This window comes from bacterium (assembly GCA_021372535.1).
In the GTDB taxonomy this organism is placed as follows: Bacteria; Latescibacterota; Latescibacteria; order Latescibacterales; family Latescibacteraceae; genus JAFGMP01.
This window is the reverse complement of the sequence record JAJFUH010000042.1, coordinates 1-57,671: the sequence shown is the minus strand read 5'-3', so window position 1 is coordinate 57,671 and position 57,671 is coordinate 1. Positions and strand designations below refer to the sequence as shown.

Below are 57,671 nucleotides of genomic sequence, written 5' to 3'. Positions count from 1 at the left end.
TTTGTTTAAGAGCACTGTCTGGTATATCAAAACATGACCGGATAAAATTTATTTTACTCAATAATCGTGCTTGACTTCAATCATGTAAATGGATATAAAAGAAGGTAGAACCGCAGAACTCGGAAATTATCGCTCTATAAGAAATAAATCCATCCATACACGTGAAGGGAAGTATCGTATGAACGGAGTATCACTCGCTATTCATCCCATCGACCTTGTGATTATAGTTGCATACCTTGTCGGTATTGTCGGCCTGGGCTGCTGGGCCGGTTTGCGAAAGCGGACTGTGACGGAGGGGAAGGGATATTTTCTGGCAAACAAATCCCTCTCGTGGCCGATAATCGGCCTTGCGCTGTTCTCGACCAATATATCGACCATACATCTCGTAAGCCTCGCGCAGGAAGGGTATGTGAACGGCCTCGCGTACGGTAATTTCGAATGGATGGCGGCGTTCACCCTGATCGCGCTCGCGCTCTTTTTCGCCCCGTTTTATATCCGTTCCAATGTGGCGACGTTACCCGATTTTCTCGAAAAACGTTACAGCCGCCCCTGCCGCGACTGGCTTGCGATACTGTCCATCATCTCCGCGGTCTTTATTCATATAGGATTTTCACTCTATACCGGCGCAGTTGTTCTGAGGGGGCTTTTCGGAATCGATATCCTGGTGAGCATCATCTCCATTTCAATTCTTACCGGCCTCTATACCATTATCGGGGGTCTTCTTGCGGTCGTTCTGACCGAATCGATCCAGACAATAGTATTGATAATCGGCGCCGTATGTATCACATCCATCGCATATTTCAAGCTCGGTGGCTGGTCCGAACTTTCCGTCCATGTCAACCCGGTAATGCTTACGATTCTCCGTTCGGCAGATGATCACTCCGGATTACCGTGGTATTCGGTGTTCCTCGGTTATCCGATTATCGGTCTCTGGTACTGGTGCGCAGATCAGACCATCGTCCAGCGCGTTCTCGGAGCCCGGGATGAGAATCATGCCCGGGTCGGGCCGCTCTTTGCGGGATTCATCAAAATTCTCCCCGTATTCATTTTCGTGCTCCCCGGACTACTCTGTCTCGGGCTTATTAATAAAGGTGTGCTTCCTAACGAGCTTACCGATTCGGCGGATACCTACGCCTTCATGATCAGTCATCTTCTGCCGATAGGACTCAAGGGTATTGTCGCGGCGGCGCTTCTCGCGGCGCTCATGAGCACGGTCTCGGGTGCGCTGAACTCGATTGCGACACTGTTCAGTTACGATATCTACGGGCGATGGCATCCCGAAACACCGGAGCGACGACTCGTCATTATCGGTCGTATTGCCACCTTTGTCGCCATGATCGGAGCTATCATCTGGTCTCCGTTCGTGAGCCACTTTCAGAGTATTTTCCAGGGAATTACCGCGATTATCTGTTACATTGCCCCGCCGATCACCGTAGTGTTCATTACCGGCGTTTTCTGGCAGCGTGCATCATCGAGCGGTGCTCAGGCAACGTTGTGGAGTGGTTCGGTGATGGGATTTTTCGTTTTTCTGATGGACTGGTTCAAGGATAAAACCGGATGGAATATTCCGCCCATGATGTCGACATTCTACCTGTTTGTGATATGTCTATGCATCATGGTGCTCATCTCGTTATGGAAACCGCACCGGCATACCGAGGAAAGCAGATCCCTTGTATGGAAAAATCCCCTCGAAGCTCTGCGGGGAAAAGCATGGCCCGGGCTCGGGAATTACAAGCTTCTTTCCGCGCTGCTTTTTGTAACTATGGTTACGCTCTATATCATTTTTTCATGAAACCGTATATCAGATATCGGTCAGAAATGTATCGACGGCCCCGGCTGCCTTTCTGCCCTGGCTGATGGCGCGTACCACGAGCGATGCGCCCGATACGCAGTCACCGGCTGCGAATACCCCCGGCGTCGATGTCATCATGTTCGTATCGACCTCGATATTGCCCCGCTTGTCGGTTTTCAGCCCCAACTCCCCGATGAGCGGGCCGTGCTCCGCATGAAGAAATCCTGTCGCGAGCAGGACGAGATCGGCCTCGATCTCGAAATCGGAACCGGGAATCTCACGATATTCCTGAACGCCATTATTTTTCGTCCACTCGACTTTTGCCATGCGAACCGAGGATACCCCGCCATTCCCGCCGGTGAATTCCTTCGTCAGAATCCCCCAGAACCGTTCGCACCCCTCTTCATGGGATGACGATGTCCGCATAGTGTTCGGCCAGTGAGGCCAGGGGTTGTCGGGAGTACGCGATTCCGCCGGTTTCGGGAGGATTTCGATCTGGCGGATGGCATGTGCCCCCTGACGGCGGCTTGTGCCCACACAGTCCGATCCCGTGTCTCCGCCGCCGATAACGAGCACGTTTTTACCGTTCGCCGAAATTTTCCCGGCTTCGGGTATTTGAATACCGGCATTTTCCTTGTTCTGTCCGGTAAGGAAATCGAGGGCGAAAGAAATGCCGTTCAGCTCACGGCCCGGCAGTTTGAGGTCCCGCGGTTCTCTCGATCCGGTTGTGATGACGACCGCATCGAACGATCTGAGGAGGTATCCGGCGGAGAGATCGACTCCGGCATTGACATTGACCTCGAAGGAAACGCCCTCCGCGCTCATCTGGTCGAGACGGCGGTCGAGCACCCGTTTTTCGAGCTTGAAATCGGGGATTCCGAATCGAAGCATGCCGCCAATACGGCAGCTTTTTTCAAAAACGGTCACCGAGTGACCCCTGCGTGCAAGCTGCTGGGCAGCTGCGAGTCCGGCGGGTCCCGAGCCGATCACCGCCACTTTTTTCCCGGTTACGGAAAGGGCTGGTTTCGGTGTTATCCATCCGTTTTCCCACCCGCGCTCGACTATCTGCAGCTCGACATGACGTATCGATACGGGGGGCATGTTGATCGAAAGCGTGCATGCCTCCTCGCACGGGGCGGGGCAGACTCTTCCGGTGATTTCCGGAAAATTGTTGCATGTATGGAGTATCTCCAGAGCGCTGCGCCATGAACCCCCGGTCACGAGGAGATTCCAGTCCGGGATTCTGTTGTTTACCGGGCACCCGAAACTGTGGCAATAGGGGATACCGCAGTCCCTGCACCGTGATGCCTGAATTTCAACATCCCTGGCCGGAAGCCGCTCCTCGACTTCATGGTAATCGAGGATACGCTGTTCGACAGGACGTTTCGGAGGGTCTTTCCGTTTGTGTTCCATATAGCTCGGCATGAAGACCTCTTCGGTTGCGGACAGGGTTTCATTGTCCGGGTCTTCCTCGTACTGGATGCGCTGGAGCGAGAGCCGGTAGTCGACGGGCATTACCTTGGCAAAGAGCGGGAGTGACGATTCCCAGTTATCGAGGATCGTTTTCGCACGGATACTCTGTGTATAGGCATGATATTTTTCCAGCAGATTCCGCAGGAGCGTTTCATCCGCCACGGTCTCGACGCTTTCTATATCGACCATGTCCATATTGCACCGTGTGTCGAACATCTCCGATTCGTTGTAGACGAATGCTATGCCTCCGCTCATGCCCGCAGCGAAGTTGTTTCCTGTTTCCCCGAGGATGACGACGATGCCGCCGGTCATGTATTCGCAGCCGTGATCCCCGACTCCTTCGGCCATGGCAATCGCGCCGCTGTTGCGGACGGCGAATCGTTCCCCGGCTGTCCCGTAAAAGTAAGCCTCACCGCTTGTGGCGCCGTACAGGACAGTGTTGCCGACAATGACGTTTTCCCAGGGAAGGAATGTGGTTTTTTCGGGCGGTACGACAATGATCTTACCTCCGGACAGTCCTTTACCCGTATAATCGTTGGCATTGCCTTCAAGGTGCATTGTAACGCCCGGAGCAAGAAACGCTCCGAAGCTCTGGCCTGCGGTTCCGGTAAGCCGTATGCTTATCGTATCATCCGGAAGCCCCCTGTCTCCATAACGCCTGATGATTTCGGAGCTGAGCCGTGTTCCGGCGGTGCGGTTCACATTCCGTATCGTCGATGAAAAAGAAACCTTATTGCCGTTTTCAAGCGCCGGTTGAGCTGCCGAGAGTATCGCTTCGTCCAGGGAGGATACTTCCGCCGGATTCGTGTGTTTTAAGCTGTTATATATCTTAGTTCTGTCATCGTTTCCGACAGGAGCCAGAATTCCGCTGAAATCAATTGTTTTAGCCTTGTAATGGCTTATGTCCGGCCGCACACCGAGCATCTCCGTGCGGCCGATCATCTCGTCCAGCGTTTTGAATCCGAGCTGAGCCATGTGCTCACGGAGCTCCTGCGCGAGAAAGCGCATCATGTTTTCGACATATTCCGGTTTACCTGCGAAATGCGCCCTGAGTTTCGGGTCCTGAGTTGCCACGCCCACGGAACAGGCATTGAGATGACATTTACGAAGGAGTACGCACCCGATCGAAACGAGCGTCAGCGTTCCGAATCCGAACTCATCAGCTCCAAGGAGCGCGGCAATTGCGAGGTCGCGGCCTGTCCGCATCTGGCCGTCGACATGAATGCGAACAGTGTGGCGGAGATTATTCAAAACGAGCGTCTGCTGTGTTTCCGCGAGCCCGAGTTCCCATGGAAGACCGGCGTGTTTGATAGATGTAAGAGGTGAAGCGCCCGTTCCGCCGTCACACCCCGAAATCACGACGGTATCAGCTTTGGCTTTCACCACACCCGCAGCAACCGTGCCTACCCCGGCTTCGGAAACAAGCTTGACCGATACCCGCGCCTGCGGATTGGCTGTCTTCAGGTCGAAAATCAGTTGCGCGATATCCTCGATGGAGTATATATCGTGGTGCGGCGGTGGTGAAATGAGGGTCACTCCCGGTGTGGAATGGCGGATTTCCGCGATTTCCCTGCTTACCTTGTGTCCGGGAAGCTGACCGCCCTCGCCGGGTTTCGCTCCCTGGGCGATCTTGATCTGAAGCTCCTGCGCGCTCGCCAGATAGTTCATGGTCACGCCGAACCGTGCAGATGCAACCTGCTTGATTGCCGAACACCTGTTGTTCCCATCGTCCGAGGGCTTGAACCGGCGGGGGTCTTCACCGCCTTCACCCGAGTTGCTTCGCGCTCCGAGCCTGTTCATCGCTATTGCGATGGTTTCATGGGCTTCCCTGCTTATCGAACCCATCGACATCGCCGATGAAGCAAAACGCCTGATAATGCTTTCAACAGGTTCAACCTCGGCGATTGGAACCGGATTTCCTTTTTTGAACTGCAGTAAACTGCGGAGTGTGACGGGTTCATCTGTCTGGTTGTTGATAATCGCCGAATATTTTTTAAACAGGGTGTAGTCGTTCAGTTTGACAGCCTGCTGAAAAACGGCTATCGCTTCCGGCGCCCAAAGATGTTTTTCACCGCCGACCCTTGTCTGGTAAGCTCCGCCCGAATTAAGCAGTGTTTCGCCGGTCACTTCATGTTCATATGCATTCCTGTATCGTGCGAGCGTCTCGTGTGCGATCTCGTTGAGGCCGATGCCGCCGATACGGGAAACAGTACCGCAGAAATACGTGTCGACGAGCTCACGGCTCAGGCCGACAGCCTCGAATATCTGCGCACCGAAATAGCTCCTGATTGTCGATATGCCGATACGGCTCATGGTTTTCATGAGTCCCTTTTTGAGCGCGGTGATGTATGCATCGGCCGCCATTTCCGCGTTGACCGGCTTTTCATAGATACCGCTCTCGGAAATCTGGCGGATTGTAGAGAACGCGAGATGCGGGCAGACAGCGCTGGCTCCGAACCCGATGAGAAGGGCGAAATGCATGATTTCGCGAGCCTCGCCGGTTTCCGCGATAATCGATACGAACGAGCGCTTGCCCTTCCGTATCAGGTGATGATGAAGTCCGGAAGCAGCAAGCAGCACCGGTATGGGCGCATGCTCCTCATCCATGTTCCTGTCGGTCAGGATCAGAAAGGAGACGCCGTTTTCGATGTGCCGTTCAGCCTGCTGAAAGCATGATTCCAGCGATGACCGGAGCATGTCCCCGTCTCCGCCGGAGGGGAAGAGTATGTCGATTTCTCCGACCGTGATGTCCGGATGTTGAACCGTCCGCAGGCGTTTCATATCCTCAGGCGTGAGGATGGGGTGATGAATCTTGAGCTGACGGCAGTGTTCGGGTGTTTCATCGAGGAGATTTTTCTCGCGTCCGGAAAATCTCATGAGCGACATGACGAGCTCCTCGCGCAGCGGATCGATCGGCGGATTGGTGACCTGTGCAAAAAGCTGCCGGAAATAAGAGAAAAGGAGCTGTGGACGGTTTGAAAGCACCGCGAGAGGGGTATCGTCACCCATCGATCCCACCGGCTCCTGGCCGTGGTTCCCCATGGGGGCGAGGATCATTTTCAACTCTTCCTCTGTATATCCGAAAGCGATCTGTTTCCGTCGCAGAATAGCGGGGTCTTCGGGAGGAATAACCGTGGATACGGACAATCCCTTCAATTCGATACGGTTGTTCTTGACCCAGTGACGGTAGGGACGCTGACGGCATATTCGCGCCTTGATTACGTTGTCCGGTATGATGCGGCTACGTTCCATATCGAGCAGGAACATCTTTCCGGGCTGCAGACGGCCGTGAGACCTGATACGGTCGTCGGGGAATTCGAGCACGCCGGCTTCGGATGCGAGCACCACCGTGCCGTCTTTTGTTATAGTATACCGCGCCGGACGGAGACCGTTACGGTCGAGTGTCGCGCCAAGATAACGCCCGTCGGTAAACACCAGCGCAGCGGGACCGTCCCACGGCTCCATGAATGCGGCATGATACTCGTAAAAAGCCCGCTTATCCTCACCCATGAGGTACTTCGAGCCCCATGCCTCCGGTATCATCATCATGACGGCATGGGGAAGAGAACGTCCTGCCATGACGAGCATTTCGAGCACATTGTCGAACGATGATGAATCGCTGCCGCCCGGAAGTATGACTGGTTTAATCTTCTCGATATCCTCTCCGAACACCCGCGACGCAAGATCGGCTTCCCTCGACGCCATATGGTTCTTGTTGCCGCTGAGCGTGTTGATTTCGCCGTTGTGTGCAAGGATACGGAATGGGTGGGCAAGACTCCATGAAGGGAACGTGTTGGTGCTGTAACGCTGGTGGATGATAGAAAAAGCGCTTGTAAAGTCTTCGTCCTCGAGATCGGGATAGAAACAGGGCAGGTCCTTGCCGTTCATGAACCCTTTGTAATTGAGCGTTCGGCTCGAAAGGCTCACGATATAAAACTGGCTCATTTCCGTCCCGGAATAAGCATTTATGCTGTTTTCGATCCTCCGGCGGATGACATAGAGTTTCCGTTCGAACGCATCAAGTTCCCATGGGCCGCGCGAGAGGAATATCTGACGGATCACCGGCTGTGACGAGCGTGCGATGTCGCCGATGGAACAGGGGCTGACAGGGACATTACGCCATCCGATAACATCGCATCGTTCTTCTCCGGCGATTCGCTCGATGGTTGATATACAGGATTCGGCACGTTTATCATGTGCGGGGAGAAAAATCATCCCAACGCCGTAATCGCCCTTTTCGGGGAGTTCGAACCCCTGATCTGAGCATCTGTGCCTGAGAAACAGGTCGGGAATTTCGGTAAGGAGCCCCGCGCCGTCACCCGTGGCCAGATCGCTGCCGACAGCTCCGCGATGTTCAAGATTAAGGAGAATCCGTATGGAATCGCGTATTATCGAATGATCAGGAGTACCATTCATCCGCGCGACAAAACCGACACCGCAGCTGTCATGTTCAAAATACGGATTATACAAGCCTTTTGATTGTTTAAGATCATAGTAATTATTCAACGAATCAGTTCTCCTTAAAAATATGGTTTTCCGGTTACCTGTCTGAATATATACCGACAGCCCGTACATGGATTCCGGTTGCAGATAAGTTGGTTTTAACGGTAATACAACGAATCAATCGCTGTGATGTGCCGTAAAATATCCGCGGAAGATTATGGGAAAATTTCATAAGCATGAATGGATTATATAAAATTAACATATTGACAATATTATGGTTATGTTTCCCTTGACTGTGGATAAATTTTATGTTAGTATACAAGAGTGATATATTTCAGCTCACGTGGTATTATGCAACATATAATTATACCCAGTTATTCTTTGATTTTCAATTCTTTTCATTGGCAGAGAACGAAAAACTGTTCTATTCATGATGCTGTTGTTACCTGTGCACATACAATCCACACGTGAGGAGGTCGTGGTATGACCGCTAAGAATTCGGATTATGCCGTGCGGCGTTACGGGATGGTTATCGGTGTCAAACCAGAAAAAATCGAGGAATACAAACGGCTCCATGCTGAGACATGGCCCGGAGTTCTCGCAAAAATACGCTCATGCAATATCGTAAACTACTCCATCTATCTCAGGGAGCTCGAACCGGGAAAATATTATCTGTTCTCATATTTCGAATATACCGGCGGCGATTTTGATGCTGATATGGCGAGCATGGCCGCCGATCCGACCACGCAGAAATGGTGGGGAGTGACCAAACCCTGTCAGTTGCCGCTGCCCGGCGAGGAATCATGGGCTCTCATGGAAGAGGTCTTCCATACTGACTGATGCTGTGTAATCCGGAATTCAGGCAATTACCGCGACCGAGACGGTCATGCCCATGGAAACCATCGGCTCTCCGTTCCCATGATATGATCTGCGGATCATGAATATACGCCGTATTCCCGGATGGTATCGAACATGGCCAGAACATTTTCGAGCGGGGTTTCCTCGAGGATGTAATCATGGCTGGCGCCTGCTACGAAACCGCCGCTGGGCTTCATGATATCGATGACCTCACGGGTTTTTCTGCGGACATACTCCGGATTTCCCTCTATGAGGACATGCTGTGAATCGATGCAGCCGTTGAAGAGGATTTTATCCCCGAACGCGGCCTTGAGCGTTCGTAAATCCATACCGTGACAGCAGGGTTGAACAGCATGAAGCCCGTCGAGCCCGGCATCGATCATCGAGGGAATCAACGGCGCAAATCCCCCGCAGCAGTGGAGCATCACCTTTAAACCGTACCCGTGGCCGAGGTCGATGAGCCGTTTTATATGCGGCAAAATGAAGCGTTTGAATTGTGCTTCACCTAAAAGGGGACCGGTCTGGCTGCCCAGGTCGTTGCCGATGAAGAATATATCGATAGCATCTCCCGCCGCATCGAAAATACGACGGCTCACATCGAAATAATAGTCCACAAGATGTGTCATGACCGCATCGACTTTTTCCGGCTCGTCGTACATCAAGTAATAGAGATTTTCCATCCCCATGAGGTCTATCGCATCGTGCCAGAAGGGAGACCAGTCCCCGCCGAGTATGGCATATTCGCCATGATACTGTTCTGTTTCCGTTCGTATTTCGGATACATCCATCCATGTGGGGTCGGGCCATGGATAATCGTGGATTTCCGCGATTGTCGCATTGTAAAGCGGATGGCTGAGCGGTTGCCCGTATCCTATCCCGTTGCGTTCGACACCGAAGGGGGAGCGGTATGCAGCCCCGGATGAAAGCGTAAAATCAGGGCCGGTATACCGCGCATACACCCGACGGAAATCATCTCCGAACCGGAGCCTCAGTCCCTCGTCGTCAAGGCCCAGCGCTTGCCGTGACTTTTCCCAGAACTCGGGAGATGAACCGCACCAGGCCGGGACACGGTCGGGCTCTTCATGAGCGAACGATGTTAAAATCCTGTCTCTTGATGTCATGGGCGCAGAATTCCTCATATATAAAGTATGTTTTTTATTATTTTCCCTTGCGGAAAGGGTACCGTAAAGAGAACCGCTGCCGTTTATCGAAAGACGATATTGCTCTATTAGGGAATATTCTCTGATTGACAAATCTTACATCCTCAACAGTATAAAATGCCTGCGGGTTTATCTGTTTGATGAATGAAACAACCGAGGCAAGATTCTGACGGGGTATTATGGTGAAAAGTATCGTGACATTCCCGTACAATCCCTGCGCATCATGAATTGTGACCCCATAATTGTTGTTTTTCAGATACTCGATGAGATCGAGAACGCTGTTTCTGGCAACCACACGGACAAGCACGGTTCCGAGGGCGATTTTCTCTTCGATTACCATGCCGACATAGTTACCGGTGGCGAATCCGGCCGCATAGGCGAAATAATTGAAGACGTTGGTGAGATTTCTCATGATCGTGGTTATGGCGAAAATCCATATGAGTACTTCGAAAAAACCGCACATCGCCGCAAAGGCTTTAAAACCTTTTGAAACGAAAATAACGCGCATGGTACCGATACTCACATCCATGATACGGGCGCAGAATATAAACAGGGGAAGAACGAGATATGAAAATGTGTGAGAATGAAAAAATGAAGCGATATCCATGAATTATCTCCTTAAAATGCACATGACAAGTAATAGTATACACGCTCAGCTAATCCAGTCAAGGAAAGTTTTCGAATCAGTGTTACTGCCGGGATGGTTTATAAATACTATGCCCGGTTTATAATGAAAGGCTGTGCCTACATGCTTCTTTTTTTTCCCCGGTGTATCCTTCAGGTAATAAAAATGATTTGAACCCGGGCGCATGTCGCTGTATATTCAAAGAATATGGTAAAAATAATGAACACGTTATAATCAGGGAGGTCAGGAACCATGGTTAAGAGAGCAGCGCTTATAGGTCTGTTTCTTCTGCTCAGCGCATCGCAGGTATTGGCGGATTTGACACAAGCCGATATCGACAGCGCAATTAACAAATCGAGCCTCAAACACCCGTATCTTTACTTCAACGACGGGGATAAACCTGTAATGCTCGAGCGAATTAAATCCGATCCAGAATGCAGGGATATCGTTGCACGGTTACTCGCCGAAGCAAACCGGCTCCTTTCAACACCGGTGGATTACAACATACCCATTCAGGGGAAGAATACGCGGGCCGGCTGGTCGGAATACGACAAGGACGGCAAATATGCGAGCTACTATTATGCGGCAAGAAGCAACGCATTCGATCTCGCTTTTGCATACCAGATAACCGGTGATGAAAAATATGCCCGGAAAGCATTCGAATTTGCCGATGCCTTCTGCGATCTCACCACATGGACACAGCGTCCCCACGAGTTCCCGGTTATTTACAGCAGGATCATGCCCTGGAATGTCCCGGACGACCAGGTCAATTTCAGTTTCGATCACATTAACGGTGATTCGGGCCGTATCATGGCAGCGGTATACGACTGGCTGTATCCTGCCCTTGACGAAGCCCAGCGTGACCGCATCAGAGGTGCCCTCATCGAAAAAGTCATCACCCGTGTGCGCGGCGATTACGAGTATCACTGGTGGGCCGTGGCGTACCGGTGCAACTGGTGCGGCGTGTGTAATTCCGGTGTCGGACTCGCCGGGCTGGCGCTCCTGACCGAAGACCCGCAGTTGACCGATGTTGTCGCGGAATCATACAACCGCATCGACAAAATGCTCAACGAGCTCGGTGTGGATGGCGGCTGGCAGGAGGGAGGCGGTTACTGGAATTACGGCGTCCATACATCCGCATTTTTCGCCGATGCCCTCAAACGTCTCACAAACGGGAAGTACGATCTTTTTCAGAACGAGCGCCTCAGGAACAATCCCGTTTCATTTGCTGTCTATATATCCGTTCCCGGTAAAGGATCGCTCAATTTCGAGGACTCCGGCGGGGGAAGAATGGGGGATTCCTATTTCATCAACAAGCTGGCGACCGAGACAAAGAACGGTATGGCTGCATGGTATCGCAATGAATTCTATAAGAATGGCGACGATATTTTCGATATCGTCTGGCCCCGCCCGACAGTGGTGAAGCCTGTTCCTCCCGATAAATCCTCGATTCATTTCCGTACCATCGACTGGTGGGTGATGCGGAGCGATTTCGACAACCCCGAGAATGTCATGGTTGCCGGGAAAGCCGGAAAGAACGATGATCCCCATCACGGTCATCTCGATATCGGGCACTTCATTGTCAGCTGGCGTGGGCAGTACTATATCCGCGATATCGGCAGCGGCTCTTACGATGAAAAGTACTTCGACGATGTCAGGTGGGATTATCCGCAGGCATCGAGTGTCGGGCACAACGTCGTCTTTGTCAACGGCGAAAAGCAGCTTCCGGGAAAAATGAGGAAAAAGCCGTATAATTACGATATCGGCGGGAAGGTTCTCGAATTCCGGACAACGGAAAAACGCGACTATGTCATTATGGATCCGACAAATGCTTATCCGAAAAAGGAGATGAAAAGCTGGCGCCGCCACATCATTCTCGAAAAACCGGTGATAACCGTCGTATTGGATGAGGTCGGATCGGACAGGGGCGCCGAAATCGAGGCCCGTTTCCATTCGGAGTGTTTGGCGCAGATGAAGGACGGTTATGCCATGCTCAAAGGCGATAAGGGCGCCATGGCGCTCATCCCGGTCGTCGACGGCGGATTTACCCTCAGACCGGGAAGGCATGCCTGCCAGGCGGTCAACGCAACGCGCAACTTCTTCTGGGTCGATTATTTCGGTACGGTTGTGAACGCAAAGAACGACAAGACCATCATCGGTACCATAATTCTCCCGGTTAAGGATGACAGCGAAGCCCGTGAAATCGTGAAATCCGTTGGCCGGTCGGTTGATGGCGCCGGAAACCTGAAACTCTCTTTCAAAAAGTCAGGAAAAACATACAGCTACCTGTATAAAAACGGCCCCGACGGGCTTGTTCTTGAAAAATAAACGAGTGGACAGATTATAAAAGGTATGATTCTGTTTCCTGCACTCTTATGTCATGTGAGGAGTTTTTTGAATTCTTCAGGAGTGAGACGGGCTTGTTTGAGAATACGCAGGAGGGTATTCTTATTCAATAATATATATGGTTATTAGAAAATACAGACAATTTATTCACAATTCAAGTTCCACTATACGACAGTTTCCATCGGGCGAGAAATCGTCATCGACCGGTTCGAGGTACAATTCAATAGCCTCGCGTATATTTGCAAGGGCTTCCTCGTACGCATCGCCCTCGCTGATGCAGCCCGGAAGGGACGGCACATACACGGTGTAGCCTCCATCTTCTGAAGGGACAAGGATTGTTTTTAATTTCATGATTATCTCCATAATGAAATTTTCCATAATATAGGTGTGAAGAAAAGATTTATCAAGTGTTAACTCGATGGCGGCACATTGACATCGGGGATATTAAATGAGATGCAATTCACTCATAACGAAATTAAACGTGGCTTATTTAGGAATTTATGATATATTCTGTTTCCGTGACTACAACTCGTCTGGCCATTTACTTTGGGAAAGGCATTCTTTCCGAAGTGCGTTAAGTATATCCTGAGTTGTTTTAAGCAATACCTGGCCTGTTATTGCGTGGTTATCCTCGTAGATGACGTTTCCGTGCTTGTCTATCCCTTGGTTTATTAATGGGAATTGAAAATTATGTACAGCACCACATCTCACGTAACGATAAAGAATCTCAACGTTTGAAAAAAGAGGAAGCTTCTCTTTTAAGTTTTTCTCATTAAAGCCAGGAATAGAAGCATTTTTCACATGTTCAATAATTTCCGACGGGGATACATAACGTTTACCTGCTTTTATATCTTCTTCTTTCCCATATTTATGAATGAGAATGTCGATGATCTCGGTGTAGTTCTTTAGTTTCGTGTAATTCCCATTTTTACGAAGTATGGACCGAGGCCATTGGTAAAGAAAGAGAAGATCTATCTGTTCAAAAAAGTCCCGATTTCCTGAGTATTCGAGTACAACTTTGACATACGCTTCTCCATCCTTAAGAGAAGGATATCGCATTGCAGCAAAGGCCCCAATATAACAACTGAGTACCAATATACCCTCAAGATAATAGTGCTGGTTGGCGAGTAACTCTGATGCTTTTTTTATATCACTATCCCAGTTTTTGAAATACTCGTCGATTGGGGAAACTTTTTCCATTTCATCGCCTTCCACTTCTTTTTTAATATATCGTAAGAATTTCAACCTAATCCAGTTTGATGTGGTAAATGATGCGGTAGTTCCTTAAAAGAATTTATTGTATTTACGGTATGTTTATTTCCGTAACGACACGGCCGGACTCTGAAAAAGCTCCTGCACGCTCCACAGCTCCCAATATGTCAACAGCAAGCAAACGGGCATAGTGCTCGGAATCCGCCGAGATGAAGTTGACAATACTCTCAATATCATCAGCGGCCTGAATCGTCCACCTTATTTCAGCCATTCTGCCATCCGGTCCCTTACTGCCTGGTGAGGGACGGTTTCACCATGGTCGGCCTGTGCAATCCCGCGTTCAATTTTTGCCAGCATAAGAAAACGTTCCATGGCATCTTCAACAGAGGCATCATCCGGCAGTTCCTGAACAGCCTGCAGCATCTTCATTTTTGTGATTATGCATTCATCCTCGTTTATATATTTTTGGTTCAATCCGTTTACTGTCATCTTACACATGGAATATACAGAATTACTAATCTTCCACAAAACATTTTTCATGTTGTTTATTCTCTCTTTTATCTTGTCAACTCATCTGATTTCATTAAAAATATGCTATAATAAAAACCTAACTACTTACGAGGTTATCGACACAAGCCATTCATAAAACACGCTATAAATCTTATTGTCTCTTTGTCCCTTTGTTCCTCAGCCCCTTTGCTCCTGAGTTCATCCCCTAAAACTCGATACTGAAGCCGCCGATCGGCATGGTGCTGAACTGGTATACTTTATCAACAGTGCCGTATTCATCACGCGAATAGTCCCATACATTGTCTCTGCCGTAGACATTCATGATATCAAAATAAACAACGAGGCTCCATTTGTTGAAATAGTACCGCCTGTCGAGACGGATATCGAGACGGTGATAATCGGGCAGACGTTCGGTATTGTACCGGGTATCATCCGGTACGATCCATTCATGGTAATCTCTCAGATAGGAAGGGTCGGTATATGGCCGTCCCCCGGTGAACCGCCACTTTGCCGAGAGCAGCACCTCATCGCCGAAAGGAAGAATCCACGCCAGCGGTTTGTACCAGATTTTGCCCTTTACTCCCTGGTACCATTCGGATTTCGTAAGGTTCCACCGTTTGGCGAAATTGGCGGTAAACACATTGCGGTGGTCAAAATCCCATGGGCGTTCTTCGCCGGTCCGCGGGTCGGTGAACCATGCCCGGTAGAACGAGTACGACACGATATACATATACGAGGAGCTCATCTTGCGGTGCAGGTACAGTTCGATACCCTCCGAACGGCCCCTGGCGGCATTCACCATCTCACCGTTGTAGGAGTCCCATGGATCGGGTGTCGTCCATGATTTGGAAACGGGTACATCGCGGTATTTTTTCGTGTATCCTTCCAGCGTGATACGGGTGTCGGGTCTCGGTTGCCATTCGGTTCCGACAACGAACTGTTTCGTGTGATAGTTTTTAAGGTTTCTGTTTTTTTCATTAGCAGTGAACTCGATATACGACGGACTCTGATAGTGAATACCATATGCCCCGTTGAGCCAGAGTGTGTCGGTCAGACGGTATCTTGCGCCGAGACGCGGTGAGTAATTGCTGTCGTTGTTGTATTCCACATGATCGTATCGTCCACCGATACGGAGGGTGAGCCTGCTGGTCGGGTTCAGTCTGAGCTGGGAATAGAGTGCGCTCTTGAGCGTGTCTACTTTTTTACGGTCGCGCCATGCCGGATATATACGGTATATACCGGTCACCGTATCATCTTCAGCGGTGGCAAACGATGTGTCATAGGTGAATACCGTATCTTCCTCGGCGTATATGTCATGATCGAACCTGCTGTTCTTCAGTGAAAATCCGCCGGACAGATCGTGTTTTCCGATAAACCATGTAATATCGTATTTGAGATTCGTTTCCGATTCGATCGATGTGTTATTATAGAACGAATCGCTTCTCGTTTCGCCTTCATCCCATACATCGGTTTTCCAGTGGTTCTGAACATATGAAAGCACCGCTTCGGAATAGAGCGATTTTGCCAATGCGCTTTTAAGGGTGAATCCGGTAATGACAAGATCGGTTGACTCGTCGACATTCTCGTCTTCATCGTCATCGTCTTCTCCCGGTTTGATACGGATCGAATCGGCACCGTATACCGTATTCCACAGGAGCGTGTTATTCGGGCTCAGGCTGTAGGTCATTTTTCCCTGAAGGTTGTAATAGCGGGGAACAGCGGTCAATCCGGTATTCGAGATGATAAGATCGAGATAACTTTTCCGTGCCGAAAACAGAAATGATCCTTTCTCGCTCACCGGACCTTCTGCCATGACACCAATACCAGCCATGCCCATATCGAGGCTGGTCAGATACTTGTCGTTGCTACCGCTCCTGAGCGAGATATCCATGACCGACGAGGCCTTATCGCCGTATTTTGCCGGAAACGCCCCGGCAAGAAAACTCACATCTTTTGTGAATTCCGTCCTGAGAAGCGATATCGGGCCGCCGCCGACACCCTGAAATGCAAAATGGTTTGGATTGGGGATTTCTATGCCGTCCATGACGAAAAGGTTTTCACCGAAGTTGCCGCCACGGACGATAATCTCGTTGAACATATCTGCGCCCGAAACAACTGATGGAAGGACCTGAACAACCCGCTGGATGTCCATCATCGAACCGGAAGAATCGAGGATTTCCTGGGTGTCGATCGTTCTTTCCGAAACCTCGGCTTCCGGGTTTTTCTCGAAATATGTTTCTTTTGCTTTGACCGTAACGCCTTCCATTTCGACAGCTTCCGGTTCGAGACTGACCGAAATTTCCGTACCGCGTCCCGGCTTGATGATGACATTGGTTTTAGTGAGTGTTTCATAACCGATCATGGAAAACCTGACATTATATGTTCCCGGCGGTATGCGGTCGATGGTATATTTACCATCATTGTCAGCGATTCCGCCACGCTGTGTATCGACAATTTTCACAGCGGCCCCCGGCAGGCTCGAATTTGTTACCCGGTCGGAAATTGTCCCGAAAATGTTTCCTGTCTGTTTTTCAGTCTGGGCAAACGAAATGTGTGAGAAGAGTACAACGATACTCCAGAGTAAAAATATCCGTCTCGGGTTTGATGAAAGGTTTTCTTCACGTTTTTTCACTTTTTTATCACCTTTCTCCGTCGAACAAATGTTTGCGGAAGGAAGAAGCTGATAATAACTGTTAACTTACCGGAATATCTCAGTAAAAACTGCATGTAACTATATATAATGTATTGTATACGCCATTATTATCTGCATCACTATCCTGATAATTTAAAAAAATTGTGAATTATGGTGAATTATCGAAAAAGAACCGCAGAGGTGCACATATAGATTACACATATACAATACATATAATAATATTATTTGTCAAGTAAAAAATGTGTCGGCTGCTGATTATTTTTACCTCATTACGTGATAATAACTTGCACGTGCATCGTTTTCTATCTCTCTTCTTCCATTATCCGGAATAGTACTGTTATGGAGTAAAAATAGTATCGATGGTGTCGGATATGATACCGCTTATACCCGAAACACCGTGAAAATTTGCTGTGAGCCGAAATAAATTGTCCTTGATTCCCGCCGGGATGTACGTTAATCTATCACAATCAGTCGTTGGTTTCTCCCGATTGTTACAGGAGTTGCTGTCCGTGAAAAATTGCATGTTTATCACCATGCTTCTCATATCAGGGATGTTATCATCGGCATCGGCACAGACGAATAATGACCTGTTTGTCAGGATGGTTGGCCGTAAAGTTCTGATGGATGAGGCGATTTCCGCCCGGGTTCTCCGGGCCGGACCGGGGAGCAGAGTCACTGTGGATTCGGATGGGGACGGGAAAATCGATACCCTCTATATGATCGATACCGACGACCGTCACAAAAACGCCCGCGCACCCCTTCTCGTCAAGGTTGTCGATGAGGACGGCGATATGTTCGTGAATGGGGAAGGCGATCTTGACAGCGATCTCTATATCGCCGACTGGTACGGGGACGGTACCATCGATCGTGTCGTCGATTACATCGACCTCGACAACGATAACGATGTCGATGAACAGGTCCTCTATCAGTGGAGCGATATGGCTCACTTTCTGGCCCAGTCTCCGAGGAATTTCGACGGCAAGGCCTACTGCGCCGTCTGGGCGAAGGATTACGGCGACGACAACCGTCTGTGGTATGATATAAATTATGAGTACAGCCAGCCGACGACCCAGTGGCTGACCGATTTTAACGGCGATGAGATATTTGTGTATGCTTTTTTCTACGATTATGACAACAACAGGTTCATCCCCGGTTTCGAGAATCCCTTTGCGTTTTATGACCTCGACGGCGATTCGTATTCGGAGGAAGTGGTTCGTCTCGGCGCCGACGGGCTCACGGCAAAAACACTCAGGTACAGCATGGACATCGACAACGATTCCCGTGGAAGCAACCGTCACGACTATGATTTCTCCGTCTCAGCTTTCGGGCCGGTCGCCGTTCCATCGGACCGGTGCATGAAGCTCACGCTGCGCGGCATCGATACCGGCCAGTTCATTGGCTGGGATCATGTGCGTCGTGTGGCGAAAACGGGGAAATGGAAAAAAGTCCACTTCACCTGGGACGAGAACGATAACAATATCGATCCTGTCGAAGGCAGGCAGCATTACGAGCGATGGGAAGGAGTCATCAATTTTGGTAAGGATTACGATACACAGGTCGGCGGACCTTCCTGCGGCCCGTATAACAAGCGGAATGAAATAGATTTCGAAGGTTCCGGAGATTTCAGGTTCTACTATTCTCCCGTGGATCGCCGAATTCATCTTTACGGTGCTGACATCGGCTGGATAAAGGTCGATTACGATTATGACAACAGGCCTGACATGGTCATTTCAATGGAAGATAAAGACAAAGACGGCTTTTTCGATACATGGAAATATGATGTCGATGCCGACAGCACGTTCGACCGTGAATATAAAACAGCATTATATACTGCCGAACTCTATCCGCTCGATTACCAAATACTCCACGAACTGTACATGCCCACTCTGACCGGAGCGCTGAACGATAACCAGACGCTCATCGAAACCCTCAAGGCAGTTTTGGTGAAGGTCGGGAAGGATTTTACTCCAGACCCTGTTGAAACGTATTTCAATACGGAGTTGTCCGGTTACGGCGGGGAATTTCATCTCGGCGAAAAGATCAGGAACAGCATGGAGGGAACCCGTTATTACGGCGACCTTATCAGGGAACGTTACTGGCACCGCCTCTGCGAGTCACCGGTATCGCGGAATGCTGTTTTCCCGGAAATTAAGACCGCCTATGAGACGGGAGACTATTCACGTACGTCGCAACTGCTCGAAAAACAGGTGCTCGGTAAAGCTGTGTCGGCGTGGTACGGTTCATATACGAAGCGGTTTACAATCGAGCTGACCAATCCCGGCGAGCGCTATCTCGAAAACCATCCCTTTGTGCTCGGAATCGACGGGATCATTAAAGGCATCCCGGATTTCAACCCCTGCAATTACAGCATTGTCGAAACCGAACGCCGCATCGACTGGCGGCCGGTTCCTTCGCAGGCTGACGATATCGACGGCGATGGCAGGCCTGATGAACTCGTCTTCGTGCACTCGCTTCTGCCCTCTTCGACGACGAAACTGTATTGCTTCTATTCGCCGCCGGGAACAGCCGCAGTATCGTATCCCATGAAAACCGATACACACCGCGACTGGCTCGACCTCAAGGTCAACATCGGCTGGGAATCGAACTGGTGCGGATACCGTATGTATTATGGTCAGATCGATTTCTTCGGTAAACGCCGTGAGGGTCTGCGCCTTAAAAATACCGTGGAGAGTTATCACCGCATAAGTGACTGGGGTATGGATGTTCTCCATGTGGGTAAAAGCTCCGGCATCGGCGGCATCAGCATCTGGGAGGGCGAAACGCGCATCCCGGTGATGAATCCCGCGGGAGAGGGTGATGTCCGGATCGATCGGAAGATCATTTCGAGCGGCCCCGTCCGGTCGCTTGTCAGGGTCGATTTCACTAATGTCCGTTCACCAGGGGCGACCTATACGGTTTCCATGCTCATGTCGGCGTTTGCCGACAACCGTTTTTCACGGCAGGATATCATGGTTACATCGACTGCCGGCGATTCTGTCGTTTACAGCCCCGGCCTGCAGAAACTCCCGAACGATACCTGGGTAATTGATTCGGGCACGGGGGTTCTGGCGAGCTGGGGACTTTCGGACCATGAGATAGGAGATATCGGTCTTGGTCTCATGTTTGATCCGGAAGAGTATGCAGGCTATGCCGAATCCGGTCTCGACCGTTATGTGAAGCTCAGAATCCCTGCGGGTATGCGCTGTACACATTGGATTATCGGCGGTTGGCGCAAGGGGTTTCCGAGCCCGGTTGCACCATCGCCGAAAGACTGGGCGCGGGAGGTCGAGGAACTCGGTTTCGGACTCCGTGCGCCTGTGCATGTGGGCTACAAGATTGAATAACACAGTATAAAAATCGGATATTCACACAGCGCCCGTATATATATGAAAAGAATAAATTACTCTCACCACGGAGAACACGGAGAAAAACTATTATGTATTTACATATTTTCGTCCTTCGTTTTGACCTTCTATGGGTATGAAGTTTATTCATTTTATTATTTCACCAACAAGACACGGAGTAGGGGTAATTCATAAATTACTCCTACAATATTACATCGAACAGGTAGGAAAAAAATCCGCGAAAATCCGTCCAATCCGCGAAAATCCGCGTTCCATTCAATTTTTGTGAGCAGGCCGGAAGAGGAGGAATACCATGGTTTTATGTCTGATACCGCCTGAAGTTCAACTTTTCGGGGCAGCGGCATTGTGTATGGGGCTGATCACAATTGTGGGGGCAGTTTTTTCCGGCTTTTCACAGGAGCTCGATGATCCGCCGGTACAATTCGGAAGGAAAATCAAGCTCCATATTTCAAATTCTCTGGATATATCCCGCCATCAGGAGCCGGTCATAATTCCCGTGCAGTCGATTTTAAAAAAAGCGCCCGATTTCAACCGAAAATTTTTCAGGGTCAAACATCCGGCGACACGGTTTGAGCCGCTCGATATACCGTCGCAGATACGTTCGGTGCCCGGAACGGTTGTCGGCGGTGAAGAACTCGTTTTTCAGGTCGATCTCGATCCCCATGAACGAAAAACGGTAGAACTTCAGTATAATCCGGAAGGAAATGATCTCCCCGATTATCCGATCAGAACCCGGTCGTTCGAATCATGGTATCGTGACGGCTCGAACAGCGCATGGGAAAACGAGATCATTGCTTACCGTTATTATTACGGTATGGTCGATTATTTCGGTAAGAGCTACCCGGTTCTCAGTCTGGACGGGCTCAGGTCGGATTCCTATCATCATGAGCGGCTCTGGGGACAGGACCCGTATGCGGTTGGCAAGACCCCGGGACTTGGCGGCATCTCGCTTGTCAGGGGTGACAATATTGTAAAATGCTACGGGTATCCCGATGATGCGCCGTCCAATACGTATGAGTACAGGGCGTTTGGGGGAGGCCCGGTTTGTGCTGGAGTTGTGCTTCGGACCGTAGATAAAACAACCGGTGATTTTCTGATTGAGGCGGCTACTTCCCTGTATCATGGACGATATGAGAACCATGTCACTGCCGCTCCCTCAACGGCTCATTCAGATAAAGGATGGTTTGTCGCGCCGGGGATGAAGAAGTTCGATGACGAGCATGTGACGGTCGATGAGGACGGCGGTTTCATGTTCGCATGGGGAATACCGGTCGGGGAGTACGGCACCATCGGAACGGCGTTCATCTGGAATCCTCTGCAATCTGGAGGTATTCATGAGACAACTGATGCCCGGCTCGTAAAACTGGAGCCTTCGGACAACGGAACCGTATCGTATTGTACGTTGGCCGTATGGTACCGGGCGAGCGCGGAACAGCCTGCGGATCAGGATGCATTTTCCGCCATGGTTGGCAATCTGGCGTTCGGATTCAGCAAACCGGTGATGGTTGAAATTGATGTCTGATCGTGGTACATACGAGAACTAATAAAAATTATTGCATTTTTAAAAAATTCAAAAATATGGTTTATAATTAAATCCGCGTAACTCCCTGTTCCATAGATTATTATGGATAATAGTGGATGATATAAGTTATATGTTCAGCCGGAACGGTTTTCAACATATGAAGAATTTAAGGGAGGATCAATGCAGGAAACTCATACGCTTCATCCGCTCGATTACCTGGTCGTATTGAGCTATTTCGCCATCGTCATCTATGTTGGGATGTCATTCAAGAAGTACATCAGGCAGGCGAAGGATTATTTTGCCGCCGGCGCCGCGGTGCCGTGGTGGCTTGCCGGAATATCGCTCTGGATGGCATCCTTCAGCGCCATGACATTTGTGATATATTCGCAGCTCGCCTATAAATACGGCTTCGTATCGGTCAGTCTCTGCTGGGTGGTTATACCCGCCATGATTGTGGCGGCGGTATTCCTCTCTTCACGGTGGCGGCGGGCGCGTGTTATGACCCCGCTCGGCTTCATGGAACAGAGGTATAACAGGACAGTCCATCAGATATTTGTATGGACCGGGATTCCGCTCCGTATGATCGACAATTCCATCCGTGTTCTGTCGACTGCTATTTTTCTGACTGTCGCCATCGGGCAGAGCTGGTTTACGCTTGAGGTATGTATAGGGGTTGTCGGCATCATCATGATACTGTACACCATTCTCGGCGGGCAGTGGGCAGTTTTGATCACCGATTTCTTCCAGTTTTTCATTCTCTGTCTCGCTGTATTCATTCTTTTTCCTCTCTCGCTCATTGCTGTCGGCGGATTCGGAGGACTCGTTTCCCATGTTCCCGAGAGTTTTTTCCATTTTCTCTCACCGCCGTACGGTGTGTTCGACTGGGTGATGTTCGCGGTCATGATAACGCTGTCGTATAACGCGACATGGGGGCTCGTGCAGAAATACAACTGTGTCGCCACAGAGGCTGATGCCCGTAAAGTCGCCATTCTCATGGGTGCACTGAGTTTTGTCGGCCCCCTGATCTTTTTTGTTCCGGCGATGGCGGGAAGGATTCTCCTTCCCGAGCTGATGGACAAGCCCGGCGGGAGCGCCGAAGTTTATGTTGCCGTTGCGCTCCGTGTACTCCCCACGGGGATCATGGGTCTCCTTGTAGCAGGGATGTTCAGCGCGACATTGTCCACCCTCGGCAATGATTATAATGTCCTGTCGGGTGTGCTGACCAAGGACTTTTATGGCAAGGTTATCCGTCCCGATGCCGATGAGGTCAGTCTCATTAAATGGGGCAGAATAAACACAGCCATCATCGGTCTTATAACCATAGTGTTTGCCATCGGTATCAATTATGTCAAGGGCTTCAACCTCTATGACATCATGGTCAAAGCGTTCGGTGCGCTCGGCCCCGCCATCATGCTTCCCCTGATCGGCGGCCTGTTTCTCAAGCGGATCAATGCCCGCGGCGCCATGACCGGAGTTCTCGCCGGAACTCTCTCCGGTGTCGGGCTTGTGGTGATCAATACCATCCTCCTGGGAATATACAAGAATGCAATCGATACCAATCCAGTACTTTCATACTGGCTCAAGCAGGGTTTCAATTCGATGTCGATCGGCGTCAATATATTTGTCACATATCTCGGAATGTGGGCGGGTACACGGTTTTCGCGGACACCTGAAGACGAAAAGGCCCGGGTGGCCGAGTTCTTTAAAGTTATGGATGTGCCCACCGAACCGAAGGTCGAGAAGGCAGGAAAAGTGAAATCCCCATTCTCAATCGTTAGCATCGCGATTATTCTCATGGCTGTTGTCCTGCTTGCCACCGGGCTGATAATGCAGTTCATGGCTGGCGACCGGAAAGCATTGGTTTTCAATCTGATTGCGGCCGGGATACTGTTTCTTATCGGTATCATCATGTGGATTCGGACACGATCGTCCGTATCCGATTCATAAGCGTTTTTTTAGATGAAATACCTGTTCTTACCATGATTGGATGAATGGAGGTATGTTTGAGCATGGATATATGGACAAGACGGGCGTTTCTCGGTGCTCTTGCTGGTTCGGCGACAATGGCGGCTTCTGCCGGGGCGGAAGCCGGTAACGGTTCGGGCATCGTGAAAATCAAGCCGATACAGGGGAGCTGGTTCGAATTCCAGCACCATAACCAGCCCGAAGGTAAGTACTGGAATCCCGCCTGCGCCGCATTCTCCTGCTCGCAGTGGGATGCGAAGGTTAAGGAAATTGCCGATATTGGCATGGAGTACCTCGTGCTCATGAACACCGCGCTCTATTTCAAGGCTTTCTATACGACCGGGATATTCCCGAAGTTCGAGATAGCGTGCGATGACCCCATCGAAGCGGTTCTTACTGCCGCCGACAGGTATGGTGTGAAATTTTTCATCGGCGGAGGATTCTTCGGCCAGTGGGACAGCCCCGGAATCATCGATGATCCCGATGCGACACAAAAACGGCTCCGTGCCATCGGCGAGCTTGCCGGGCTGTTTGGTCATCACAAAAGCTTTTACGGCTGGTACTGGCCCAATGAAGCGGCGATTACCCCCTATTTCCATGAAAAATTCATAACCTACGTCAACGACTGCTCGAAAGAAGCCCGCAAACATATGCCGAACGCCCGTACGCTCATAGCTCCGTACGGCACGCGCATCGCGAAGCCGGACGACCGTTTCGTCCGGCAGCTCGAAATGCTCGATGTCGATATAATCGCCTACCAGGACGAGATCGGCGTCCGGAAGACGAAAGTCGAGGAGAGTGCACGGTTCTTCGAGGGTCTCCGCAGAGCCCATGACCGTGTGCCGCGTATAAAAATATGGGCCGATGTGGAAATCTTCGAGTTCGAGGGCGAGGTATACCGGAGTCCGCTTATTCCGGCGTCTTTTGCGCGGGTGAATAAGCAGCTCGAGGCGGTATCTCCGTATGTCGACATTATTCTTGTCTACCAGTACCAGGGTATGATGAACAAGCCGGATTCACCGGCTTTCGCCGGTCATAAGGATTCGGCCGTTCTGTACGCCGATTATGTCGCATGGCTGAAAAAAACGTATCCCGGTATGGTGAGAAACTTATGAAAAGTCGTGCTCTGCTCGCGCTGCTTTGTGCTTCAGCTGCTTGTGCCGTGTTTTTCATTATGATACCTTCAGGTTCGGGGCTCGATAATAAACCTCGGAAACAGACAGATATAAAACGTCTGTTTACCATCACCTGGAGAAAAGGACCGAACCTGCCGCAGGGTTTTCAGGACAGTGATGGCGGTATTATCGATGGTATACTGATCACTGTGGGTGGATTTTGCAGCGGAGAAAAAGCCCCTGATAAACCCGGAGTGTATCCTCGCGGTTTCCTGAAAAAAGTCTGGGGGCTCGATCTCGGCAATCCGGATTCGGGCTGGATGGAACTACCGGAGTTCCCGGGCGCTGCGAGACAAGAGCTCTTTTCGATTGTGATTGACCGTGAACTGTACTGCTGGGGTGGTTTCAGCTACGACCCTCCGTTTACGTATGATGATGGTTTCAAACTGTCGAGAGCTTCGGGATCATGGAAATGGATACCTCTGCCTTCTCTGCCGTATCCGCTGGCATCAAGCGGAATATGTGCTGTCGGGTCGAAAATTTATATTTTCGGCGGGGCTGACTACGATGCACAGCAATTTTATACTCATTCCGACCGTTCACATGGAAATACCCGTTTGGGTGCGCATCTGCTTATGATCGATACGAAAAACCTCGAAGATGGATGGCAGGTGTTGCCGGACTGTCCCGGAACACCGAGATGGATTCCCGCTGCAGCTTCGGCTGGAGGTAAGATTTATATCCTTGGCGGGGCGACAGGTAATGATAGCCCGAACAAGGCATACAACACTGTTGTCGATAACTGGATGTATAATCCCCGGATTGGCTCATGGGAACGATTACCTGATTTACTGATTTCGAGCGGCAATTTCCCCGCAGGACAGATTGTCTATGAGGATCGTTTCATATTTCTTGTGGGAGGTTATCAGTATCCGATGATTGAACAACCTGATGGTTCGTGCAGGGAGGCTTATGGAACACCTTATAGATACTATCCCGAAAAGGACTATTTCAGCGATGTGTTTGTCTTCGACACCCATCTCAACATCTTCGGAACCGCAAGCCCTATACCGCTCAATAACAACCTTCCCATGGTGGTATTATATGGAGACCGTCTCCACCTCATCGGCGGTGAAACAGGCGGAGCCACGGTTGAGGGTGAATATTACGGGCACCATCCCGATCTCTATCTGACAGGTTCTATAACACCCATTATTGCCGAACAACAGTGAAATAAAACACCTGGGTTGTTGCACATGGATTTCTCGATGTAAATTCATTATACTGAAATGAGAGTGATAAAAATCTTTTTTGGTAGCTTGATATAATAATAACGGGGATTCAGGAGATGATACAGAGAAACAACCGCGGTGGATCGGGCCGAATGATTCATGCCGGTATGGCTGTTCTTATCGTTCCGATTCTGCTGATCGTCTTATCGTGCGGATCGAAACAGAAAAGTCTGTCCGCATTCAAGTGGCCCGATGTGAGCAGGGAATGCAAACCCTGGACATACTGGTGGTGGATGGGAAGCGCGGTCGATAAATCCAGTCTTACGAAAAACCTCGAAGACTACAACAAAGCGGGTATCGGCGGAGTGCATATAATTCCTATCTATGGAGTGAAAGGGTATGAGAATCACTTCATTCCCTACCTGAGTCAGGAATGGATGGAGATGCTCGCGTTCACGTCTCAGGAAGCGGCCCGTCTCGGTATGGGAGTCGATATGACGACCGGAACGGGATGGCCGTACGGCGGCCCGAATGTCGACCCCGGAAATGCCTCATCGAAGGTACGGTTCGAGACATTTACCCTTCTTGAGGGCGGAAATCGCTTCACACATACCTTCGCGATGAACGGTTTCATGGCGCTCATGGCGTTTCCGAAGGAAGGGACAGCCCTCGATCTCACCGACAAAGTCGACCGTGGAACGGGGAATATTGACTGGGAAGCCCCTTCCGGCAATTCCTGGAGTCTCTATGCGGTTTTTCAGGAGGGTACCGGGCAGCAGGTCAAACGCGCCGCGCCGGGCGGCGAGGGCAATGTCATCGATTACTTTTCAGCCGTTTCGCTCAAAAATTATCTCGCCCGGTTTGACAGCGCCTTTGCCCGGTACGGGAAAACCATCCCTCTGCGGGCTTTTTACAATGATTCATACGAGGTTTACGGTAGCAACTGGACGGACGATCTCTTCCGAGAATTTATCCGGCTCCGGGCATATGATCTCCGGATGTTTCTGCCCGAGCTTACCGGAAAAGGGCAGAATGATATAGTCGCCCGTGTCAGGCACGATTACAACGAAACCGTCTCCGATCTTTTGCTCACACAGTTCACCGTTCCATGGGTGATGTGGTCGCATGACAAAGGATGTTTTACGCGCGACCAGGCCCACGGCTCTCCGGGGAATCTTCTCGATCTTTACGCCGCCGCAGACATCCCCGAAACGGAGGCGTTCGGTACGAGCGGATTTCCCATTCCGGGCCTCAGGATCGATCCCGATATGCCGGAGCATTTCGGGAAACCCGATATTCTTGTGGAGAAATTCGCTTCCTCGGCTGCTCATGTCACGGGGAAACAGCTCGTATCATCCGAATCGTGCACCTGGCTTGGTGAGCACTTCAAGGTTGCGCTGTCACAGGTCAAACCGGAAATCGACGCCCTTTTTGTCGCAGGGATCAACCACGTATTCTTCCATGGGATAGCATATTCGCCGAAAGATACTCCCTGGCCGGGATGGTTGTTCTATGCCTCGACGAATTTCGGCCAGTCCAATACATTCTGGCGTGATTTCCCCGAACTGAACGCCTATATCGCGCGCTGCCAGTCGTTCCTCCAGAACGGTCTGCCCGCTCATGATGTCCTCCTGTACTGGCCGATTCATGATGTATGGCGCACGGGAGCGGACGAGGATATGCTTCACCACTTCCAGGTTCACAATGCAAACCAGTGGTTCTACGGTACCCCGTTTCATGATGCCGCGCAAACCATGTGGGACAGGGGTTTTACGTTCGATTATATTTCGGACCGCCAGATTGCCGTTTTGAAATATTCATCCGGGGAGATCAGAACAGGGGCTGATGCCTGTAAAGTGCTCATTGTTCCAGGATGCGGGTATATGCCGGGTGAAACGCTGGAAAAGCTTGTGAATCTTGCACGGAGCGGTGCGATCATTATTGTCACCGGGTCGCTTCCGGAAGATGTTCCCGGTCTGGCGAATCTCAGGGAAGGCCGTCAGAAGATACATGCATCGCTGGACGAGATCAGGCGGAAAACCGCTGAGCGCGACGGAATAAAGGTGTCGCCGGTCGGAAAGGGCGCATTTCTTGTCGGGAGCGACCTCGAAAGAATGCTGACAATGGCCGGAGTGAGCCGTGAACCGGTCGTCGATAAGGGTATCGAATTCGTGCGGCGGACATACGGAAGCGGATATCATTATTTTATGACCAATCTCGGCGAAAAGACTGTCGATGGATGGGTGCCGCTCGGTGTGAAGGCGGCTTCCGCAGTTATCTTTGATCCGCTCTCGGCCCATAACGGCTCTGCGGAAATCCGTAAAGGTAATAACGGTGAAACACAGGTATATCTTCATCTTGAGCCCGGACAGTCGCTCATTCTGCGGACGGTCTCTTCCGGTAAAATCGGTGGCCCGAAATGGGAATATCGTGAGCCTGACGGGGATTCGGTCGGGATACAGGGACCATGGGAGATCACTTTTGTGGACGGCGGCCCGAAGCTTCCGCAGAAAGTCAGGACGGACAGTCTGGTTTCCTGGACTGAACTCAGGGACACTGATGCCCGAAACTTCGGAGGAACCGCCCGGTATACGGTCACATTCCGGAATCCGGCCCTGAAAGCGGATGACTGGATGCTCGATCTGGGCCGTGTCTGCGAAAGCGCCCGTGTCCGGCTGAACGGGGAAGATAAAGGGTGCGTATGGTGTTTTCCTTATACTCTGAGTTTGGGCTCATCTATCAGAGATGGCGACAATATCCTCGAAATAGAGGTAACCAATCTCGGCGCGAACCGTATTGCGGATATGGATCGCCGCGGGGTGCCATGGAAAATCTTTTACGATATCAATTTCGTCAATATCAAGTACGAGGAGTTTAATGCCTCTGTCTGGCTGCCTGTGGATTCCGGTCTCATTGGGCCGGTCAGGCTGCAGCCGGTGAAGTACCGTTTCGCCGAAAAGAAGTGATTGAGGCGGAAATAAAATGATGACGGTATATGCTCCTTTATCTGGAAACACTCCGAAAGCCGCGCTGAAATATATAGCATTTAAACCATACAAGCCGGCGCGCAAAGGAAAGTATCACATTAAATGTGTTCTGAAAGAATGGTTGATTGTCCGCCAGCAATACTTGATTGGTGAACCCCCAAAATCCACGATGAATTGTATTGTAATACATTGATTATAAATAGAATATAGACCATCAAGGCCTGTGTATTTAAACCCCGTTGAAAAGCCCCACGGTCACAACCGGTTTTCGGAAAAAGAGTGGGTGCTTTTCGAGCGAGCCAAAGGCTCGTGAGTTCACACATTCCCGAAAAACGGGCAGTGAACGGGGAAACAGGCTTTTTACGAGGTGCCTTTTCCCTGGTTACTTCCTTTGGGTATGCAAAGGAAGTAACATATGAAAAATGTGTTCTGAAAAGAATGGTTGATTGCCGGTCAGCAGTACTTGATAGTTGACAAACGAATCATTCCTTCCTATTTTTCTATTCTATTGTATGTTTTCATGCACATTCACAATGATTCGGTATTTCCTGATACATTAGCCTGTACCATATTGTTTCATGATATGGCTGTAACTGTATAATTATGAGTATGTTATTGTTTCCCTCGCATCAAACGTCGGGAAAGACTTAACCATTTTATTTCTTGAAAGGCGTTCAACAATGGAGAAATCACAACCTGTCAGACCGGTAAATTCTTATCCGTACAGTTTACTGCAGTTGTCCTCGCTGGTGATTTTACGGCTTCTTATCGGCTGGCATTTTCTGTATGAGGGATTTGCGAAAGTATTTAATCAGAACTGGTCGGCGGCGCCGTTCCTTTTGGAATCGAAAGGCCTGTTTTCACCCTTTTTTGTCTCGATGGCTCAGAATCCCCAGATTCTGGCAATGGTCAACTTGTCGAACAAGCTCGGGCTTATTGCGATCGGTCTCGGGCTGATGACCGGCACGCTTACCCGTCTGGCAAGCCTTTTCGGCATTCTTCTTATCATGCTCTACTATTTTGCCACACCACCCTTTATCGGGTATACCTATTCGGTGCCTGTTGAAGGCAGCTATATGATTGTCAATAAAAATCTTATCGAAGCATGGGCGCTGCTTGTCCTGATAGTATTCCCGACAGGGAAAATGATCGGGCTCGACAGATTGCTCTTCCCTAAAAAAAGCATATGAATTCTCTTTTACTATATCGGAGGTGATACGAATGGAACAGGATGTACATAACGATAATGAGCAGGTGCGGCAGGAACCTGAAAAAAAACGGTATTTCGACCGGCGGGATGTCCTGAAGGGTCTGGCGACATTACCCATCGTGGGACTGTTTTTTGCCAAGCTCTATAAAAAATGGTACATGGTCAAAACGGAAGACACCAAGAGCAAGCAGTTTCTTGCCGAGCTCGGATTGAGTGATGAAGCCCCATCGATACTGCCTTCCGGATCGCTCAAGAATTCCAACCAGACATTGAGGCTCGGCATCATCGGCTGCGGAAGCCGCGGGGAATACCTGCTGAGAGCGGCCGGATTTGCTCATCCGAGCTGGGTTGAGAGCATGAAACAGGCTATGGTAGAAAATAAAAACGACTTCCGGCTTAAGGATTTCATCGACCAGGATGATCTCAATATCGTCTTCAATGGTATCTGCGATGTTTTTGATATCAGGGCGGATGCGGCGCTTGAAACCGTTAAGACAGGCTCGAACAAGGGGAAAGAGAACAAGGGAGCGAAGCGGTTCCGCCGGTACAAAGACATGCTCGAAAGCGATGAAATCGATGCGGTCATCGTCGCCACTCCCGAGCACTGGCACGCCCAGATTGCTATCGATGCTGCACAGGCGGGGAAACATGTCTACCTCGAAAAACCCCTGTGTCTTTCCATTCCGCAGGCATATGATGTCGTAGCCGCGGTCAGGGAGAGCGGTATCAAGTTCCAGCTCGGACACCAGAGCCGTCAGACCGATGCCTATATGATGGCGCATGAGGTTGTAAAGAAAGGCGTTCTCGGGAAAATAACCCTTGTTACCCTCTCGACGAACCGTAACGATCCGAACGGCGCATGGGTTTACAGCATTCATCCCGAAGCGAGCCCCATGAATATCGACTGGCGTCAGTTCATCGGCAGTTCGCGCCGTATGCCCTTCAATATGGAGCGTTTTTTCAGGTGGAGATTATGGTATGATTACGGGACCGGTCTTTCGGGCGATCTTTTTACCCATGAATTCGATGCAATGAATATGATTATCGACCTCGGGATACCGAAAAACGCGGTTGCGACCGGTGGCGTGTATTTTTACAAGGATGGCCGTGAAGTCCCCGATGTCTACCAGGCGAACTACGAATATCCCGACAAGGATCTGACCCTCGTATATTCGGCGACCCTGTCCAGCAACGCCAAAAGAGGCAAGCTCATCATGGGCAATGATGCCACCATGGACCTCGGACAGCTCCATGCAAGCGCCCTTGCGGTCACCGCCGATTCGGGCTCGACACGGTTCCGTGAGAAGATCGATCAGGGTCTCATTGACCCGGAAATACCGATGTTTTCATACACCCCGGGTTCCAAGGGTTTCGACGCGGTAACAACCGCCACCGAGAAATATTTTGCCGGCAGGGGGCTCCTCTATACCTACCGTGAGGGGAAACGGGTTGACACGACCCATCTTCACATTCGTGAATGGCTCGATGCAATCCGTACCGGCGGCGATACGAGCTGCAATATCGACCGGGGATTCGAGGAAGCGATTACCGCCCATATGGGAACTCTTTCGTATAAGATCGGCAGAAAAGTCGAATGGGATTTCGAAAACAACAGGGTTAAAGACCTGACACCCCCGAATGACTGGACCGACGAGGAAATACAGCGCTGTATTGCGAGTATCGGCAAGAACACGATATAACACATTGTGATGCACAATGATATCGTACTCTTTTTATTATAAAGGGCCGTGACGGGAGAGCATGGTGGTTTTGTTTTCGGGTCGTTAATCTTGTCGCAAACCGCAAGGGGGGATTGTGAGCGCAAAATTCCGTCTCAGTTTCATGATGTTTTTGCAGTATGCCGTCTGGGGATCGTGGTATCCGGGATTGTCCGAGTATTTGATTAATACCCTCGGTTTTACAGGTGCGCAGGTCGGAGCGATTTATGCCACGTTGCCGTTTGCGACGGCAATTGCACCGTTTATCGGGGGGCAGTTCGCCGACCGTTATTTTGCAACACAGTATGTTATTGCGTTTCTTCACCTTGCTGGCGGCGCCTTCCTGATTTTTGTTTCGCGTGTTACCGATTACACAACCATGATGTGGTTGATGTTTCTCTACTGCATGCTGTTTGCTCCGACGCTCGCGTTGACCAATTCCATTGCCCTTGTCAATCTGGATAATCCCGAGAAAGACTTCGGCCGGATACGGGTATGGGGAACTCTGGGCTGGATAGCCGCCGGGATTGGTCTGTCGGCATGGCGTATCGGCGCAAACAAGATTTTGGGAGCTTCGGTCGCAGGCGACACTCTGCTGATGGCGGGGGTACTTTCCTTTGTCATGGGTTTGCAGGCATTAACGCTTCCTCATACGCCGCCGAAAAAAGAGGCATCGAATCCCTGGGCGTTCGTGGAGTCTTTTAAAATGCTCAAGGATAAGAATTTCGCCATTCTGATTGTCATTGCGTTCATTGTCAGCACAGAACTCATGTTTTACTATGTTCTTACCGGGCCGTTCCTTGTATCGGATCGTATAGGCGTTTCCACATCGAACATGACTACGGTCATGGTGATTGCCCAGCTTGCCGAGATTTTCGTCATGGCGTTTGCGCTGCCGTATTTCATGCCCAAATACGGTATCCGTAAAACAATGGTGTTTGGCATTCTTGCCTGGCCGGTCCGGTATATCATTTTTGCCATAGGATATCCGGCCTGGCTTGTTATCGCATCGCTGGCGCTCCATGGTTTCTGTTATGTGTTTTTTTTCACCGCCATTCAGGTGTATGTTGACAAGGTGGCTCCTCCGGATACCAGGGCATCCGCACAGAGTTTCATTGCAATCGTGACACTCGGGCTCGGGAATTTCCTCGGCAGCCTCTTCACCGGATGGATACGGGATTACTTTACTGCGGATAATGTAACGAACTGGACAGGAGTGTTTCTTGTGCCGACAGTGCTGACCATTATCTGCGCGTTTGCTTTGATTGTATTCTTCAAAGATGACAACAAACAGTCCGCAGTGACTCAGTGATGTATTTCAGCCGGTATGCCGTATAAAAGTATTGTAGCATCAGGTGGATAAGACTTTTCCTTTTGTAGCTGCAGGCATGAAAAGAAGATTCGAATAACCGTGATCGACGATAGTGAGAGGAATACGGGATTGTTTCCGGTGTCGATCGGAAGAGTGTGGGTTTATTACAAGTAATTGCGAGTAAATGGCATCATTCAAGGAAGCGAGGTTACAGATGGCAAAGAAAAGACTGGGAGTAGGATTGATCGGAGCAGGATTTATCGGCAAATTCCATATCAAGTCATGGGTTGGTGTCCGTAATGCGGATATTCTCGGAATCGTTGATAAAAAATCAGAACTATCCAAAGAAGCTGCCGCCCTCTGTAAAAAGCTCGATGTCGGTGAACCGAAGGTGTTCAAATCCATCGCCGATATGGTAGCCGATCCTTCAATAGATGCCGTATGGATTTGCGCCCCGAATTTCACCCGTATCGATGTCATGGAAGAGATCGTTGGAACTATCGAGTCCGGCAAGGGCAAACTGATCGGTGTATGCTGCGAAAAGCCGCTCGGCAGAAACGTTGCGGAGGCGAAAAAACTACAGGCGCTCGTGAAACGTGTCAATCTCCTCGATGGATATCTCGAGGATCAGATATTTTCCGTTTCGACAGTCCGCGGAAAAAACATCCTCTGGGGAAGAGGAGCCGCGGTTGCCGGCAGACCGTACCTCGCGCGCGCTGCGGAAGAACACAGCGGACCGCACATGCCGTGGTTCTGGGATGGCGTTCTCCAGGGCGGCGGCGTGCTCAACGACATGATGTGTCATTCGGTTGAGACCGCGCGCTTTCTGCTCACCCCTCCCGGCGCTCCCCGCAATGTCATCAGGCCAAAGAAAGTCACAGCCTATACAAACTGCCTCAAATGGCAGCTTCCGAAATACGCGAAGAAGCTTTCGGAATACAGTAAAGGGAAACTCGATTATCTGAAGAAACCGGCGGAAGATTTTGCCCGGTCGCTCGTGGAATACGAGGATGAAAAGGGAAATCCGATTGTTGTCGAAACGACGACCTCGTGGAGCTATGTGGGTGCGGGTCTCAGGCTCGCCATGGAAGTGCTCGGTCCCGAGTATTCCATGAGCATCAATTCTCTCGATACCGATCTGAAAATTTTCATGAGCCGCGAAGTCAAGGGACAGGCCGGGGAAGACCTCGTTGAAAAGCAGAATGCCGAAATCGGCCTCATGCCGATTGTAAGCGATGAGGAAGGTGCATACGGCTATACGGGCGAAAACCGTCACATGGTCCAGAGCTTCCTCGCCGGGAAACGGCCCGATGAAAATTTCGATGATGGCGTCGAGGTAACCGAGCTCCTCATGACCGCGTACAGAAGCGCGGAAGCGGAAAAAACCATTGAGTTTCCGTGGAAGGGTCTCGATAAGTACATTCCGCCGGTTGCACGGGGCGAGTGGAATCCCAGAAAATCGAAGTAATCGGCATCGGACATATGGATTGTGGCTGAAAATGCCGAACTGGAACGCATCAACGAAGGAGATGCTATGAAAAAGATCATGGCGGCCGTGATGCTTATATTGCTTACGGTGACGTTATTCATTGCGCAGGGAACGAGCGCTTCTGCAGCTGAAAAGGTTGACTATTCAAAAGTCCGGATACGGGAATTTCCCGTCGCCATGCAGTGCTGGACATTCCACACATTCAGCTTTTATGAAACACTTCCGAAGGTAAAAGCGCTGGGTATCAAATACCTTCAGGCGTATCCCGGTCAGGTGCTGAGCAAGGACAATCCCGACAAAAAACTCATTCACACCATGTCCGACGCTGATATGGAGCAGGTTAAAAAAGTTCTTGCCGAAAACGGTATAACCATCGTGGCGTACGGTGTTGTGGATATCGGCACAACCGAAAAATCCATGCGGGAGGTCTTCGATTTTGCGCGGAAGATGGGAATTCGCACCATCTGCGCCGAGCCATCCTTTGAAGATTACACCCTGCTCGAAAAGCTGGTCCGTGAATACAACATCGGTATCGCCATTCACAACCATCCCGAGCCGAGCAAATTCGCCCGCCCGGAGGTTGTGGTAAAGGCTGTGAAAGGTCTCGACAGCCGTATCGGCTCCTGCGCCGACACGGGGCACTGGATGAGAACCGGCGTCAATCCCCTCGACGCCCTCAGGATGCTCGATGGACGTATCATCGATGTTCATCTCAAGGACCTCAATGTTTTCGGAGACAAGGATGCGGTCGATGTGCCGTTCGGTTCGGGAAAGGCCAATATTCATGACATTCTGGCCGAACTGACCGAGCAGAATTACCGTGGATTCCTCACCATTGAGCATGAAAATCCGAACGAACTCGAAAATCCCTCGCCGTCGATCAAAAAGGGTCTCGATTACATCGACAGCATAACCTACTTCAAGGGCTATGAGGAACTGCTCTCGTGGAATAACGGCCGGTGCGGCAAGCATGGCTGGAACCATTACGGCCCCGGGTACTTCGAGCTCGACGAGAAAACCGGAATCCTGAAATCGCACAAGGGAATGGGGCTTTTCTGGTACAGCAAGAAGAAGTTCAAGGATTTTATTCTTGAAGTCGACTACAAGACCGAGGTGCCCAACGCGAATTCCGGCATTTTTTACCGGGTTCCCGATGTTCCGACGAGCGATGCGTACATCTATAACTCCTTCGAGATACAGATTGACGATTCACAGACGGGTATTCACCAGACCGGCTCCGTGTATGATGCGGAAGCGCCGAAGTTAGCCGCCTTCAACAAGACCGGTGAATGGAACCATTTCAAGATCACCCTCAAAGGCCGGAACGTCAAGGTGGAGCTCAACGACAAGCTCGTTGTCGACTGGAACATGGAACCCCGCGGGAAGATTCGCGAGTATGCGCTCGAGGGATATATCGGGCTCCAGAACCACGATTACGATACCTCGGTATACTTCAAGAATATCTTTGTCAAGGAGCTTAAATAGATCAGACCTTCTGATATTCGATGATAGTGCAATTGATGTACCCTGGTAACCGTTTAAAAGTCCGGGGATCATATTAATATGATCCCCGGAGTGAAAAATAAAACTCTCTTTATATCTGATATCTTTAGTGTCTTCGTGTCTTTGTGGTTATAATTCATATCAGCAGCGCTTTACTGCCTTTCCCTCAGTAAAATCATGAGAAAAAACCTGTCCTTCCTTATTAAACCGGCGTCATCGGACTGTAACCTTTTCTGCGACTACTGTTTTTACCGCAAGACGGCGGAAGCCTATCCTGAAACCACCGTACACCGTCTCACTCTCGATACCTTTACGGAACTCGTACACAAGGCTCAGGTACCGGGCCGCCAGGCGGTCTCATACATGTGGCAGGGGGGTGAGCCCATGCTCATGGGAATCGATTTTTACCGGCAGGCGCTCGCTGTTCAGGAATCACACCGTCAGCCCGACCAGACCGTATCAAACACGATACAGACGAACGCTATCCTCATCGACGATGACTGGGCTCGGTTGTTTGCCGAGCACCGATTTCTTGTCGGCATCAGCCTGGATGGCCCCCGTGAGCTGCATGACATTCACCGGTTCACGCGGTCGCACAAGGGTGTTTTCGACCGTGTCATGAATGCCTGCGCGATACTCGACAAGCATAAAGTCGATTTCAATATCCTGTCGGTGGTGAATTGCGATACGGTCAGGCATCCGGTGGAAATTTACCGTTTTCTGGTCAGTCACGGCTTCCATTATCTCCAGTTCATACCCTGTCTCGAAGTTGTCGATGGCGAGAAGGCGCCGTTTTCGGTGCCTGCCGACGAGTACGGGCGGTTTCTCTGCGACCTGTTCGACATATGGTTCGAGGACGGTTATCCGTATGTGAGCATACGCCTTTTTGACAACCTCCTCCAGTACTATGCGGGTTACACACCCGAATGCTGCATGTACAAGGATTCATGCGGGGAATATCTCGTGGTCGAGCACAACGGCGATGTTTTCACCTGTGACTTTTTTGTTACGGAGGAATGGCATATCGGCAATATTCTTGTGAACACACCCGACGAGATTATGGAAACGCCGAAATACCAGGAGTTCGCAGGTCTCAGACGTCTGGAATGCATCGAGTGCGAAACCTGCCCGTGGCTCGGATTCTGTCAGCGCGGATGCGTGAAGCTCCGCTACCTGCCCGAGATGAATTACAGTGCGCGCAATTATCTCTGCGACTCATACAGAACGTTTTTCGAATACTCGAAAGACCGTTACCGGTTTTTAACATGGGATATTATACGCCGTCATGCCAACCAGCCTGCGCCATCAATCGGAAGAAACGATCCCTGTATCTGTGGCAGCGGGAAGAAATTCAAGAAGTGCTGTGAGCCTTACAGTTTTATTGTGAAAAAGTAGGGCAATGTGGCAGAGGGACAGAGTGACAAAGAGACAAAGTGATAAAGGGATAGAGGGACAGAGGGGATTTTTCAGCCATTGTACGGATATGTAATCCTCAGCCTGCACCAGCGGATATGGGTGACACATGCCACGGTGCACCAGAAACCTGCCAGAATATCGTCATCCGATGTGAGAATCGCCTGTGGCTTGCCGAACGCATAGGTCGCCATATCGGCAAGGCACCGGTCACGGGCCGCTGTACCGACATGTGACTGTCCCCGCGCATCCCAGATCATGACCTGAGTGCTGCAATACCATGTTTTCCCCTCGTTTTCGGAAAGTATTACCATGATTCCGGGCTGTTCCGCTGCCCGCAGGCTGTAGAGCATACAAAGACATCCGCCGCCGATGTTAACAAGAGCTGTCGTATGTCCCATGACGCCGACCGGTTCCGGTGCACTCCATGTTGCTCCGTTGTTGTCCGATATCGTGCGGTGGAGGGCAAGGTCTTTGTCAGCCTTCATGTTGCGTGTCCACAGCAGACTGACGAGACGGCCATCCTCAACGGGGACGATCGTTGAATCCCAGTAGACAATTCCATGTTCATGGCCGTCGGCAATGGTGGTACGGTCGCCCCAAGTTTTTCCCCGGTCGCCGGAAAAAAGGGCAACTGTCCGCTGACGAGCCGGATGAGGGTCATCGTATGCCTTCCACGTTTCAAAGGGCATGAGCCAGCGGCCGTCACTCAGCTCGATTACCGGGCCGGCGGGATTTCCGATCTCACCCTCCGGCAGGCTTACCGATTGCGGGAGAGACCATGTTCTGCCTCCATCCGTAGATCGGAACAGGGCCGCATCCACCGGTAGATATCCCTCGGTCAGGGGATTGTAAATGGGCTTTTCGGGGTCTGAGCGGTCGAACCGGCAGCTTGTCATGAGAAGGGTGCCGTCCGACAGGCGTGTCATCGCTCCGGTACGGTAGCTGTAGGGTCTGTCGTCACCGGAACCGTCCCATATCACGCCCTCGTCGATCCATGTTCTGCCGCCGTCGGTCGAGCGCAGCCTGCAGATGACACCATCGGCGCTCTCCCATGCCGAGCCGCGGCGGAACGTGCAGAGAAATTCGTTTTCCGATATCTGGATGATGAACGGAAACGAGGCATGAACCGGCTGCAGCTGGGGTAGTGGATTCCGGTAGAGAATACCCTGGTCGACAATGTGTATCATGGCGAGCGTCTCCGGCGCATATAAGTGCATGCTGCTAATACAGGGGGTGATGAATAGTATATATCCGTAATTTACGTTCAATCAATAATAGAGTCGAGACTTTACTGTAGCAAGGAAATTTTTCAGCCTTTTTATCTGCTCAGGTTCTTTATCCCGGTAATCATAATAATCCTGTAAATCCCGGTTCGGATTTTTTTATTCTCTCCTTTGCTTTTGTTTCATTCCATGCTATATATTTACGTATTCATTTCAATAACCGCAGTGTAGGGAGCTTATGAAGAGCCTCGAACAGATACAGGAAAGCATCGACCGTTTCCGCCGTTCCTTCTGGGACAGAGCCGCCTGTGATCGCCCGCCGGTCGGAGTATCGAGCGAAGGGTCGAACATGCCCATCAATTACCTCCGCAGGGAACTGCATGTCGACGAGCTGAATCCTGACGATGTGAATGCCGGGTTATGCATGAGCGATTACGAGTATATCTCACCGGAACGCCGCGTTGTTTCGGATGACTGGATTCCCTTCTCGGCGGCATGGCGCGCGATACCATGGCTCGAAGCGATGTGCGGGTGTCCCGTCCGCTATGCCTCCGGGTCTCTGGCGCCCGGGCACTGGGTCGATTCTGCCGCTGACCTGACAAGTGTCGCGCTGCCGGTAGGGGGGCAGTGGCTCGACTGCATGAAAAAACTGACCGAAGACCTCGCGGCATCGGTTCCTCCTGATTGCTGGATAAGCCCGTCGATACTGCGGGGGCCGTCCGATGTCATCGCGGCGATGCGTGGATTGACCGGTTTTTTCTGCGATCTGTATGACAATCCACGTGCAGTTGATGAGATGGCCTCACGGGTGAACCGTCTGTTTCTGGATGTGCTGAAGCTCCATTTTTCACTCGTCGGGCCGAAACTCGGCGGCTACGGGCACATTTACGGCTACTGGGCGCCGGGAAGGACTATCACCATACAGGAGGATGCGCTCGGTATGTGTTCCCCGGATGTATACAGGGCGATGTTCATGAAATATAACATCGAGCTTGTCGAGAATCTGGGGCCGTACATATTCTTTCACCTGCACAGCACCGGATTTCAGCATTACCGCGATGTGCTCCGCATACCCGGTCTCGCCGGTCTTGAGATAACGATCGAGGAAAACGGCCCCCGGCTGCGTGATATGATACCGGTTCTGCGAGAAATCCTCGAACGGTCGCGGCTTATCGTGTTTGTATACCATTTTTTCGAGGATCTGCCGGAAGTGCTTCGCAGCATTCCGCATGACGGACTTTATATGGTCATATCCGACAAATTTATACGCTCCGAGGATGAGTTCGGAGCTTTTATTAAAAACCACTGGAAACGTTGAGGCTTTTCATTCTGTGAAATTTTACCGCTGAACAGGGATAATATCGCATATATGCTCGTAATAGTGTTTTGCTCCGGAGGAATATGATGAAGATACAGGGTACAATAATCGATATGTTCTATAGGGCGGCGACCGGCAGCAGGTTTATCCGGATTCTGCTCACACCGGTGGGATTGACGCTCTTTTTCGGATTTCTTTTTCTCTTTATCGTTCTGTCCCTGAAGATCGATTCCTTTCTGCACCTGCCGCATATTCCGCCGGCGCCGTATAATGTTGTCATCTCCGTCCCTGTCCTTACGGGGGGTATAATGCTGATACTGTGGTCGCTGCTCCACTGTTTAAGGGCTCGTGGAACCCCGGTGCCGTTCAATCCGCCGAAACGGGTCATTACCGACGGCCCCTACGCTTTCACGAGGAATCCCATGGTTACCGGTTGTTTTTTTGTTTTTGTCGGGCTGGGAATTTTTTTCAGATCGTTATTTCTCACCTTTGTTTCCACGCCCATTATCGGTGTTTTTATAATACTTGAATTAAAACTCGTCGAAGAACCCGAGCTTGAACGCCGTCTCGGCAGGGATTACTGCGACTACCGGAAAAGGGTGCCCATGTTTATTCCCCGGCTGAAGAAATGACCAAGACCGGACAACTGTCGGGGAGACCCGTACGATGATTTTTGTATCCCGAAACAGATTGTATTCCCGGTTCTCCCGGTACGTTTTACCGTTCTTCCTTCTCCTGCTCACCGGAGGCTGCCGTAATGAAACCCCGGAGCAGAACGCGGAGCTTGTTTTCCGCATGGCGGTCCAGCATGATTCCTCGAACAAGGTCTGGGTCGCCACCGATCTGTTCCGCCGTGAGCTCGAAAGACGGTCGAACGGCAGGATACGGGTGATGTTTTACGATTCGGGCGTTCTCGGAGCGGAACGTCAGATTCTCGAAGCGTGTTACCTCGATGTTATCGAGGTCGTGCAGGTGACATCGTCTGTTGTCACCACCATCGGCCCGGTTTTCAGCACGCTTGACATGCCCTATCTGTTTGTCAGCGAGGAGCACCACCAGAAAGTCCTCAACGGCCCCATCGGGCGGGAGCTTCTCGATAGCCTGTCAGGGATAAGGCTGCAGGGACTCGCGTTCTATTCCTGCGGTTTCCGTGATGTTTTCAATTCAAAAAGGCCCGTGTATGGACCGGACGATCTCAGGGGCATGAAGATTCGGGCCATGGAAAGCCCGGTCATGCTCAATTCGATAAACTCCATGGGAGCGAGCGCGACACCGCTCGATGCATCGGAAGTATACAGCGCTCTGAAAACCGGTGTCGTCGATGGCGCCGAAAACAATCCCCAGGTGTTCATTTCTCAGCATTACAGCAACGCTTGCAAATTTTATTCGCTCACCGGGCACTTCGCCAATCAGCATGTACTCATTGCCAACAAAAAGTGGCTGGATTCGCTGAAGCCCGAATTCCGGGAGCTTATCCGCGCTGTCGCCCGTGACATCATACCCGAGTACAACCGGGCATGGAATGAAGCGGTCGCGGAGGCGATGACCAGAATGGCGGAACGAAACGTTTCGGTAAACGGAGTCGATGATAAACGGGCATTCATCGAACGTGTTCAGCCGATTTATGAAGAATACCGCGATAGTGTGCCGCCGGAGCTTGTCCTGCGTATCAGAAAGGAAGCGGACAGTGAAAATCTTCTTCCGCTGGCTCGATAGACTGCTCGACACAACAGTATGCATGGTTCTTGCCGTCATGACCATTGTTGTCGCGGTCAACGTTTTCTGCCGTTTTGTGCTGTCTTTTTCGTTGTCGTGGGGAGACGAAACAGCCCAGATACTCCTCGTGTGGATGACATTTCTCGGCGCGGCCATCGCCATGCGGAATGACTCGCATTATGCGTTCGATTATCTCGTTCGCTCTCTGCCATCGAAAGCCGGAATGGTGTTCACAGTAGTGAACCGTCTGATCGTCATTGCCATGACCGCACTGCTCATCTACTGGAGCGGCGATGTGACCATCCAGATAAGCAGGTGGGTCATGCCTGCAACGGGAATCAGCAGGTCGCTGGTTTATGGCGCCTGTCCGGTTGGCGGATTGTTTATGCTTCTGTATGCTCTGCGGAATTTCGCGACAGACTGCGGAAGCCTCGGAAAAATTCGAAAACAGGAAGACCGCAAGCCTGTTGAAGAAACCTGAAAATCCTTGTGGGGACTGTACATGACCGTACTGCTGTTCGGTGTTTTTATACTCCTGCTGCTCCTCGATGTACCGGTGGCGTTCTGCCTCATGATTTCCTCGCTTGCCGCGCTGATCTATGCCGGGATCGATCCAATCGTGGTCGGGCTGGAAATGAGCCGTTCGATGGCGTCGTTTTATCCCTTTATAGCCGTTCCCTTCTTCATGCTCGCGGGCGAGCTCATGGCGAAAGGCGGACTGTCGAACAAAATCATCGATTTTGCTCGCGCGGTTGTCGGGCACAAACGCGGTGGTATGGCGATGGCAACCACACTGTCGTGCATGATTTTCGGCGCGGTTTCGGGCGCTTCGAGCGCGACGACCGCAGCGATCGGCACTGTGATGATCCCCGCCATGAAAAAGAGCAGGTTCCCCGATGGTTTTGCAACCGCGCTCGTTGCCTGTTCCGGGACGACGGGTGCCATGATTCCGCCGAGCATGGTGCTCATCATTTACGGGGTCATCGCGAATCTTTCGATAGAACGCCTGTTCATGGCTGGGGTAATCCCCGGAATCCTTATCGGCACGGGGCTTATCGGGGTCAGCTATCTGTATGCGGCAAAACACGATCTTCCGACAGCACCGGGGGCCTCTCTGAAAGGTATCATGAAGAGCCTGACCGGTTCTTTCCTTGCTGTTCTGCTGATGATCATCATCTTTGCCGGGATTCTCGGAGGCATATTCACCGCTACCGAGGCGGCCGCAGTCGCGGTTGTTTATGCGTTTATCGTGGGTTTTTTAGTATACCGCGGGATACGGCTTCGTGATATGCCCTCAATTCTTGTGACCGTGGTTCAAAATACGGCGGCTTTGAGCTTTCTCATCTGTTCCGCGGGACTTTTTTCCTGGGTTCTGACCCTCGGTTTCATACCGCGTATACTCACTACCTCGATACTTTCGGGCGCCGAACATATGCTGAGCCCCCTGTACGGATTTCTGCATCCGGATGTGTATTTCCTGGTGAAGAAAGTTGTCATTCTTCTGGTGCTGAACGGTGCGCTCCTTGTTGTAGGAATGTTCGTGGATGCCGGACCCGCCCTGCTCATCGTGGTTCCGGTGCTCATGCCCCTGACGGGTGAGCTGCACATGGACCCCGTTCATTTCGCTCTCGTGGTGGTCATCAATCTGGTCATCGGCCTTGTTACGCCTCCGGTCGGCACGACGCTGTTCGTAGCCAGCGGTGTCGCAAAAATCAAAATCAGCGAGGTTGTTCCTTATATCCTGCTCCTGCTGCCGGTCATGATTCTGGTACAGCTTCTCATAACGTTCATACCGCCTTTGACATTGTTTCTGGCAGATTTCGTGAAATAAATACTCAAGAAATCTCAAACGAACAGATTCTTATGCTATATTACAGCTATCACTTTTAAATATCATTGATTCTCTGGAGACTGCCCCATGAAACGTCGCGATGCAATCAGTCTTGTTCCGCTCTCTGCTGCCGGTATGCTGGGTTTGTCCATACCGGACGCCAGTGCTGTTGAAGATTCTAAGCCACTTTCCCTTCGCTATTTCGACCGTGTGAAGGAGATGCTAGAACACATCCGGAGCACCGAGTCCGACAACCTGCTCGAAGCAGCGTACCATATCGCCGGAACATATAAAAAAGGCGGTAAATGCTATTCATTGTGGGATCTGGGACACAGCACCATGGAGGACATATTCGAAAACCGTCCCGGCAATCCCGACATTTTCACCTCAGGATACCCCGCAGACAAGGCTCAAAATGGTGATCTGCTCCTTGCCAATGTGTTCGGACAGCCGTTCGAAGACCCGCGCGCAAGGGGCGTTTTTGTCATCGGAGGCCCCGCGCCGTGGTGCGGTGAAACTCCTGATGCGCACCTGCTGTCCGATTTTCATCAGAAACTCAGAATCCGTCCCTATTCCGACCTGTGGATCGACACGCACATCTCGACCCTCGGAGCGATAATGTGGCTGCCCGGGGCGAAATATCCCATGGGGGCCGTATCCGGCGTACTCGGGATGACAACCTTCTGGATGATGATCGCCGATGCGGTGAGGATTCTTGCGGCTGATGATGTATATGTCAATGTCATGGGAGACGAACCTGACCTCGACGACAAGGCACGGTATACAAGCCTCAACGAACCTCTGGGTGAACGGTATTTCGATGAGATGATCAGCCAGATCAACCGTATCGAGGCAGAGCTCGGCTCGGTCGAAAAAATCGCGGACACGGCGGTCAGCACCATTCTCTCCGGCGGGAAGGTATATATTTACAGCAGGCTCTGGGAAACCCTTGCCGTCGAGTCGAACACACGGCGGGGGGGGCTGACCATGTTCAAGTCGGTGTTCACGAAAGGTCCCGAATGGGGTTTGACGAAAAATTTCAAAGGAACCGACAAGGATTTCGTCATTATGGGTATCTATCAGCCCGATGACGAGGCCGATCTCGCTTTTCTTGACACTCTCCGTAAACTCAAAATACGGACGGCGTCGATCGGTCCGGCAACCAGGAATGGCGTCTTTGCGGATGGGAAGAATGTACCGTCCCGGGCCGATGTCCACCTCGGGCTCATGTGCGATACCTATGGCATTTTTGCCGTTCCCGGGGTGAAAAGAAAAGTGTGTCCCACATCCGGAGTGCTCGTCAACCAGATGTTTTATGCCGTATGCATGCGAATGGCCGAGCTGATTATTGAAAGAACCGGCAATACACCATATATTTATCCGAATGCGGCCATTGAAGGTCCGCCGTACGCTGAATTCGGAAGGATACACAACGCCGGTCAGCGAAGGGGCTATTAAATCGTGAAAAAACACAAAAATATGTAGTCCGACATGTCAACACATTATAATAGAACACGGATTTTCGCGGATTTGTATTTTATTTATCTGGTTATGCAATTAGCTCATAATCACCAATTTATTATATGTGTATTGTCATTCCCAAGAACGAAGTGAATTGGGAATCCAGTATAATATCACTCTGTCAGGAATGATAGATGATGGATTCCCGTTTTCACGGGAATGACACTCTAACATAGGCAAATAACTCAATCGTAAATATTTTCTGGTGTATACAGAATCCATGATGAGGAGAAATCATCGATATGAATGTGGTGAATACTGACTCCGTACAAGTAAATCGCGAGTCGCTTGAACGGTTCTGTCGCAGCGTGTTTCAGTCTCTCGGCCTGTCTGAATATGATGCGAAAGCCACATCCGCTGTACTCGTTGCCGCCGATGCGCGGGGGATTCCGTCTCACGGTGTCGGGCGGTTGTGGCGGTATGTGAACGGCCTCAAAACCGGTCTCATGGTTCCCGATGCATCGGTCGAGACGCTCATGGAGACGCCCTCATCGCTCGTAGTTCATGCTCATGGCGCCATGGGTGCTCCGGTCAGTGTCATGACCATGGAGCGGATAATCGGCAAGGCGAAAACCACCGGTGCCGCTTTCGGGTGTGTCCGCGACTCGAACCATTTCGGTATCGCGGGATATTATGCAATGATGGCGCTTTCCGGCGATATGCTCGGAGTTGCCATGACCAATACGGCAGCCCTCGGCGTCCCCACATTCGGCCGTCAGGTGATGTTCGGCACCAATCCGCTTGCGTTTGCGGCGCCCGCGGAAAGGGAACGTGCCTTTGTGCTCGATATGTCGACCACCGTGGTTACAAGGGGGAAAATCGAGGTCTACGACCGTCTCGGAAAGGAACTGCCGTCGGGATGGGCTGTGGACAAAAAAGGCCGTACCGCCCATGACACACGGACTACGCTCGATGACATGTTCTACCGTGTCGGCGGAGGAATACTGCCGCTCGGAGGCGAGGGAGAGGAATTCGGCGGTCACAAGGGATACGGACTTGCGGTTATGGTCGATATCCTCTGTTCGGTGCTGTGCGGCGCTCCTTTCGGAACCGATCTCGCCGATACGGAGACATCGTCCGCCCGGGTCAGCCATTTCTTCGGCGCCATAAGGATCGACACATTCCGTGATCCCGCGGATTTCCGCCGTGACATGGACATCATGCTCGAACGGCTGAGGAAATGCCCCCCTGCCGAGGGCGCCGAACGGGTCTGGTTCGCCGGGCAGAAGGAATTCGAGAAAGAAGAGGAGTGCACGAGACTCGGTGTTCCGGTACTGAGGGAAACCTTCGACGAGATATGTGCAACAGGGAAAGAATACGGTATAGAGCCGCCCATGGTACTGTGAGCGGAGCGGCATGTGAAAATCGATAAAAGGAGGCTGAAGTGATCCCGATTAAAAGAGGGTGCTCTTCATGGGCATCATATAAGATGGTTAGCGCCCTGATGTTTCTGCTGGTGTCCGGTTATGGCCTTTCTTTGGCATGGGCCGCCCAGGCAGAAGAGACGGGACTGCTGTTCCGGCTGTCGGGCGATAAAAGTTTTACCGCCGATTATGCCTGCGGAAACCCGAACCCGACATTTCTGAACGATGTCACTATCGTCAATGACGGCGCGAAAGGTCCCGGTTTCAGCACCGCCCATGTGTCTCAGCTTTTTGCCTACGACGCTCCGGGAAACATGTACGCCGAGCGGGGCACCTTTGCCTTTTTCTGGAGACCGCGCGACCCTGTGGGGAAAACACCGTTCCATATCATTCAGGCAGGGCCGTCCGACCATTCAGACCTCGTCATGACCTGGCTGCGCATCGATTATAACGGCGAGGGCGGCTATGATGCGTTCGTGACCGATATCAATCTCGCCTGTATACGGGTTTCGTACAAGTCGAAGGATTTACCGAAGGCTGACCGGTGGTACCACATCGCCTTTTCGTGGGATGAAACGAAGGGTGTCCGCCTCTATCTCGATGGCAGGCTTATCGCCCAGAAAGATACGGCGACCGTGCTGTATTCGGGTCTTGACCAGTTCGGAACCGGCTGCAGGGGAATTACCCCTCATTTTGTCGGGAGCGAGGGAAATTTCCTCCGCGGCGGTGATTTCGACGAGTTCCGCATATACGACCGCATGCTTCCCGATGACCAGGTTGCACGGATTGCCCGGGGAAATTCCACGACAGGCCTGAAACCGGTTATCCGGAGCCTCAGCGACCCCTCGGTGCGCGATGAATGGTGGCTCAGGTACGGCTGGAACAGGCCGGGCGATATTCCCCCTGCGCTCCCGGGACGTGAGGTTTCGATACGGAAGGTCGAGATTCACGATGTCTATGACCTCAAGCAGTGGTGGTGGAAAGGAACGGACGGCATCCGTGAGACGACATGGCCGTCCGTCTACAACCGTTCGCGGATTCCGGGACGGCATGATTACATCGTACAGCCCGACTGGAACTGTTATTCGCTCTCGGGCAAGTCGGTAACCTTTACCATGCCCGACGAACCGTGGAACCACATCGAGATCGCCGGAGCTGCATACGGCTCCGCGTCGCTTCTGACCGTCGATCCGGCAAGCCATGAATGCACGAAATCTCCGCTCTTTACCCGTCCCGCCGACCAGGAGCGGACATTCTACCGGTTCGACAATTCTGTCCGAGGCGGGAAAGTGGAGTTCACCAACGATGTGCAGGAGACGCCCATCGGAGAGTTCATGGCGTACAACGTCACGGCGGGAAAAGAGCCCGAGGGCGTAACCACGCTCTATTACCGTCTCAACGGCAAGGTCGAGCCCGACAATTCCACGCTCACCTCGATTGTCGGATATATCAACGGGCGGTATTTCCCCGACGAGCGGAGCATCATGGTGGCGCTTCCGAACCGCGCTCCGTCCCGGCCGCTCAGTACCGTGCGCACGAACATGCTTCCCATCGTTCATGTGCTCATTCCCTTCGAGTTCAGGCTGCCGGAAAATCCCATCATCAGCCTCGGCTGGTACAACAGCGGCGGAACACTCCCTTCGTATACATGGGAAAACCTGTATGGCGGTCTCGATGGTATAGCGATCGACCTCCCACCGCTCAAGGTGAAGGCGACACACGGCGATTATTTCCCCCTCAATATCCAGATCAAGGATCCTGTCTGGCCTGCGCGGAACATGTTCGACTTTACCTTCTCGGTGAAACCGGGTGAGCCCAGGACCCTCTGGCTCGATACCCGCGACCGCATCCTTCCGAACGGGTATCCGCTCTATTTCACCATAGCCGGAGCGGGTGAGGATTTCGGCCCCGATGTCCTCGAAGGCGCTCAGGTAAGGCTTATCTTCAAGGACTACGAGGAATCCCGGAAAGAGCACGAAGCTGACCGCTTTGTCCAGGTGAAGGATAATGCGGGGCATATTGTCGAGCCGGGAGCGAATTCCAAGAAATACCGCCTCTACCAGCGTTTCAGCAACGACCTGACCGATCTCCTCCGTATCAATCCGAACCACTACCCCGGCAGGGTATACTGGTACTGGAAGAATCCCGAGCAGCAGTGGCCCGCTTTCACCCAGCCCGTGCCGCCCTCCGGTGTTCCCCTCTGGGCATTCCGTCAGATCGAGGACCTTAAGCTCGTAAAGAAATTTGTCATGTGGTGGATCGACGAACGCCAGATCGGGAACGGTGAGTTCGGCGGCGGGCTTTCCGACGATGGCGACCTGACGCACCAGTTTGCGGGAGCGGCCCTCATGGGTGTCGAGCCGGAGAGAATCACCGACTCCATCCGTCGTGAGATGGATGCGTTTTTTACGAACGGCATGTTTACCAACGGGCTTCCGACCATCCAGACCGACGAGCTTCACACATACGAGGAGGGATGCCAGGTTCTCCCGCAGGATATGCTCCTCTCGTACGGCGATCCCAAGGCGGTGGAGCGTCTCATGAATACCGCCCGCGCCTATGACCGTATCACCGGAATCAACAAGGCCGGACACCGTCACTTCCGGTCGAGTTTCTACAGCGGGACGAAAATCGCCGATGAAGGCATCTGGGAATACTCCTACCCGTACTCATATCTTATCCTCCATCCGGGTATGGTTCTTGTCGAATATAACGGTAATCCGATGGCGAAAAAGCTTCTCCTCGAGGTTGCGGACGGACTCCTTGCCCACCGGAAAAAGGACGAGAACGGCAGGTATGTCATTCCAGGAATCATCAATTTCTCGACCGACGAAGACCGCAGGCCGGGTATCGGGCCCGCTATCCAGCTCTTCTGGGCGGCGTGGCGCTGGACAGGCGATGACAAGTATCTCCTGCCGATTCTCGACAGCGGTACGGGAAGCATCGGCAGTATTGGCGCCGACATCCTCGATCTACTCGACAAACGCGACACATGGGGGAAGGAGATCGTCTCGCAGATTACCCCGCATTCCGGGAACGATCTCTGGCGGCATATTGCCTGGCAGATGACCGGGAATACCCAGTTCCTCGAGGAATACTACGCCGACCAGATACAGGTAGCGTCCCAGCGGATGTATATCAATACCGAAGGACAGTTCTGGTCTGACCGTGTGAGTGTCAATTCGGCGGAACTCCAGCGGTCACGGCTCGGCGGCATAGGCGGATGGAGAAGCAACCAGTATTCCGGTCACGTGGTGAGCTGGAAATTCATGGCCCCGGCAAACGGCGAGAGTGTCGCCATCCTCGTGCAGAAGGCAAAAACGGATGAGTTCACGGTAATCGCCTGCAACCTCGACCGTGAGCCCGTTGCCGCCGTGATGACCGCATGGGATATCGCCCCGGGTACATGGGAGGCTACATTCGGGAAGGATACGAACGGCGATACGATTTCCGACACCACGACCGGCAGACAGACGGTGGAGCTCCAGAAAACCGGAACCATGAATATCACCTTCGATCCCCGTACAACCACGGTTATATCGATGAAGCTGGTTCGTCCTGCGACACCGCTCTGGGAGCGGACGGACCTCGGAATAGGGAAGGACGATATCAAAGTGACCGGGAACACCATCACAGTCACCGTGCACAACCTCGGTTCGGTGGATGCTCCGCAGAGCGATATCGCGATCGTGGACAGCGGGGGATGGGGACTCGCAACGGCCAGGGTGCCGGCCATCAAGGCGCCTCTTGACCTTGTGCCGAAAACGGAACAGGTCACCCTCACGCTTCCCGCGGGCGCGAAAATCACGGGATGCTCGATAGTGATCGATCCGGAGAAGAAGATCGAGGAAATAACCCGGAGAAACAATACTGTCAGTCTGTCCGTTGTAAATAAATAACGGGTATAATTCGGAGATAGAAACCGGATTGGGTAAAATCTGATTTGAAATGGGGGGAGTTTTTCTTTTTGAGATAAATCGATGGGAAAGAGGTTTATTAATACAATACAGTATAATATTCTCCTGTGGTTTATCAACTCACCCTGATTTTGAATGCCCATGCATAGGCGCATTCCGAGGGCCTCGATTTTGACAGGGGAAACTCGATCGTGAGGCCGTTTTCATCCTGATTCCACGCGAGGTTCCCGGGGATGCCGAGCATGGTTATCTCCGATCCCGCGGCTGCGCGCACCGATCTGATGAGGAATTTCTCGCCCTGCCATTTCAGAAAGATGGCATAGACATACTCCCCTTTCGCGGTAAACCGTATATCGCCCTCTTCGGTAGTATTCCAGACGCGAGTGCCGTATATTGCCTCACCATTGACCCTGAGCCATCTGCCCAGCGCGAGGAGCGGTTCACGCTCGACATCCGATATCAGACCGTCGGCGGTGGGTCCCACGTTGATGTCGAAGTTGCCGTTTTTACTGACGCCGTTGACCACCATATGGATGAGCTCCCTGACGGTGAGGCAGTCTTCGGGATTCATGTCCCTGTTATAGCCGAAGGTGTTGCCGACTCCGCGCCAGTATGACCACTTGTGGGTCAGCAGCCCCTCAGTTTCCGTGCCGTAATGGTACTCGACATTGTACACGTCGCCGTGATGCCCCCTCGAATCTTTCCCGAACCGGTCGTTGACGAGGACATCCTGTCCGCGCCTGCCTGCCTGGTTGTAGTAATGTGCCACAAGCTCTCTGCTTTTCCAGAACTCGGGCGGCTGATCCCATTCGCCGTCGAAATAGAGAAAATCGGGATGATAGAGCTCGATGAGCTCATGTACCTGCGGGACCATGAAATCGTCGACATAGTTGTTGACCGTTATCAGGCCTGCGTACGGGAATGGTTTGCCCGTATAAAGGGGATTGTACCATTCATAGAACGAGTAGTAAAATCCGACTTTCAGGTTTTCCTTCCGTGCCGCCTTGATAAGGGGGCCGATGAGATCGCGTTTGGGGCCCATTCTCATGGCATTGCGGTTGGTGTACCGTGTCGGCCAGAGACAGAATCCATCATGGTGTTTGGCGTTCACGAAGATATACTGTACTCCCGCGCTTTTCGCAAATGCCACCCATTTCTCCGGATTATAGTGTCCGGCTTTGAAGAGGGGAATGAAGTCATCGTAGGTGAAATGCTCGCCGTAGGTGTCGCGGTGGTACTGCCATGTCGGGTTTTCCCTGTCGTTCATGTTGTACCAGTACCACTCGGCATAGGAAATCCCTTCTTTTCTCGGCGCCCAGGCGGGTACCGAGCAGATGCCCCAGTGGAAATACATTCCCAGTTTCGCGTCATTGAACCATCCGGGACACCGGTGTGTATCGAGGGATTCCCATGTCGCTTCAAAGGGCTTTATGGGAATTTCTTTTGCGCATCCGGTTGGAATATAGCTGCTCAGCCCTGCCGCGATGGCGCTTCCCGCCGCCGATTTCAGAAACGAACGCCGTGAGAGCTTCCACTGTCGAGATACATTACCCATTTTCGTGTCTTTTCCTGCCATCGAAAAACTCTGTCAATCTTTCTCTTTCGCGGGGAGATCATAACTAAAGTTTCTGTCGGTATTACCGTGTTATCCGCCGAAAAACTCCGTGAGCGCACGTATGCCGGTATACGAGATGATACACGAAAAAATGAACGACGCCGCAAGACCGGTGTTGAGCAGTATCCCGGCACGGTGTTCACCCATGGTATCTCTGCGGTTGACGAGCACGATGATACCGAAAATGACCACGGGCAGGACAAAAACACCGGCGACCTGTGTCGCTATCTGTGCTGCGATCGGGTTGGCGCCGAAGATGGGAACGGTAAGCCCGAACAGGCACGCAATCCCGGTGAGGATACGGAAAAGCCGTGATCGCGTGTCGAGGGTGCCTGCGCGATAATCGCCGATAAGGAGCGGAGCCACCATGAGTATGGGGAACACGGAGGACAGACCGGCGCTCAGTGTGCCGACAAGGAAGATTCCGACCGCGTATTTTCCCGCTATCGGTTCGAGCGTATACACCATGTCGAGGACTTTCTCGATGGCGTGCCCGCGATGAAACAGCGCCCCGGTAGCGGCTACCATGATCGAGGCGCTGATGACGAACATGAGCAAGGCGGAGATAAGAGCGTCCCTGCTCTGGTCGCGGGAGTTTGCTGCTGTCCATCCCTTGCCTTTCATGAGGAGGGGGCGGACAACGAATGTCGGAGCCGCCATCGTCGTGCCGACAAACGCCGCGACCATGAGCTTTCCGCCCTCGGCGCCCGGTATCCGGGGGATAAAACCTGCGGCAATCTCTTTCGGTGAAGGGAAAACGACCACCATGGAAATGATGAATGACAGTCCCATGAGCGTGACGAAAAACACGAGAATCTTCTCGAAAAACGAATATCTGCCGACCCAGAGAAAGGCATACATGATCAGGATAACGACGATGGCGATGCCGAGAACAGTACCATACCGTGGAAGGGTAAGACCGGGGATGAAGATGTTAAGCCCCTCGTAAAGAGCTGTCGAGCACAATCCGAGTATGCCGGTGAGTGAGTTCCACTGGGCGATGATCACTCCGGTCATGGTGATTATCGCGAGCGGTTTTCCGAACCTCAGGCCGTTCCTGAAACCATGCATCGATGTTTCGCCGGTGATGACGGCAAGCCTGCCGTAAGCTTCCATGAGCACCCACGAGAACAGGCAGCTCAGAAAGAGCACCCAGGTGAGCTCCATTCCGAACTGCGATCCAGCCTTGGCCATGGAGGTGACGCTCCCCGTTCCGATGGTATACCCGATGCAGAATATACCGGGTCCTACCGAAAGCATGACAAGCCAGATGCGCCTGATTGGTGATAGTACGGAAAAGTCATGAGGCATAGCCCCTCCTGTTAATTAAGGCTGCCAGGAAACCGGCTTTCATCCTTTTTTATACGCGACCGCCTGCATGACCGCGATCAGATCCCCGTTAGCATCAAAAATCTCGATGCGGTAGAATCCGAGACGTCTCGTTTCGCGTATTTTTTTCCCTTTTGCTTCGAGCCGTCCCTGCGAAGGACAGGGCGCCATATACTGTATGCTTGCCTCGATTGCCACCGAGAGAATGCCTTCGGAGTTACATGCGGTGGCAAAAGCATAATCGGCAACAGAAAAGATAGCGCCGCCGTGAACGTTGCCGACAGCGTTTGCGGTGCTCTCATCGAGCGGCATGGTCACATGGGAACATCCGTCCTTAGCCTCGATAATCTCCATGCCGAGTTTAAGGGCGAAGGTGTCTTTTTTGCGGATCAGGTCGATTATATCGGTTTGTTCTTCCATGGTCTGTAACAATCTCCTTGTGGATTATTCCCATCTATGGCTGCATGGAAAAGATTACGTTCCAATACGCGGAGATCCTCATGAGCCATAAACGCGTTAGGTACATATGCACGGGTACTATTTTTTCCAGGGCGGGATTTCGGGTAGGAGTTTGTCGAATTCCGCAATGAATTGTGCTTCGTAATCAGCCGTATATCCGCCGTTGCGGAATTTATCGGCAACCACATTGTAAAACAGTTCCCACGAGTCTTCCTCATGTCCCGGATTGATGGGGTAAAACAGGAGGTCATTTGCCTTCGCCGCTTTCAGGTCGCCGAATGCATCGCCTATCATGATGACATGACCTTGAGGATACTTGCCCGCGACGAGCCGGAGATGATCCTTTTTCTTACCCATCTCCTGTCCGGCGATAACGCGGGGAAATTCGTCGATGTTGTTTTCCTCCCACTCACGGGCGAGCGCTTCTCCAGGTGTTCCCGAGCAGACGAGAATATCCGCCCATTTCGTGATTTTTTCGAGGCTCTCACGGACGAGGGGGAATGGCGGAACACCCTTGACGATGTCCTCGACCGAAGCGTTGACCGCATTGCTCCATGCCAGGGTCTGCTTGAGGACGGGGTCGCCGGTACGCTCGACTTCGGCCCTGAGTGTTGGATTGCCAAGCTTTGTCTCACGGGCGACCCAGTCACGGAGCGGCTGAGCGACCGGGATTTCGACTTTGCGTTTCTGCACCTCGGACCAGTCGACGAGCAGATCGAAAACCTTGAGCAGGGCAGGGAAACGGTTTTCACCGCGCCATTTCGAATAGAGGTTGACAAATTCCGATGCGGTACGGGCATACTTCGATACCGGCTGGAGATTCCAGTATTTTATGTTGTTCGGGATGAAGCATTCCTTCTGCTTGATTTCCATCGAATCGAACACGCAGCCGTCCGAATCGATGGCGATGAGAAATTCATGGTTCGGTTGCAGGTCTTTCAACGGGGCCTGTGGATCGGACATGGAAAAATCCTCCTGAAATTTGTATTGTATAAAAAGTTAAGAATTGCCTGATGATATATCAGAATTTATGTTTCAATCCGGCCTGTTTACATAATTCATGTGCTGTTATCTTGTTATGAGAGCTGTGTTTTTATCGGAATTTCTTTCCCTTGATGCCTGTATGCCAATATCATTTCACTAAGAGCATCTTTGAGCATCGACCGGCATTTACATAAGGTTTTTCCTTCAGTAACCACTTCCGGCCATTCAACCAGCTGCTCCATATATCCGGATTCTATTCTGGTGTATTTTGCCGTATAGTTGCTCAATATGATTGCATGCCTCTCATTAGATCGTCATCGCCGTGTAACCGCCGTCCACACGGATAATCGCGCCGGTGACGAACGATGAGGCTTTCGGCGAGGAAAGCCAGATGACCGCTCCCACGAGCTCCTCGGGTTCCCCGAAACGATCCATGGGTGTGTGGCGGAAAATGGATGCCACGCGTTCTTCGGTGAGTATCTTCCTGTTCTGCTCAGCCGGGAAAAAACCGGGAGCGACGGCATTCACCCGTACCTTGTGGGGAGCGAATTCGCGGGCCAGAAACTGGGTCAGGTTGTTGACTCCCGCCTTTGATACGCTGTAGGTGAATACCTTGGAAAGGGGAATGCTCGATGATACGGACGATATATTGATGATGCTTCCGCCTTTTCCCTGCTCGATCATGTGTTTTCCGAAAACCTGACAGGCGAGGAACATGCTCTTCAGGTTCACCCTGAGTATCTTTTCCCACTCGTCCTCGGAAATCTCGAAAAACGGGGTCGCCGAGTTGATGCCCGGAGCGTTGATAAGAATATCGACATGCCCCCATGCGGCAACAATTTCATCGAGGGCTTTCTGGATGTCCTCTTTATCGGTGGCGTCCATTTTTATAGCAAGAGCGTCGCCTTTCAGGTCGGTCCTGATCGACGTTGCGGTTTTTTCGGCATTTTCAGGATTGAGGTCGAGTATGGCGACTTTTGCTCCCGCCTGAGCCAGCCCTCGCACCATGGCGCCTGCGAGCACGCCGCCCGCGCCGACAGCGGCGGCTACTTTTCCCTTGAGACTGAACAGTTCTTCAACGAATGACATGGCATTATTCCCTGTTTGCGGTTGATAATTCATGGTTCCTGTGAGCGGAACGGATTGTTTTTGAGCAGATACAGCATTTCGCCCGCCTTGGGGACATACAGATATCCCTCGTCCTCACGGTCTTTCCAGACGTCATGATCGATCGATTTCGGGTCACGGTAACCGAGATTGATTTTTTTACAGTAATCCTCGGGCATCGCTGTTGCCAGTACGACGCTGATACGCGGTTTTTCCGTTCCGTTCTCGAATGAACCGATTCCCCGCACATTGCACGAGTGGGCGAGTATCCCTCCCTGGATATCCTTGAATCTGTCCCACTGTTTGACAAAGTAGTCGCGGCAGTGGTATCCGATTTTCTCGAGCAGGTGGCCGTAAACCTTTGAAAGATGGGTGACATGCGGGGCATAGATGATGAGCTCGCCGCCATCGGCCACAACCGATTCAAGTTTGTACATGCACTTGCCCGCGGTCCATATCTCGTCGTACATCGAAGGAGCGCACGACAGCACACGTCTGAACGGGTGATCCTTGTAGATGATGTGAATCTTGTCGGACAGGCTGGCGGCTGCATGAAAGGTTTCCTCAGGAGGGCCGATATAGAGACCAGACAGGTTATGCTCCTTCACCACGAGGTTGAGACACATGCGCTCGACCGGAATGAATCCCGCGGCCTTTTCAACAAGCCTGCGCATGGGCGTGTTTTTGGTGCCGATAAATACCGGCATGGTGATCAGAGCGCCGATCCAGTGGAACGTATCGATGATGTCCTCGCCGCTGATGCCGGGGAACAGGTACTTGTGGCCGCCGGAAAATCCCATCGCCTCGTGGGGGAATGTAGGACCGATGATCAGGAGGAGATCGTAATCGTACACCATCCTGTTGACGGTTACATCCACCCGTTTACGGAGAAGACCGTTCGAGATTTCCGCGATCTCATCCTCGCCGAATGTGCCTGCGAGCCTGAGCTGTTCACGGTCCTGGCAGTTATGATTGAAAAACCGCGCTTTTGGGTACCGGTGAATATGGTCGTCACGGGTAATCCTGAGGAGCTGGTATATCTGCTCATCGCTCATCGGGGGATGAGTACCGAGAGCGATGAGGAAATCGAGGAGTTTTACCCGTTCCGCAAGAAGCCTGTATACCATGCGGAACATGAGATCGAACGGCCCTGAGCGGGTATAGTCGGGTATGATGACAAGTACTTTTCTGCCATCCAGCTTTTTCTGCGCAAACGCTTCCGCACAGAGATCATACACTTCCTGCTCGCCCAGGAAATCCGTTTCTGAACCTTTTCCGATAATCATTTGATAAGTCTTATGGTTTGTGGTTTATCGTTTATTGTTCATGGTTTGTGGTCTATGGTTTATGGTCTTTTCCCTTATGCCTTGTGCCTTATGCC

39 protein-coding genes are annotated in these 57,671 nt (G+C 51.5%); 23 read left to right on the top strand and 16 right to left on the bottom strand.

The genetic code is table 11. The features are described 5' to 3' along the window. Nucleotides 1-178 precede the first annotated feature (178 nt). Entirely contained in the window at nt 179-1,792 is a 1,614-nt protein-coding gene (locus LLG96_04520) for a sodium:solute symporter (protein MCE5249467.1), read from the top strand. 9 nt (nt 1,793-1,801) lie between these two features. On the opposite strand, the gene gltB is transcribed toward LLG96_04520, so the two are convergent. Then, nucleotides 1,802-7,771, bottom strand: coding sequence for a glutamate synthase large subunit (gene gltB, locus LLG96_04515; GenBank protein MCE5249466.1), 5,970 nt, complete (start codon nt 7,769-7,771; stop codon nt 1,802-1,804). 447 nt (nt 7,772-8,218) lie between these two features. Between gltB and LLG96_04510 the strand changes: the two genes are divergently transcribed. Then, nucleotides 8,219-8,548 (top strand): L-rhamnose mutarotase, encoded by a 330-nt coding sequence (locus LLG96_04510; GenBank protein MCE5249465.1) that lies wholly within the window; start codon nt 8,219-8,221, stop codon nt 8,546-8,548. A gap of 95 nt (nt 8,549-8,643) precedes the next feature. Here LLG96_04510 and LLG96_04505 read toward each other — a convergent pair whose 3' ends face one another. Further along, a complete protein-coding gene (locus LLG96_04505; protein MCE5249464.1) occupies nt 8,644-9,687 on the bottom strand; it encodes a uroporphyrinogen decarboxylase family protein in 1,044 nt (347 codons plus the stop codon). 37 nt (nt 9,688-9,724) lie between these two features. Beyond that, nucleotides 9,725-10,333 (bottom strand): DUF2179 domain-containing protein, encoded by a 609-nt coding sequence (locus tag LLG96_04500; GenBank protein MCE5249463.1) that lies wholly within the window; start codon nt 10,331-10,333, stop codon nt 9,725-9,727. A gap of 270 nt (nt 10,334-10,603) precedes the next feature. On the opposite strand from LLG96_04500, the gene LLG96_04495 reads away from it, so the two are divergent. Continuing rightward, nucleotides 10,604-12,679 carry a heparinase II/III family protein gene (locus LLG96_04495; protein MCE5249462.1) on the top strand — a complete coding sequence of 692 codons (2,076 nt, stop codon included), beginning with the start codon at nt 10,604-10,606 and terminating at the stop codon, nt 12,677-12,679. Nucleotides 12,680-12,844: 165 nt separating this feature from the next. Here the strand turns inward: LLG96_04495 and LLG96_04490 are convergent, their stop codons facing one another. From LLG96_04490 to LLG96_04470, 5 genes are all read right to left on the bottom strand, one after another. Beyond that, nucleotides 12,845-13,048, bottom strand: coding sequence for a type II toxin-antitoxin system HicB family antitoxin (locus LLG96_04490; protein MCE5249461.1), 204 nt, complete (start codon nt 13,046-13,048; stop codon nt 12,845-12,847). Nucleotides 13,049-13,219: 171 nt separating this feature from the next. Beyond that, a complete protein-coding gene (locus tag LLG96_04485; protein MCE5249460.1) occupies nt 13,220-13,897 on the bottom strand; it encodes a hypothetical protein in 678 nt (225 codons plus the stop codon). Nucleotides 13,898-14,000: 103 nt separating this feature from the next. Beyond that, complete coding sequence (locus tag LLG96_04480; GenBank protein MCE5249459.1) at nt 14,001-14,180, bottom strand: type II toxin-antitoxin system RelE/ParE family toxin; 180 nt, start codon at nt 14,178-14,180, stop codon at nt 14,001-14,003. Further along, complete coding sequence (locus LLG96_04475; protein ID MCE5249458.1) at nt 14,168-14,449, bottom strand: hypothetical protein; 282 nt, start codon at nt 14,447-14,449, stop codon at nt 14,168-14,170. Before LLG96_04475 ends, LLG96_04480 begins: the two co-directional genes overlap by 13 nt. A gap of 175 nt (nt 14,450-14,624) precedes the next feature. Further along, entirely contained in the window at nt 14,625-17,051 is a 2,427-nt protein-coding gene (locus tag LLG96_04470; protein ID MCE5249457.1) for a TonB-dependent receptor, read from the bottom strand. 530 nt (nt 17,052-17,581) lie between these two features. Between LLG96_04470 and LLG96_04465 the strand changes: the two genes are divergently transcribed. The 12 genes from LLG96_04465 (at nt 17,582) to LLG96_04410 (ending at nt 37,885) form a co-directional block, all read left to right on the top strand. Further along, nucleotides 17,582-20,416 carry a DUF4861 domain-containing protein gene (locus LLG96_04465; protein MCE5249456.1) on the top strand — a complete coding sequence of 945 codons (2,835 nt, stop codon included), beginning with the start codon at nt 17,582-17,584 and terminating at the stop codon, nt 20,414-20,416. Nucleotides 20,417-20,729: 313 nt separating this feature from the next. Beyond that, nucleotides 20,730-21,959, top strand: a complete 1,230-nt coding sequence (locus tag LLG96_04460) for a DUF4861 domain-containing protein (GenBank protein MCE5249455.1) — start codon at nt 20,730-20,732, stop codon at nt 21,957-21,959. A gap of 180 nt (nt 21,960-22,139) precedes the next feature. Further along, nucleotides 22,140-23,906: a hypothetical protein gene (locus LLG96_04455; protein MCE5249454.1), complete on the top strand. Its 1,767-nt coding sequence runs from the start codon at nt 22,140-22,142 to the stop codon at nt 23,904-23,906. 62 nt (nt 23,907-23,968) lie between these two features. Next, the gene (locus tag LLG96_04450) at nt 23,969-25,039 is read left to right on the top strand and encodes a DUF4434 domain-containing protein (GenBank protein ID MCE5249453.1); all 1,071 of its coding nucleotides are present in this window, start codon (nt 23,969-23,971) and stop codon (nt 25,037-25,039) included. Then, nucleotides 25,036-26,271, top strand: coding sequence for a hypothetical protein (locus LLG96_04445; protein MCE5249452.1), 1,236 nt, complete (start codon nt 25,036-25,038; stop codon nt 26,269-26,271). The genes LLG96_04450 and LLG96_04445 overlap by 4 nt, the downstream gene beginning before the upstream one ends. Nucleotides 26,272-26,387: 116 nt before the next feature. Beyond that, entirely contained in the window at nt 26,388-29,237 is a 2,850-nt protein-coding gene (locus LLG96_04440; GenBank protein MCE5249451.1) for a hypothetical protein, read from the top strand. Between the two features lie 701 nt (nt 29,238-29,938). Next, nucleotides 29,939-30,448, top strand: a complete 510-nt coding sequence (locus LLG96_04435) for a DoxX family protein (protein ID MCE5249450.1) — start codon at nt 29,939-29,941, stop codon at nt 30,446-30,448. 31 nt (nt 30,449-30,479) lie between these two features. Then, a complete protein-coding gene (locus tag LLG96_04430) occupies nt 30,480-32,168 on the top strand; it encodes a Gfo/Idh/MocA family oxidoreductase (GenBank protein MCE5249449.1) in 1,689 nt (562 codons plus the stop codon). A 115-nt stretch (nt 32,169-32,283) separates the two neighbouring features. Continuing rightward, nucleotides 32,284-33,498, top strand: coding sequence for an MFS transporter (locus LLG96_04425; protein ID MCE5249448.1), 1,215 nt, complete (start codon nt 32,284-32,286; stop codon nt 33,496-33,498). Nucleotides 33,499-33,712: 214 nt separating this feature from the next. Then, nucleotides 33,713-34,966, top strand: coding sequence for a Gfo/Idh/MocA family oxidoreductase (locus LLG96_04420; protein ID MCE5249447.1), 1,254 nt, complete (start codon nt 33,713-33,715; stop codon nt 34,964-34,966). A 66-nt stretch (nt 34,967-35,032) separates the two neighbouring features. Continuing rightward, nucleotides 35,033-36,472 carry a DUF1080 domain-containing protein gene (locus tag LLG96_04415; GenBank protein ID MCE5249446.1) on the top strand — a complete coding sequence of 480 codons (1,440 nt, stop codon included), beginning with the start codon at nt 35,033-35,035 and terminating at the stop codon, nt 36,470-36,472. 195 nt (nt 36,473-36,667) lie between these two features. After that, entirely contained in the window at nt 36,668-37,885 is a 1,218-nt protein-coding gene (locus LLG96_04410) for an anaerobic sulfatase maturase (GenBank protein ID MCE5249445.1), read from the top strand. A 71-nt stretch (nt 37,886-37,956) separates the two neighbouring features. Here the strand turns inward: LLG96_04410 and LLG96_04405 are convergent, their stop codons facing one another. Next, on the bottom strand, nt 37,957-39,093 hold the full coding sequence (locus LLG96_04405) for a glycoside hydrolase (protein MCE5249444.1): 1,137 nt from the start codon (nt 39,091-39,093) through the stop codon (nt 37,957-37,959). Between the two features lie 274 nt (nt 39,094-39,367). Between LLG96_04405 and LLG96_04400 the strand changes: the two genes are divergently transcribed. The 8 genes from LLG96_04400 to LLG96_04365 all read left to right on the top strand — a co-directional run bounded on the left by LLG96_04400 (nt 39,368) and on the right by LLG96_04365 (nt 50,778). Further along, nucleotides 39,368-40,447 carry a hypothetical protein gene (locus LLG96_04400; protein MCE5249443.1) on the top strand — a complete coding sequence of 360 codons (1,080 nt, stop codon included), beginning with the start codon at nt 39,368-39,370 and terminating at the stop codon, nt 40,445-40,447. 83 nt (nt 40,448-40,530) lie between these two features. Beyond that, complete coding sequence (locus LLG96_04395; GenBank protein MCE5249442.1) at nt 40,531-41,079, top strand: isoprenylcysteine carboxylmethyltransferase family protein; 549 nt, start codon at nt 40,531-40,533, stop codon at nt 41,077-41,079. Between the two features lie 34 nt (nt 41,080-41,113). Further along, complete coding sequence (gene dctP / locus LLG96_04390) at nt 41,114-42,163, top strand: TRAP transporter substrate-binding protein DctP (GenBank protein MCE5249441.1); 1,050 nt, start codon at nt 41,114-41,116, stop codon at nt 42,161-42,163. Then, complete coding sequence (locus LLG96_04385; GenBank protein MCE5249440.1) at nt 42,135-42,644, top strand: TRAP transporter small permease; 510 nt, start codon at nt 42,135-42,137, stop codon at nt 42,642-42,644. The genes dctP and LLG96_04385 overlap by 29 nt, the downstream gene beginning before the upstream one ends. Before the next feature lie 21 nt (nt 42,645-42,665). Continuing rightward, complete coding sequence (locus LLG96_04380) at nt 42,666-43,994, top strand: TRAP transporter large permease (protein ID MCE5249439.1); 1,329 nt, start codon at nt 42,666-42,668, stop codon at nt 43,992-43,994. A gap of 87 nt (nt 43,995-44,081) precedes the next feature. Next, nucleotides 44,082-45,452, top strand: a complete 1,371-nt coding sequence (locus LLG96_04375; GenBank protein MCE5249438.1) for a hypothetical protein — start codon at nt 44,082-44,084, stop codon at nt 45,450-45,452. A 305-nt stretch (nt 45,453-45,757) separates the two neighbouring features. Then, nucleotides 45,758-46,861 (top strand): Ldh family oxidoreductase, encoded by a 1,104-nt coding sequence (locus LLG96_04370; GenBank protein ID MCE5249437.1) that lies wholly within the window; start codon nt 45,758-45,760, stop codon nt 46,859-46,861. A gap of 38 nt (nt 46,862-46,899) precedes the next feature. After that, the gene (locus tag LLG96_04365; protein ID MCE5249436.1) at nt 46,900-50,778 is read left to right on the top strand and encodes a hypothetical protein; all 3,879 of its coding nucleotides are present in this window, start codon (nt 46,900-46,902) and stop codon (nt 50,776-50,778) included. Between the two features lie 133 nt (nt 50,779-50,911). Here LLG96_04365 and LLG96_04360 read toward each other — a convergent pair whose 3' ends face one another. From LLG96_04360 to LLG96_04330, 7 genes are all read right to left on the bottom strand, one after another. Then, on the bottom strand, nt 50,912-52,372 hold the full coding sequence (locus LLG96_04360; GenBank protein ID MCE5249435.1) for an alpha-L-fucosidase: 1,461 nt from the start codon (nt 52,370-52,372) through the stop codon (nt 50,912-50,914). A gap of 69 nt (nt 52,373-52,441) precedes the next feature. Next, on the bottom strand, nt 52,442-53,722 hold the full coding sequence (locus LLG96_04355) for an Nramp family divalent metal transporter (protein MCE5249434.1): 1,281 nt from the start codon (nt 53,720-53,722) through the stop codon (nt 52,442-52,444). A 39-nt stretch (nt 53,723-53,761) separates the two neighbouring features. Next, nucleotides 53,762-54,160, bottom strand: coding sequence for a PaaI family thioesterase (locus LLG96_04350; protein ID MCE5249433.1), 399 nt, complete (start codon nt 54,158-54,160; stop codon nt 53,762-53,764). A gap of 117 nt (nt 54,161-54,277) precedes the next feature. Next, nucleotides 54,278-55,162 carry an HAD family hydrolase gene (locus tag LLG96_04345; GenBank protein MCE5249432.1) on the bottom strand — a complete coding sequence of 295 codons (885 nt, stop codon included), beginning with the start codon at nt 55,160-55,162 and terminating at the stop codon, nt 54,278-54,280. A gap of 113 nt (nt 55,163-55,275) precedes the next feature. Beyond that, nucleotides 55,276-55,473, bottom strand: a complete 198-nt coding sequence (locus LLG96_04340) for a type II toxin-antitoxin system HicB family antitoxin (protein MCE5249431.1) — start codon at nt 55,471-55,473, stop codon at nt 55,276-55,278. Nucleotides 55,474-55,489: 16 nt separating this feature from the next. Then, nucleotides 55,490-56,272 (bottom strand): SDR family oxidoreductase, encoded by a 783-nt coding sequence (locus LLG96_04335; protein ID MCE5249430.1) that lies wholly within the window; start codon nt 56,270-56,272, stop codon nt 55,490-55,492. A 29-nt stretch (nt 56,273-56,301) separates the two neighbouring features. Next, complete coding sequence (locus tag LLG96_04330) at nt 56,302-57,576, bottom strand: lactate racemase domain-containing protein (protein ID MCE5249429.1); 1,275 nt, start codon at nt 57,574-57,576, stop codon at nt 56,302-56,304. Nucleotides 57,577-57,671 lie beyond the last annotated feature (95 nt).

Excerpts from the sequence above, each read along its gene's own strand:
- LLG96_04520 (MCE5249467.1), top strand. The coding sequence starts at position 179 with ATGAACGGAGTATCACTCGCTATTCATCCCATCGACCTTGTGATTATA.
- LLG96_04505 (MCE5249464.1), bottom strand. The coding sequence starts at position 9,687 with ATGACATCAAGAGACAGGATTTTAACATCGTTCGCTCATGAAGAGCCC.
- LLG96_04500 (MCE5249463.1), bottom strand. The coding sequence starts at position 10,333 with ATGGATATCGCTTCATTTTTTCATTCTCACACATTTTCATATCTCGTT.
- LLG96_04495 (MCE5249462.1), top strand. The coding sequence starts at position 10,604 with ATGGTTAAGAGAGCAGCGCTTATAGGTCTGTTTCTTCTGCTCAGCGCA.
- LLG96_04490 (MCE5249461.1), bottom strand. The coding sequence starts at position 13,048 with ATGAAATTAAAAACAATCCTTGTCCCTTCAGAAGATGGAGGCTACACC.
- LLG96_04485 (MCE5249460.1), bottom strand. The coding sequence starts at position 13,897 with ATGGAAAAAGTTTCCCCAATCGACGAGTATTTCAAAAACTGGGATAGT.
- LLG96_04480 (MCE5249459.1), bottom strand. The coding sequence starts at position 14,180 with ATGGCTGAAATAAGGTGGACGATTCAGGCCGCTGATGATATTGAGAGT.
- LLG96_04475 (MCE5249458.1), bottom strand. The coding sequence starts at position 14,449 with ATGAAAAATGTTTTGTGGAAGATTAGTAATTCTGTATATTCCATGTGT.
- LLG96_04460 (MCE5249455.1), top strand. The coding sequence starts at position 20,730 with ATGGTTTTATGTCTGATACCGCCTGAAGTTCAACTTTTCGGGGCAGCG.
- LLG96_04455 (MCE5249454.1), top strand. The coding sequence starts at position 22,140 with ATGCAGGAAACTCATACGCTTCATCCGCTCGATTACCTGGTCGTATTG.
- LLG96_04450 (MCE5249453.1), top strand. The coding sequence starts at position 23,969 with ATGGATATATGGACAAGACGGGCGTTTCTCGGTGCTCTTGCTGGTTCG.
- LLG96_04445 (MCE5249452.1), top strand. The coding sequence starts at position 25,036 with ATGAAAAGTCGTGCTCTGCTCGCGCTGCTTTGTGCTTCAGCTGCTTGT.
- LLG96_04440 (MCE5249451.1), top strand. The coding sequence starts at position 26,388 with ATGATACAGAGAAACAACCGCGGTGGATCGGGCCGAATGATTCATGCC.
- LLG96_04435 (MCE5249450.1), top strand. The coding sequence starts at position 29,939 with ATGGAGAAATCACAACCTGTCAGACCGGTAAATTCTTATCCGTACAGT.
- LLG96_04430 (MCE5249449.1), top strand. The coding sequence starts at position 30,480 with ATGGAACAGGATGTACATAACGATAATGAGCAGGTGCGGCAGGAACCT.
- LLG96_04420 (MCE5249447.1), top strand. The coding sequence starts at position 33,713 with ATGGCAAAGAAAAGACTGGGAGTAGGATTGATCGGAGCAGGATTTATC.
- LLG96_04415 (MCE5249446.1), top strand. The coding sequence starts at position 35,033 with ATGAAAAAGATCATGGCGGCCGTGATGCTTATATTGCTTACGGTGACG.
- LLG96_04410 (MCE5249445.1), top strand. The coding sequence starts at position 36,668 with ATGAGAAAAAACCTGTCCTTCCTTATTAAACCGGCGTCATCGGACTGT.
- LLG96_04405 (MCE5249444.1), bottom strand. The coding sequence starts at position 39,093 with ATGATACACATTGTCGACCAGGGTATTCTCTACCGGAATCCACTACCC.
- LLG96_04400 (MCE5249443.1), top strand. The coding sequence starts at position 39,368 with ATGAAGAGCCTCGAACAGATACAGGAAAGCATCGACCGTTTCCGCCGT.
- LLG96_04395 (MCE5249442.1), top strand. The coding sequence starts at position 40,531 with ATGATGAAGATACAGGGTACAATAATCGATATGTTCTATAGGGCGGCG.
- dctP (MCE5249441.1), top strand. The coding sequence starts at position 41,114 with ATGATTTTTGTATCCCGAAACAGATTGTATTCCCGGTTCTCCCGGTAC.
- LLG96_04380 (MCE5249439.1), top strand. The coding sequence starts at position 42,666 with ATGACCGTACTGCTGTTCGGTGTTTTTATACTCCTGCTGCTCCTCGAT.
- LLG96_04375 (MCE5249438.1), top strand. The coding sequence starts at position 44,082 with ATGAAACGTCGCGATGCAATCAGTCTTGTTCCGCTCTCTGCTGCCGGT.
- LLG96_04370 (MCE5249437.1), top strand. The coding sequence starts at position 45,758 with ATGAATGTGGTGAATACTGACTCCGTACAAGTAAATCGCGAGTCGCTT.
- LLG96_04360 (MCE5249435.1), bottom strand. The coding sequence starts at position 52,372 with ATGGCAGGAAAAGACACGAAAATGGGTAATGTATCTCGACAGTGGAAG.
- LLG96_04355 (MCE5249434.1), bottom strand. The coding sequence starts at position 53,722 with ATGCCTCATGACTTTTCCGTACTATCACCAATCAGGCGCATCTGGCTT.
- LLG96_04350 (MCE5249433.1), bottom strand. The coding sequence starts at position 54,160 with ATGGAAGAACAAACCGATATAATCGACCTGATCCGCAAAAAAGACACC.
- LLG96_04345 (MCE5249432.1), bottom strand. The coding sequence starts at position 55,162 with ATGTCCGATCCACAGGCCCCGTTGAAAGACCTGCAACCGAACCATGAA.
- LLG96_04335 (MCE5249430.1), bottom strand. The coding sequence starts at position 56,272 with ATGTCATTCGTTGAAGAACTGTTCAGTCTCAAGGGAAAAGTAGCCGCC.
- LLG96_04330 (MCE5249429.1), bottom strand. The coding sequence starts at position 57,576 with ATGATTATCGGAAAAGGTTCAGAAACGGATTTCCTGGGCGAGCAGGAA.